The sequence below is a fragment of the Leucobacter sp. genome, from assembly GCF_053528595.1.
In genome coordinates this window covers 56,371-111,319 of record NZ_JAIVPF010000086.1, presented here as the reverse complement: position 1 = coordinate 111,319, position 54,949 = coordinate 56,371, and the positions used below count along the sequence as shown (strand labels likewise).

55 protein-coding genes (2 of these 55 running past the window's edge) are annotated in these 54,949 nt (G+C 72.4%); 29 read left to right on the top strand and 26 right to left on the bottom strand.

The features are described from left to right. The 3 genes from ACWKZU_RS17705 to ACWKZU_RS17695 all read right to left on the bottom strand — a co-directional run. A protein-coding gene (locus ACWKZU_RS17705) for a zinc-binding dehydrogenase (RefSeq protein WP_449283655.1) crosses the window boundary here: on the bottom strand, positions 1–370 show its start. It extends 722 nt beyond the left edge of the window; the window shows 370 of its 1,092 coding nt (coding positions 1–370); it begins with the start codon at positions 368–370; its stop codon lies off the left edge, out of view. Beyond that, positions 367–1,029, bottom strand: coding sequence for a TetR/AcrR family transcriptional regulator (locus tag ACWKZU_RS17700; RefSeq protein WP_449283654.1), 663 nt, complete (start codon positions 1,027–1,029; stop codon positions 367–369). Before ACWKZU_RS17700 ends, ACWKZU_RS17705 begins: the two co-directional genes overlap by 4 nt. A 182-nt stretch (positions 1,030–1,211) precedes the next feature. Next, a complete protein-coding gene (locus ACWKZU_RS17695) occupies positions 1,212–1,814 on the bottom strand; it encodes a class I SAM-dependent methyltransferase (RefSeq protein WP_449283653.1) in 603 nt (200 codons plus the stop codon). 157 nt (positions 1,815–1,971) lie between these two features. Here ACWKZU_RS17695 and ACWKZU_RS17690 point away from each other — a divergent pair, with 157 nt between their 5' ends. From ACWKZU_RS17690 to hflX, 4 genes are all read left to right on the top strand, one after another. Further along, entirely contained in the window at positions 1,972–2,946 is a 975-nt protein-coding gene (locus tag ACWKZU_RS17690) for an AAA family ATPase (RefSeq protein WP_449283652.1), read from the top strand. Continuing rightward, entirely contained in the window at positions 2,943–4,292 is a 1,350-nt protein-coding gene (locus ACWKZU_RS17685) for a DUF58 domain-containing protein (RefSeq protein ID WP_449283651.1), read from the top strand. The genes ACWKZU_RS17690 and ACWKZU_RS17685 overlap by 4 nt, the downstream gene beginning before the upstream one ends. After that, positions 4,285–6,855 (top strand): transglutaminase-like domain-containing protein, encoded by a 2,571-nt coding sequence (locus ACWKZU_RS17680; protein WP_449283650.1) that lies wholly within the window; start codon positions 4,285–4,287, stop codon positions 6,853–6,855. The genes ACWKZU_RS17685 and ACWKZU_RS17680 overlap by 8 nt, the downstream gene beginning before the upstream one ends. Positions 6,856–6,995: 140 nt before the next feature. Beyond that, entirely contained in the window at positions 6,996–8,636 is a 1,641-nt protein-coding gene (hflX, locus tag ACWKZU_RS17675) for a GTPase HflX (protein WP_449283649.1), read from the top strand. A gap of 209 nt (positions 8,637–8,845) precedes the next feature. Here hflX and ACWKZU_RS17670 read toward each other — a convergent pair whose 3' ends face one another. Further along, positions 8,846–10,249: an aspartate aminotransferase family protein gene (locus tag ACWKZU_RS17670; protein WP_449283648.1), complete on the bottom strand. Its 1,404-nt coding sequence runs from the start codon at positions 10,247–10,249 to the stop codon at positions 8,846–8,848. Between the two features lie 203 nt (positions 10,250–10,452). On the opposite strand from ACWKZU_RS17670, the gene ACWKZU_RS17665 reads away from it, so the two are divergent. The 4 genes from ACWKZU_RS17665 to ACWKZU_RS17650 all read left to right on the top strand — a co-directional run bounded on the left by ACWKZU_RS17665 (position 10,453) and on the right by ACWKZU_RS17650 (position 16,704). Next, positions 10,453–12,003, top strand: a complete 1,551-nt coding sequence (locus tag ACWKZU_RS17665; RefSeq protein ID WP_449283647.1) for an S-layer homology domain-containing protein — start codon at positions 10,453–10,455, stop codon at positions 12,001–12,003. A 152-nt stretch (positions 12,004–12,155) separates the two neighbouring features. Continuing rightward, the gene (metE, locus tag ACWKZU_RS17660; protein WP_449283646.1) at positions 12,156–14,507 is read left to right on the top strand and encodes a 5-methyltetrahydropteroyltriglutamate--homocysteine S-methyltransferase; all 2,352 of its coding nucleotides are present in this window, start codon (positions 12,156–12,158) and stop codon (positions 14,505–14,507) included. Beyond that, positions 14,504–15,802: a hypothetical protein gene (locus ACWKZU_RS17655; RefSeq protein WP_449283645.1), complete on the top strand. Its 1,299-nt coding sequence runs from the start codon at positions 14,504–14,506 to the stop codon at positions 15,800–15,802. The genes metE and ACWKZU_RS17655 overlap by 4 nt, the downstream gene beginning before the upstream one ends. Further along, entirely contained in the window at positions 15,799–16,704 is a 906-nt protein-coding gene (locus tag ACWKZU_RS17650) for a methylenetetrahydrofolate reductase (RefSeq protein WP_449283644.1), read from the top strand. Before ACWKZU_RS17655 ends, ACWKZU_RS17650 begins: the two co-directional genes overlap by 4 nt. Before the next feature lie 279 nt (positions 16,705–16,983). On the opposite strand, the gene lipA is transcribed toward ACWKZU_RS17650, so the two are convergent. The 3 genes from lipA to lexA all read right to left on the bottom strand — a co-directional run bounded on the left by lipA (position 16,984) and on the right by lexA (position 19,492). Continuing rightward, positions 16,984–18,003, bottom strand: a complete 1,020-nt coding sequence (gene lipA / locus ACWKZU_RS17645) for a lipoyl synthase (protein WP_449283643.1) — start codon at positions 18,001–18,003, stop codon at positions 16,984–16,986. Continuing rightward, positions 18,000–18,722: a lipoyl(octanoyl) transferase LipB gene (gene lipB, locus ACWKZU_RS17640; protein ID WP_449283642.1), complete on the bottom strand. Its 723-nt coding sequence runs from the start codon at positions 18,720–18,722 to the stop codon at positions 18,000–18,002. Before lipB ends, lipA begins: the two co-directional genes overlap by 4 nt. Before the next feature lie 104 nt (positions 18,723–18,826). Beyond that, on the bottom strand, positions 18,827–19,492 hold the full coding sequence (gene lexA / locus ACWKZU_RS17635) for a transcriptional repressor LexA (protein ID WP_449283641.1): 666 nt from the start codon (positions 19,490–19,492) through the stop codon (positions 18,827–18,829). Between the two features lie 253 nt (positions 19,493–19,745). On the opposite strand from lexA, the gene ACWKZU_RS17630 reads away from it, so the two are divergent. Further along, positions 19,746–20,171 carry a hypothetical protein gene (locus ACWKZU_RS17630; protein ID WP_449283640.1) on the top strand — a complete coding sequence of 142 codons (426 nt, stop codon included), beginning with the start codon at positions 19,746–19,748 and terminating at the stop codon, positions 20,169–20,171. On the opposite strand, the gene ACWKZU_RS17625 is transcribed toward ACWKZU_RS17630, so the two are convergent. Both ACWKZU_RS17625 and cmtR read right to left on the bottom strand, forming a co-directional pair. Continuing rightward, positions 20,123–22,186 (bottom strand): heavy metal translocating P-type ATPase, encoded by a 2,064-nt coding sequence (locus ACWKZU_RS17625; protein WP_449283639.1) that lies wholly within the window; start codon positions 22,184–22,186, stop codon positions 20,123–20,125. The two genes, ACWKZU_RS17630 and ACWKZU_RS17625, sit on opposite strands and share 49 nt — an antisense overlap. Further along, positions 22,150–22,518 (bottom strand): Cd(II)/Pb(II)-sensing metalloregulatory transcriptional regulator CmtR, encoded by a 369-nt coding sequence (cmtR, locus tag ACWKZU_RS17620; RefSeq protein WP_449283638.1) that lies wholly within the window; start codon positions 22,516–22,518, stop codon positions 22,150–22,152. The genes ACWKZU_RS17625 and cmtR overlap by 37 nt, the downstream gene beginning before the upstream one ends. Positions 22,519–22,601: 83 nt before the next feature. Here cmtR and ACWKZU_RS17615 point away from each other — a divergent pair, with 83 nt between their 5' ends. Beyond that, positions 22,602–23,045: a hypothetical protein gene (locus ACWKZU_RS17615; protein ID WP_449283637.1), complete on the top strand. Its 444-nt coding sequence runs from the start codon at positions 22,602–22,604 to the stop codon at positions 23,043–23,045. Positions 23,046–23,213: 168 nt separating this feature from the next. Then, positions 23,214–23,909, top strand: coding sequence for a DsbA family protein (locus ACWKZU_RS17610; RefSeq protein ID WP_449283636.1), 696 nt, complete (start codon positions 23,214–23,216; stop codon positions 23,907–23,909). A gap of 52 nt (positions 23,910–23,961) precedes the next feature. Here ACWKZU_RS17610 and ACWKZU_RS17605 read toward each other — a convergent pair whose 3' ends face one another. Beyond that, complete coding sequence (locus ACWKZU_RS17605) at positions 23,962–24,285, bottom strand: DUF7882 family protein (protein WP_449283635.1); 324 nt, start codon at positions 24,283–24,285, stop codon at positions 23,962–23,964. 227 nt (positions 24,286–24,512) lie between these two features. Here ACWKZU_RS17605 and ACWKZU_RS17600 point away from each other — a divergent pair, with 227 nt between their 5' ends. Both ACWKZU_RS17600 and ACWKZU_RS17595 read left to right on the top strand, forming a co-directional pair. Further along, positions 24,513–25,121: a flavodoxin family protein gene (locus ACWKZU_RS17600; RefSeq protein WP_449283634.1), complete on the top strand. Its 609-nt coding sequence runs from the start codon at positions 24,513–24,515 to the stop codon at positions 25,119–25,121. A 208-nt stretch (positions 25,122–25,329) separates the two neighbouring features. Further along, positions 25,330–25,473 carry a hypothetical protein gene (locus ACWKZU_RS17595; RefSeq protein WP_449283633.1) on the top strand — a complete coding sequence of 48 codons (144 nt, stop codon included), beginning with the start codon at positions 25,330–25,332 and terminating at the stop codon, positions 25,471–25,473. A gap of 46 nt (positions 25,474–25,519) precedes the next feature. Here the strand turns inward: ACWKZU_RS17595 and ACWKZU_RS17590 are convergent, their stop codons facing one another. Next, on the bottom strand, positions 25,520–26,164 hold the full coding sequence (locus tag ACWKZU_RS17590; protein WP_449283632.1) for a response regulator transcription factor: 645 nt from the start codon (positions 26,162–26,164) through the stop codon (positions 25,520–25,522). A 28-nt stretch (positions 26,165–26,192) separates the two neighbouring features. Here ACWKZU_RS17590 and ACWKZU_RS17585 point away from each other — a divergent pair, with 28 nt between their 5' ends. The 5 genes from ACWKZU_RS17585 (at position 26,193) to ACWKZU_RS17565 (ending at position 30,377) form a co-directional block, all read left to right on the top strand. Next, positions 26,193–27,272 carry a histidinol-phosphate transaminase gene (locus ACWKZU_RS17585; protein WP_449283631.1) on the top strand — a complete coding sequence of 360 codons (1,080 nt, stop codon included), beginning with the start codon at positions 26,193–26,195 and terminating at the stop codon, positions 27,270–27,272. Positions 27,273–27,318: 46 nt separating this feature from the next. Further along, positions 27,319–27,927 carry an imidazoleglycerol-phosphate dehydratase HisB gene (gene hisB / locus ACWKZU_RS17580; protein ID WP_449283630.1) on the top strand — a complete coding sequence of 203 codons (609 nt, stop codon included), beginning with the start codon at positions 27,319–27,321 and terminating at the stop codon, positions 27,925–27,927. Then, positions 27,924–28,655: an imidazole glycerol phosphate synthase subunit HisH gene (hisH, locus tag ACWKZU_RS17575; RefSeq protein WP_449283629.1), complete on the top strand. Its 732-nt coding sequence runs from the start codon at positions 27,924–27,926 to the stop codon at positions 28,653–28,655. The genes hisB and hisH overlap by 4 nt, the downstream gene beginning before the upstream one ends. An 82-nt stretch (positions 28,656–28,737) precedes the next feature. Further along, on the top strand, positions 28,738–29,484 hold the full coding sequence (gene priA / locus ACWKZU_RS17570) for a bifunctional 1-(5-phosphoribosyl)-5-((5-phosphoribosylamino)methylideneamino)imidazole-4-carboxamide isomerase/phosphoribosylanthranilate isomerase PriA (RefSeq protein WP_449283628.1): 747 nt from the start codon (positions 28,738–28,740) through the stop codon (positions 29,482–29,484). A 14-nt stretch (positions 29,485–29,498) separates the two neighbouring features. Next, positions 29,499–30,377 (top strand): SseB family protein, encoded by an 879-nt coding sequence (locus ACWKZU_RS17565; protein ID WP_449283627.1) that lies wholly within the window; start codon positions 29,499–29,501, stop codon positions 30,375–30,377. A gap of 63 nt (positions 30,378–30,440) precedes the next feature. Here ACWKZU_RS17565 and ACWKZU_RS17560 read toward each other — a convergent pair whose 3' ends face one another. Beyond that, positions 30,441–30,773, bottom strand: a complete 333-nt coding sequence (locus ACWKZU_RS17560) for a branched-chain amino acid transporter permease (RefSeq protein ID WP_449283626.1) — start codon at positions 30,771–30,773, stop codon at positions 30,441–30,443. Then, a complete protein-coding gene (locus tag ACWKZU_RS17555) occupies positions 30,766–31,560 on the bottom strand; it encodes an AzlC family ABC transporter permease (RefSeq protein WP_449283625.1) in 795 nt (264 codons plus the stop codon). Before ACWKZU_RS17555 ends, ACWKZU_RS17560 begins: the two co-directional genes overlap by 8 nt. A 104-nt stretch (positions 31,561–31,664) precedes the next feature. Between ACWKZU_RS17555 and ACWKZU_RS17550 the strand changes: the two genes are divergently transcribed. Continuing rightward, positions 31,665–32,720 carry an aldo/keto reductase gene (locus ACWKZU_RS17550; protein ID WP_449283624.1) on the top strand — a complete coding sequence of 352 codons (1,056 nt, stop codon included), beginning with the start codon at positions 31,665–31,667 and terminating at the stop codon, positions 32,718–32,720. Positions 32,721–32,973: 253 nt separating this feature from the next. On the opposite strand, the gene ACWKZU_RS17545 is transcribed toward ACWKZU_RS17550, so the two are convergent. Continuing rightward, a complete protein-coding gene (locus ACWKZU_RS17545; RefSeq protein WP_449283623.1) occupies positions 32,974–33,348 on the bottom strand; it encodes a DUF1844 domain-containing protein in 375 nt (124 codons plus the stop codon). Between the two features lie 231 nt (positions 33,349–33,579). Here ACWKZU_RS17545 and infC point away from each other — a divergent pair, with 231 nt between their 5' ends. The 4 genes from infC to ACWKZU_RS17525 all read left to right on the top strand — a co-directional run bounded on the left by infC (position 33,580) and on the right by ACWKZU_RS17525 (position 36,076). Beyond that, positions 33,580–34,191: a translation initiation factor IF-3 gene (infC, locus tag ACWKZU_RS17540; RefSeq protein ID WP_449283693.1), complete on the top strand. Its 612-nt coding sequence runs from the start codon at positions 33,580–33,582 to the stop codon at positions 34,189–34,191. Between the two features lie 78 nt (positions 34,192–34,269). Next, positions 34,270–34,464 (top strand): 50S ribosomal protein L35, encoded by a 195-nt coding sequence (gene rpmI, locus ACWKZU_RS17535; RefSeq protein ID WP_010156662.1) that lies wholly within the window; start codon positions 34,270–34,272, stop codon positions 34,462–34,464. A gap of 44 nt (positions 34,465–34,508) precedes the next feature. Beyond that, a complete protein-coding gene (gene rplT / locus ACWKZU_RS17530; protein WP_053383560.1) occupies positions 34,509–34,892 on the top strand; it encodes a 50S ribosomal protein L20 in 384 nt (127 codons plus the stop codon). 359 nt (positions 34,893–35,251) lie between these two features. After that, positions 35,252–36,076 (top strand): TrmH family RNA methyltransferase, encoded by an 825-nt coding sequence (locus tag ACWKZU_RS17525; RefSeq protein ID WP_449283622.1) that lies wholly within the window; start codon positions 35,252–35,254, stop codon positions 36,074–36,076. 227 nt (positions 36,077–36,303) lie between these two features. On the opposite strand, the gene ACWKZU_RS17520 is transcribed toward ACWKZU_RS17525, so the two are convergent. The 10 genes from ACWKZU_RS17520 to ACWKZU_RS17475 form a co-directional block, all read right to left on the bottom strand. Next, entirely contained in the window at positions 36,304–37,026 is a 723-nt protein-coding gene (locus ACWKZU_RS17520; RefSeq protein WP_449283621.1) for an ABC transporter ATP-binding protein, read from the bottom strand. Further along, entirely contained in the window at positions 37,023–37,946 is a 924-nt protein-coding gene (locus tag ACWKZU_RS17515; RefSeq protein ID WP_449283620.1) for an ABC transporter permease, read from the bottom strand. Before ACWKZU_RS17515 ends, ACWKZU_RS17520 begins: the two co-directional genes overlap by 4 nt. After that, positions 37,921–38,952, bottom strand: coding sequence for an NrtA/SsuA/CpmA family ABC transporter substrate-binding protein (locus ACWKZU_RS17510; protein ID WP_449283619.1), 1,032 nt, complete (start codon positions 38,950–38,952; stop codon positions 37,921–37,923). Before ACWKZU_RS17510 ends, ACWKZU_RS17515 begins: the two co-directional genes overlap by 26 nt. Before the next feature lie 17 nt (positions 38,953–38,969). After that, positions 38,970–39,881 carry an alpha/beta hydrolase gene (locus ACWKZU_RS17505; RefSeq protein WP_449283618.1) on the bottom strand — a complete coding sequence of 304 codons (912 nt, stop codon included), beginning with the start codon at positions 39,879–39,881 and terminating at the stop codon, positions 38,970–38,972. Then, positions 39,878–41,341: an NtaA/DmoA family FMN-dependent monooxygenase gene (locus ACWKZU_RS17500; protein ID WP_449283617.1), complete on the bottom strand. Its 1,464-nt coding sequence runs from the start codon at positions 41,339–41,341 to the stop codon at positions 39,878–39,880. The genes ACWKZU_RS17505 and ACWKZU_RS17500 overlap by 4 nt, the downstream gene beginning before the upstream one ends. Positions 41,342–41,371: 30 nt before the next feature. Then, a complete protein-coding gene (locus tag ACWKZU_RS17495; RefSeq protein ID WP_449283616.1) occupies positions 41,372–42,469 on the bottom strand; it encodes a PLP-dependent cysteine synthase family protein in 1,098 nt (365 codons plus the stop codon). A gap of 173 nt (positions 42,470–42,642) precedes the next feature. Beyond that, positions 42,643–43,929 carry a Dyp-type peroxidase gene (locus ACWKZU_RS17490; protein WP_449283615.1) on the bottom strand — a complete coding sequence of 429 codons (1,287 nt, stop codon included), beginning with the start codon at positions 43,927–43,929 and terminating at the stop codon, positions 42,643–42,645. After that, positions 43,916–44,542: a copper chaperone PCu(A)C gene (locus ACWKZU_RS17485; RefSeq protein WP_449283614.1), complete on the bottom strand. Its 627-nt coding sequence runs from the start codon at positions 44,540–44,542 to the stop codon at positions 43,916–43,918. Before ACWKZU_RS17485 ends, ACWKZU_RS17490 begins: the two co-directional genes overlap by 14 nt. Further along, positions 44,539–45,252: a copper resistance CopC family protein gene (locus ACWKZU_RS17480; RefSeq protein ID WP_449283613.1), complete on the bottom strand. Its 714-nt coding sequence runs from the start codon at positions 45,250–45,252 to the stop codon at positions 44,539–44,541. The genes ACWKZU_RS17485 and ACWKZU_RS17480 overlap by 4 nt, the downstream gene beginning before the upstream one ends. A 92-nt stretch (positions 45,253–45,344) precedes the next feature. Next, on the bottom strand, positions 45,345–45,968 hold the full coding sequence (locus tag ACWKZU_RS17475) for a hypothetical protein (RefSeq protein WP_449283612.1): 624 nt from the start codon (positions 45,966–45,968) through the stop codon (positions 45,345–45,347). A gap of 130 nt (positions 45,969–46,098) precedes the next feature. On the opposite strand from ACWKZU_RS17475, the gene ACWKZU_RS17470 reads away from it, so the two are divergent. The 4 genes from ACWKZU_RS17470 to pheT are packed head-to-tail and all read left to right on the top strand — an operon-like array spanning position 46,099 to position 52,434. Next, complete coding sequence (locus tag ACWKZU_RS17470) at positions 46,099–46,854, top strand: LamB/YcsF family protein (protein WP_449283611.1); 756 nt, start codon at positions 46,099–46,101, stop codon at positions 46,852–46,854. Beyond that, complete coding sequence (locus ACWKZU_RS17465; protein WP_449283610.1) at positions 46,855–48,732, top strand: 5-oxoprolinase subunit B/C family protein; 1,878 nt, start codon at positions 46,855–46,857, stop codon at positions 48,730–48,732. 34 nt (positions 48,733–48,766) lie between these two features. Then, complete coding sequence (gene pheS / locus ACWKZU_RS17460) at positions 48,767–49,816, top strand: phenylalanine--tRNA ligase subunit alpha (RefSeq protein WP_449283609.1); 1,050 nt, start codon at positions 48,767–48,769, stop codon at positions 49,814–49,816. Continuing rightward, positions 49,816–52,434 (top strand): phenylalanine--tRNA ligase subunit beta, encoded by a 2,619-nt coding sequence (gene pheT, locus ACWKZU_RS17455; protein ID WP_449283608.1) that lies wholly within the window; start codon positions 49,816–49,818, stop codon positions 52,432–52,434. The genes pheS and pheT overlap by 1 nt, the downstream gene beginning before the upstream one ends. 31 nt (positions 52,435–52,465) lie before the next feature. Here pheT and ACWKZU_RS17450 read toward each other — a convergent pair whose 3' ends face one another. Beyond that, entirely contained in the window at positions 52,466–53,326 is an 861-nt protein-coding gene (locus tag ACWKZU_RS17450) for a sulfurtransferase (protein ID WP_449283607.1), read from the bottom strand. A gap of 461 nt (positions 53,327–53,787) precedes the next feature. Between ACWKZU_RS17450 and ACWKZU_RS17445 the strand changes: the two genes are divergently transcribed. Together ACWKZU_RS17445 and ACWKZU_RS17440 are read left to right on the top strand one after the other, a co-directional pair. Beyond that, positions 53,788–54,198 (top strand): hypothetical protein, encoded by a 411-nt coding sequence (locus ACWKZU_RS17445; RefSeq protein ID WP_449283606.1) that lies wholly within the window; start codon positions 53,788–53,790, stop codon positions 54,196–54,198. Continuing rightward, positions 54,195–54,629 (top strand): VOC family protein, encoded by a 435-nt coding sequence (locus ACWKZU_RS17440; protein WP_449283605.1) that lies wholly within the window; start codon positions 54,195–54,197, stop codon positions 54,627–54,629. Before ACWKZU_RS17445 ends, ACWKZU_RS17440 begins: the two co-directional genes overlap by 4 nt. Before the next feature lie 6 nt (positions 54,630–54,635). Here the strand turns inward: ACWKZU_RS17440 and ACWKZU_RS17435 are convergent, their stop codons facing one another. Beyond that, positions 54,636–54,949 carry the 3' portion of a VOC family protein gene (locus tag ACWKZU_RS17435; RefSeq protein ID WP_449283604.1) on the bottom strand. The gene runs 124 nt beyond the window's last position, so 314 of the gene's 438 nt are visible here — the last part of the coding sequence; its start codon lies beyond the right edge, outside the window; it ends in the stop codon at positions 54,636–54,638.

Sequence of the window (54,949 nt, the reverse complement as noted above, 5' to 3'; positions counted from 1 at the left end):
CCCCGTTCTCGGAGATGCGGGGCGCCTCTCCGGGTGCCCGCAGAGTCGCGTCGGGGTGCAGGCAGATGGTGGTGCGGCCCGCGATGCAGTTCTTGCAGGTGCCGCAGTACTGCACCAGGCACCCGACGACGTGGTCGCCCACCGCGAACTGCGTCACCTCCGGCCCGATCTCCGCGACGACGCCCGCGACCTCGTGGCCGAGCACCATCGGGGCCGCGTAGCCGAGATCGTGATTGGCCGCGAGCTCGTCGGAGTGGCACAGGCCGGACGCCCGCACCTCGACCCGCACCTCGCGGCCCGTCGGTGCGGCGAGATCGACCTCCGCGATCTCGAAGCCCGAGCCGAGTTCCCTGACGATTGAAGCTTTCACCGATTCGTTCCTTTCTCCGGGGCCCGTCGCCCGCTGGCCGACGGGGGCTGTGCGCGCCCGCCGTCGTGCATCCACGGCGGCATGAGCGCGAAGAGGTGCTGCGCCAGCGTCTCCTCGTCGACCGAGGCCGTGCCGAGCAGCCACGCGGCGATGAGATTGGTGGCGGCACCCGCGATGTAGGCGGACGCGAGATCCGGTCGGATGCCCGGGGGCGGCGAGCAGAAGAGGTCGATGTGCCGACGGATCGCCCGCTCGAGCGCGGCCGCGGTGTCCTCGCCGATGCCGGTGGTGCCGGCGACCGAGAACGCGAGCCGGTACAGATCGCGATTGGCGGCGAAGTGGGCGACGAGGTCGCGCTGCGACTGCAGCATCGCGGCCCCGGGATCCGAGAGGAGATCCGCTTCGGCGGCCTGCGCGATCGCATCGAAGTGGAGCTGCTGCAGGCGGAGGGCGAAGTCGCCGAGATCCGCGAAGTGCACGTAGAACGCGGATCGGCTCACGCCGGCCTGCTGCACGAGCGAGCTCACCGAGATGGGCAGGCCCTGGAGGCCCATGCGCTCCGCGGCGGCGAAGAGGTCGTTCCGCACGCGCTCCGCCCGCGGATCGTTCGAGCGCTTCGCCCGCCTCCGGGCGTCCTCCTGCGGTGCCTGCTCGCCCATGGCCTCAGGCTAGCAGCTTTCGTGGACAGGTGTCTACGAAATCTGAGACGCGTCGATCCCACCCCCAGCCTCCCGATCTTCGCGCGTCAGTAGTTGCTATGAAACGGAGGTTTTGCTGACAACTACTGGCGCGCGAAGATGTCTTCCGGTGGGGGGAGAGAGAAAGAGAGAGGCGGGCGCCCTCAGCGCCGGGCGCGGATCACGTGGAAGCCCTTGTCCCGGGCCGCGCGATCCACCTCCAGCTCGGGGAACTCCGCGGCGATCCAGCGTTGCAGCGAGTCGGCCCCGAGGTGCTTCGCCACCACGAGACGCGCCGTGCCGCCGTCGGCGAGCCGGGGGAGCCACTGCCGCAGGATCCCGTGCAGCACGTCCTTGCCCACGCGGATCGGGGGGTTCGAGCGCATGTCGGTGAACCGCAGCTCCGCGGGCACGTCGTCCGGGCTCCCGACGCGCACATTCGCGAGGCCGAGACGCGCCGCGTTCGTGCGGGTGAGCTCCCGCGACCGCTCGTTGACGTCGATGGCCCACACCTCCCGCTCGGGCGCGCGCAGCGCGGCGTCCAGCGCGATCGGCCCCCACCCGCAGCCGATATCGAGGATCGGGCCCGAGCCCTCGCCCGTATCCTCGAGCGATCGCAGCAGCACCGCGGTGCCCCGGTCGAGGTGCTCGGGGCTGAAGACGCCGCCGGCGGTGAGGACGGTGCGGGGCGCCCCCGCGAGGCGCACCTCGATCTCCCGGGCCCGATACTCGCCCGCGGGCGTCTCTGAGAAGTAGTGCTGCGTCACCCCTCAAGTATTCCAGGCGCAGGGGTGCCCGCACGCCGATGGCCGCCGCCGCGCGGCCGCGCGGCGTGTTCTCGGCGGAGCGTGGGAGCATAGAGGGACAGACAGCGCCGACCGTCCCACGGCTCCGGCGCGGACGACAGGACTGATGGCGGGACCGATGACGCAGACGACGGCACAAGAGGCGGAGGCCGTCGCGGCGATCGCGCGCGGGATCGCCGACGAGGTCGGCAAGGCCGTGGTGGGCAAGGCCCTCGAGATCGACGCGGCGGTGGCCACCCTGCTCGCGGGCGGGCACCTGCTCATCGAGGACGTGCCGGGAGTGGGCAAGACCACTCTGGCTTCGGCACTCGCGCGCAGCTTCGGCGCGCATGCGGCGCGCATCCAGTTCACCTCCGACCTGCTGCCCACCGATGTCACCGGCGTGTCGGTCTTCGACCAGTCCACGAAGGAGTTCCGGTTCCACGACGGTCCGATCTTCGCCAACGTCGTCGTCGCCGACGAGGTCAACCGCTCCACGCCCAAGACCCAGTCGGCCCTGCTCGAGGCGATGGGCGAGGCGCGGGTGACGGTGGACGGCACCACCTATCCGCTGCCGAACCCGTTCATGGTGGTCGCCACGCAGAATCCGCAGGACATGGAGGGCACCTTCCCACTGCCCGAGGCGCAGCGGGACCGCTTCATGACGCGCATCTCCCTGGGCTATCCGTCACTGGAGGCGGAGGTCTCGCTGCTCGGCCCGCACCCGGCCGAGGGTGTGCTCGCCGAGGTCGACGCGGTCGTGCCGCTCGACCGGGTCGTCGCCGCGAGACGTGCGGTGTCCCGCGTGCACCTGGCGCCGGAGGTGGCGCGCTACCTGGTGACGATCGTGTCGGCCACGCGCGAGCATCCGGGGATCGCCCACGGGGCGAGCCCGCGGGCCTCGCTGCACCTGGCGCACATGGCCAGGGCGAGGGCGGCGATGTCGGGCCGCGCCTACGCCTCCCCGGACGACGTGGCGGCGATGGCCGGGATCGTGCTCTCGCATCGCATCGTCACGGGCGATCTGCACGCCTCCGCCGCCGACGCGCTCGCCACGGCCGCCGGGGTCGTTCGCGACGTGGTCGCCCGCACTCCGGTCCCCGGCTTGCCATGACCGGCCGGCCGCGGCAGCCGGGCGCGATCCGGCTGAGCCTCACCCGGCGCGGCCTGGCGCTGCTCGTGCTCGCGGCCGCCGTCTGCGCGCTCTGGGCCGCGGTGCGGCTGCGGGATCTGCTGGCCCTCGCGGCGCTCGTCGCGGCGGTGCTCGTGGTGGCTCTCGCCTGGCTGGTGCTCATCCGCATGCGCATGCGCGCTCGAGCCGAGGTCTCGAGCGACCTGCTCACCCCGGCCGTGGGCGACACGGTGACGACGACCGCCTCCGTGCGGCACGGCCTGCCCTTCTCGCAGAGCGCCGAACTGATGTGGGAGGGGCCGCACGGCGGCCGGATCCTGCCGCTCCTGCTGCCCCGTCTCGGGGAGGCGCGGCAGACCGCGGAGTGGTCGGCCGAGCGGCGCGGCCCGCTTCCGCTCGCGGCCTCGGCGCTCGTCGTCTCCGACCCCTGGGGGATCGCGAGGGTCAGGATCCCGCTCGGCGCGCGCACCGAGGTGCTCGTGCTGCCGACGCTGCTGCCGGCCGAGCACCTGCCGCCCGGGCTCGCGGGGCGGGCCGGCGCGCGCGGCGCGGCCTCGGGACCGGCCGCCGACTCCGCGTCGGGGAGCGGACGCGGTGGAGGCAGCGCCGAGGAGGCCGGGGGCGGGCTGCGGGAGTATCGTGCCGGGGACCCGCCGCGTCGCGTCCACTGGAAGCAGAGCGCCAGGCAGGATCGGCTGCTCGTCAACGTCCCGGAGCACGGCGCGGGGGAGCAGCTCGCGATAGCGCTGATGCTGGATCCCGGCGCGTATCGAGGGCCCGGCGCGGAGGCCGAGCACGCGGACTTCGAGCACGCGGTCTCGCTCGCTGCGACACTCGTGACGCTGCGCGCGGGACCCGGTGGCGCGCGCGGCGGAGACGGTCGTCGGGTCGCCGTGACGCTGTGCACAGTGAGGAGCGCGGGCGGCGCGCCGGTGATCGAGCGCTCGACCTCCTCCGTCGCGGATGCGCTCCGCGCCCTCGCGCGGGCGGAGCCTGCGAGCGATCCGGCCCGATCCGGCGACGGAGGGATCGGCTCACCCGCGTTCCGGCCCACTGCGATCGTCACCGGCGCGGTCACTCCCGCGGTCGCGGCGCTCGCCTCGCGCTCCTCGGCGGGGATCGTGGTCGCGGTCTCGGCGGGAGGCCGGGACCCGGGTCCCCGCACCGCACTTCCCCCGGGATGGGAGCTCGTGCGGGCCCGCCGGGCCGACGAGACGACCTCACGAGTCGTTCCGGCGGGGACGGCTCGGACCGCCTCGGCGACGAACGGGCCGACGGCGGCGACGGCGATGGCGGCGCCCCGGGGCCGAGGGACGCGCCATGGGTGACACCCGCGCCCCGAGAACGTGGCGGCCGCTCGTCGGGGCCGCGCTGCTGTGCGCGCTGTGGATCGTGGGCCTGATCGGACTGCGGGAGGTCTTCGTCGGCGGCGCCTGGACGTGGCGGGCGCTGGGCTCGATGGCCGCGGTGGTGCTCGTGGGCGGCGCGGTGCAGATCGTCCGGCCCGCTCTGAGGCTTCGGGCATGGGCGATCGGCGTCGTCGCGGGCGCCGGCCTGCTCGCCTGGTCGATGCTGCAGGACGGCCGATTGCGGGGGTGGTTCCGGGAGCCCCTGCGGCTCATCCAGGAGACGTGGCTCGCGGTGTCCGAGGGCGTTCCGCCGCTCGAACTGTCGGGGGCCCTGCTCGACGTCGTGCTGTCTGCGTGGTTCGCGGGGCTGGCCCTGTCCTCGCTGCTGCTCATCCGCTTCGGCCTCTACTTCGCATCCGGGATCATCCCGGCGGTGCTCCTGCTCGCGCCCGTGGCGGTGACCTCGCTGCGCGTCCCGGCGCCGCAGCTGCTGTGGACGGGTGCGCTGCTACTCCTGCTCCTGTGGACGGGTGCCCCGCCATCGGTCGGCCGTTGGCGGGGGATCGCGGCGACCGGCCTCGCGCTCGCGCTCGCCGCCGGGCTGGTCGCGGCCCTGCCCCCGGCCCCGGACCGGGTCTGGAACTCCGCCGCGGTCTCGGTCTCCCCGGTCTCGTCGGGCGTGCCGGACGTCACGATCGCGCTGGCACGGGATCTGCAGGAGCGCAGCGGCACGGTCGCGTTCGAGTACCGGGGGAGCACCGACAGCGATGGCTTCGGGAACAGCACGGCGCGATTCACGCTGGCCGTGCTCTCGGATTTCGACCAGGGGACCTGGCTGCCCGAGGACGCCTTCGACGCGAGCGGGGCGAACGTGGGGTCGGCACGAGCGGCCGCCTCCGAGGAGATGGGGACGTCCACCGGGCCGTTCGGGGCCGAGTCGTTCGTCTCCATCCGGGTCAAGGGGCTCCTCAGCTCGTGGCTGCCGATGCCGTCGCGGGCGGCGCGCGTCGAAGCCTCCGGCGGATCCTTCGATCCCTCGCAGTGGAGCTGGATCGCCGGTTCCGCGACGGCGCGCTCAGAGACGGCGCTGACGCGTCCGGGCGACGGATACCGCGTGTTCATCGAGAACCCGTTCGCGTTCGACGCCTCGGGGAACCCGGTCAGAAGCTCCGGCGCGGATGAGTTGACGGATCCCGATCGCTATCTCGCGCTGCCCGAGGGAATCCCCGACGCGATCACGGCAGCGGCGCGCGAGGCTACGGCGCCCTTGGATCCCGAGGGGACCGCCTCGTCCGAGCCGGGCGCGGGGCCGACCGCCTCCTACCTGTCCTCCCTCGACCCCGGTTCGCCCGCGACGTTCTCCCGGAGCGACGGTTCGGGCGGCGGGGTCGCCGGCACGGACGCGGGGTACATGATCGACGGTGAGGCCGTCGTGGTGTCCGGTCCGTCGCGGGAGGTCGACGCCGAGGCGAATCGGCGATTGATCGCCGCGAGCCTGCTCGAGGGATGGTTCCGCTCGGGGGAGTTCGTCTACGACGAGCGTGCGCCCTACGAGCCCGGCGCCGATCCCGAGGACCCCTACGCCATGATGGAGGCCTTCCTCGCCCAGCGGTCCGGCTACTGCGTGCACTTCGCCTCCACCTACGCGGCCATGGCCCGCTCGCTGGGGCTGCCGAGCCGGGTGGCGGTGGGGTACGTCTCCCGTCAGAGCGGAGCGGGATGGACGTCGGTGCGGGCGCGCGAGCTGCACGCCTGGCCCGAGATCCACGTGGAGGGGTTCGGGTGGGTCCCGTTCGAGCCGACACCGGGAGGCGCGGGATACCGTGCCGAGACCGGTCAGCCGGATCGCGGCGAGGCGGAGACGGGTGACGGGCCGTCGGCGCTCGTCGATCAGCCGGATCCGTCGACGCCGACCGAGGATGAGCCGGACGAGGCGGGGGAGCCCGAGGAGTCCGACGCCGGTGATGCCGCGACGGACGCACCGGACGGCGCCGCGAACGCGGCACCGCTCGCCCCGGGGATCGTGCTCGGGGCGGTCGGCCTGATCCTGATCCTGCTGTGCATCGCCCCGGGCGTGCGCCTGGCGCGGCGGATGCTCCGGAGGCGTCGCATCGGGCGCGGTGAGGCCCCCGCGGCGCAGGCCTGGGCCGAGCTCGTGGACACCGCGGTGGACCTGGGGGTCTACCTGCCCGATTCGGCCCCGGCACGGGCGCGCACGCCCGAGGCCGTCGTCGAGTACCTCTCCGCGCGCGGACTGCTGGGCGGTGCGGCCGAGGCCGCCGACCGGGCGGGCGGGGCGGGCGCGCGCGAGGATGCCGCCCACGGGGGCACCGGGCGCGGGGCGGCCGAGGAGAAGGCGGCGGGTGTGGCCCGCGCCGTCGTCGAGGAGCTCTACGCGGCGGCGCCGGAGGGCGCCCCCATGCGGGATCCCGAGCCGCTCATCGCCGCGCTGGAGCTCGTCACCGCCGCCCTGCGCTCCCGGACCGGGTGGCGCGCCCGACTGCGGGCGGCGCTGCTTCCGCGATCCGTGCTCGGGAGATGACCGCGCGGTCGGCACGGCCGGCGCAACGGTTCGCCCGCAGGGTCGCGCGGCCGGTCGTCTCCCCGGTCGCGCGGGAGGGGTCTGCGCCCACGGCGAACGGCCGACACGCCCGGCGCGGATCCGCGTACACTGGAGGCCAGATGACGAAACGCTTCACAGACGATTCAGCCCGCACGTTCGAAACCGACGAGCCGCGCGACGACGCGCTCGACTCGACCGAGCACCTGACGGGCGAAGGCACCGGTACGACCACTCCCCGGGCGAGCGACGACCCGCTCGATCGGGTGCTCTCCCGCGCCGCGAGATCGGGATCCGCCACGGTGATCCGGGATCGCGGAGCCGAGCTGCTCGGCCAGGGCGCCCAGGCGCTCGGCGACGAGGAGCACGATCAGCTCGCGGAGGACCTCGAGCTGATCCGCATGGAGCGCGAGGATCGCGCCTCGCTGAAGCGCGTCGCCGGGCTCTCCACCGAGCTCGAGGACGTCACCGAGGTCGAGTACCGGCAGCTGCGCCTCGAGAATGTCGTGCTCATCGGGGTCTACACCGGCTCCAACCGCAACAGCTCCGAGGACGCCGAGAACTCCCTGCGCGAGCTCGCCGCGCTCGCCGAGACGGCGGGCGCCCGCGTGCTCGACGGACTGCTGCAGCGCCGCGCCACTCCCGACCCGGCGACCTACCTCGGCAAGGGCAAGGCGCAGGAGCTGGCCGAGCTCGTGGCGGCCGTCGGCGCCGACACGGTGATCGCCGACACCGAGCTCGCCCCCTCGCAGCGCCGCGCGCTGGAGGACGTGGTGAAGGTCAAGGTGATCGACCGCACCGCGGTGATCCTCGACATCTTCAGCCAGCACGCGAAGAGCCGCGAGGGCAAGGCCCAGGTCGAGCTCGCGCAGCTCGAGTACCTGCTGCCCCGCCTGCGCGGCTGGGGCGAGTCGATGTCGCGCCAGGCGGGCGGCCAGGTGGGCTCCGCGGGAGCGGGCATGGGCTCGCGCGGTCCCGGTGAGACGAAGATGGAGCTGGACCGGCGCAAGATCCACACGCGCATGGCGAAGCTGCGCAAGCAGATCGCCGGCTTCGCGCCGGCACGCGATGCCAAGCGCGCCAACCGCAAGCGCGGCGAGGTGCCGTCGGTGGCGATCGCGGGCTACACGAACGCGGGCAAGTCGAGCCTGCTGAACCGCCTCACCGGCACGCAGGAGCTCGTGCAGAACCAGCTCTTCGCCACGCTCGACACCGCCGTGCGCCACGCGGAGACCGCCGACGGGCGCCGCTTCACCTACGCCGACACGGTCGGCTTCGTGCGCAATCTGCCGCACCAGCTGGTCGAGGCCTTCCGCTCCACCTTCGAAGAGGTGGGCGAGGCCGACGTGATCCTGCACGTGGTCGACGGATCCCACCCCGATCCCGAGGCGCAGCTGCGCACCGTGCGCGACGTGATCGCCGAGGTCGACGCGCAGGGCATCCCCGAGCTCGTGGCCTTCAACAAGGCCGACCTGCTCGACGAGTCGCAGCGCATGGTGCTGCACGGCCTGGCGCCGGACGCCGTGTTCGTCTCGGCCCGCACGGGTGAGGGGATCGAGGAGCTGCGGCGCCGGATCGACGCAGCGCTGCCGGTTCCGGATCGAGAGGTCACCGTCGTGGTCCCCTACGACCGCGGCGAACTCGTGGCCGAGATGCACGAGCGCAACCGCGTGCTGTCGACCGAGTACGTCGAGGAGGGCACGCGCGTGCGCGCCTACGTCACCGCGGAGATGCTGGCGAAGCTCGAGCCCTACGTGGAGTAGGGGCGTCGTGTGGGGGATCGGCCGCCCCCTTCGACAGGCTCAGGGGGCGGCCGCGCCGACCCGCTGACCGAGTGAGCGAAGCGGGACGAGGGGCACGGCACAGTCCATTTCCGTCATCCTGCGCGAGGAACGAGTCGCAGGATCCACAGTGCTCAGGCTCTGGATCCCGCGACTCGCAAGCTCGCGCAGGATGACGGGAGGCTCACGGACTACGCGCGCAGCTCCTGGGCGAGGGAGCGGAAGTCCTCGATGAGGATCCCCATGTCGTCCTCGGTGTGCGCGAGCGAGACGAGCCACTGCTCATCGAGGCCGGGAGGCGTCAGCACGCCGCGGTTCACACCCCACAGCCAGGAGAGCTCGGCCACGCCGAAGTCGGTGGCCTTGTAGTCGCGGTAGTTGCGCACGGGCGTCGTGGACCAGGTGACGCAGCCCTTCGCACCGAGACCCACGGTGTGCGCGGGCAGCTCGTACTCGCCGATGATCGAGTCGATGGTGTCGAGGGTGCGGTTGTTCAGGTCCTCGAGCCCCTGGCTCGCCTCGGGGGTGATGAGCTGGTCGACGGCGCGCGCGGCCGCCATCACGAGCGCGTTGCCGTTGTAGGTGCCGAAGTGGTCCATGCGGCCGTCCACGACGACCTGCATGATCTCCTGCTTGCCGCCGAACGCGGCGAGCGGCAGGCCGCCGCCGATGGACTTCGCGAGGGTGATGAGATCGGGCTTGACGCCCAGGCGCTGCGCGGCGCCGCCGTGGCCGGCGGTGAGGCCGGTCTTGACCTCGTCGAAGATGAGCACGACGCCGTACTGGTCGCAGAGGGCGCGCACGCCCTCCAGGTAGCCCTCGTCGGGCAGCACGATGGCGAGGTTCTCGATCACCGGCTCCACGACGAACGCGGCGATCTCGTCGCCGTGCTCGCGGAAGGCGCGCTCGAGCTGGCCGAGATCGTTGTAGGCCACCACGTAGACGTCGCCGGTGATGGCGTCGAAGGGGGCGTCGGGGATCGGGTTATCGGCCGGGCCGATGTCCTCCAGGGCCGGCTTCACCGACACCTGCAGCGCGTCGTAACCGCCGTGGTAGCCGCCCTCGATCTTCGCGATCGCGCGGCGCCGGGTGTAGGCGCGGGCCGTGCGGATCGCGTACATCAGGGATTCGGTGCCCGAGTTGGTGAAGCGGAGCATGTCGAGATCGAAGCGCTGCTTGAACCGCTCCGCCATCTCGGTGGCCTGCGGCGAGGGGGTCACGAAGAGCGTGCCGATGTTGTCGAGCGTCTCCGTGACGGCCTCCACCACCAGCGGGTTCAGATGTCCGACGAGTCCGGCGCCGAAGCCCATCGAGAGATCGAGGAGCCGGTTGCCGCCGACATCCGTCAGCCAGGCGCCGCGCGCCTTCTCGATCGTGATGGGATAGGGCTCCCAGTACTGGAACGAACTGGTCACGCCGAGCGGAAGCGTCTCGGCGGCGCGCGTGTTGTGCTCGCCCGAGGCCTGCGACCAGGACGTGAAGCGCTCCCACTCCGACGCGAGCAGCCGCTGCACGCGATCAGGATCGACCGGCTTCGAATCCGCGGGGAGTACGCGCCGGGTTCCCGGCGCGTTGGGTGGGGTGCTGTCGGCCATGGATTCCTCCTTCTTCGCGGCGGCGGACGCCGTGCGGCGCCGCCTCGCTCAAGGTACCCCGCAGGACCGTACGCGGACAAGTGCGCCGCGCGCGATCACGCGGTCGTCCGGGCTTGGGCCCGGCGGATCCGTCGGGTAGCGTGCTATCGGACCGTCTTCCGCGAACGACGCGGGCGGTCGACGAGGCACCGAGGGGGAAACGCATGAGCGTCATGCTGAAGACCGACCTGTTCTCGCGCGGACGCGCCCTGGCGATGGGGGTGGTCGCCGCGCTGGCGTTCACGGCGATCGCCGTGCTCCCCGCGGGCGCGGCCTGGGCCGATGAGGATCGGGATCCGGACGCCGCGACGGTCGAGGAGACGGTCGAGCAGGGGACCGCGGCCGAGGATCCCGCCGCCGGGGCGGCGGAGGGCGCGGATCTCGAGGATCCCGCCGACGCGGCGGTCGTCGACGAGGGGCTGAGCGCTCGTGCTCCCGGCGCGGCGGCCTCGGACGGAGGCCTGCAGGCGAACGCGCCGGTGCCGACCGCGGAGGCGGCTGCGACCCGCCAGATCAGCGGGAAGGTGGTCTTCGCCGCGGGAACTACCCTGGCGCAGAAGCGCGCATTCGCGATCTACGTCAACGAACCCGGCAAGCAGGGGAAGCGGTACCAGGCGGGCGTCTCGGGGTTCAGCTACAACCCGACCGCCGCGGGTGCGGGCACCCAGAACTGGACCATCTCCGGTCTCAAGGCCGCCAAGTACTACATCTGGGTCGACATCAACGATGCCGACGGGTACTACAGCGCACCGCTCGCGCTCGGACTGAACGGCGGGAACGCGCCCATCGATCTCGCGAGCGGCAACGCGACCGGCATCGACATCGACGCCAACATCGGCAGCGTCTCCGTCGGCATGGTCTCGCCCTACACGGCCGCGGGCACCTACAAGCTCATGCTCGTCGACGCGTCGGGCAACACGAAGAACGTCACGAACTCCGTGTTCTCGGGGGACAGCAGCGCCTCGTACCCGCTGCGCAACCACGACTTCAACGCGAAGCCCGGCACCTACACGCTGCGCGCCGACCTGCCCAACGGCCTCAAGATCTACTACGACGGCACCCCCTTCGGCACCGAGAAGGCCTCCGGGGCGAAGCGCATCAAGATCGAGCTGATGAAGCGGGTGAAGCTCGGCAACTTCGACCTGCGCGACTTCACGGACGTGCCGAAGGGCTACAAGTTCTACACCGACATCAACTGGCTGGCTCAGAACGGCGTCACGACCGGCGTGAACCAGCCGAACGGCACGCTGAAGTTCGTGCCGAAGGGCGACGTGTCGCGCGAGGCGATGGCCGCCTTCCTGTACCGCCTGTCGGGGGAGACCTACCGCGCCCCCGCGAAGAGCCCCTTCACCGATGTCAAGCCCGGCCACAAGTTCTACACGCAGATCATGTGGGCGTACGAGAACGGGGTGACGACCGGCATCAAGCAGCCCCGGGGCAAGCTGAAGTTCGCACCCGGCGACCGCATCACGCGCGAGGCGATGGCCGCCTTCATGTACCGGCAGTACCGGACGGAGCTGCCGAGCACCGGAGGGTCGCGCACCTTCACCGATGTGCCGAAGAACCACAAATTCGCGCGGGAGATCACCTGGATGGCTGCGAACGGCATCACGACCGGGGTGAAGCAGCCGGGCGGCAAGGCGGCGTTCCAGCCCAAGGCCACGACCACGCGGGAGGCGACCGCCGCGTTCCTGCACCGGGCGGAGACGAAGTAGGGAGCGCTGCGCGGATCGCCGCGTTGCGGGCGTAATACTTCGTCATTCATACGGCGCAACATGCGGGACGGACGTCCGGGGCCCGGGATACCGTGAGGGTGTCCCGAGGCTCCTCGGGCGTCCGCAACCCGCTCACGAGTCGAAGGACCCGCATGCCCGCAACGACGACCCTGCCCAACGCCACGATCCTCGGTTACCCGCGTCTCGGCCGCCGCCGCGAGCTCAAGCGCGCCGTCGAGTCCTTCTGGAAGGGCACCACGAGCGAGGCCGAACTGGTCGAGACCGCCCGCGAGCTGCGGGCGGCGACCCGCGCCCGCCTCGTCGAGCTCGGCCTGCCGGCGTCTGGAGGCGCCGTGCCCGAGAGCTTCAGCTTCTACGACCAGGTGCTCGATGCGACGCTGGCGCTGGGCGCGATCCCGCATCGCTTCGCCGACGTGGCGGCCGGCGCCGCGAGCGATCTGACGACCTACTTCGCGCTGGCGCGCGGCGACGAGGACCACCAGCCGCTCGAGATGACCAAGTGGTTCGACACGAACTACCACTACAGCGTGCCCGAGATCGACGAGCGCACGCCGCTCGCGGCGAACCCCGCGGACCTCGTCGCGCAGCTCGTCGAGGCGGGAGAGCAGGGCATCGAGTCCCGCCCGGTGCTCGTCGGCCCCGTCACCTTCCTGCTGCTGGCGAAGGCCTCCGACGAGGCGGGCGAGGGCTTCCGGCCGATCGACCGTCTCGACGAGGTGGTGGCGGTCTACGCGCAGCTGCTCGCGGCGCTCGCCGCGGCCGGCGCGACGTGGGTGCAGCTCGACGAGCCCGCGCTCGTCTCCGACTCCCTGTCCGTGCCGCGGGAGCAGGCGCTCGCGCTGGTCGAGCGCGCCTACGCGGCGCTCGGCGCCTCGGAGCAGCGTCCGCGGATCCTGCTCACCGCCCCCTACGGCGACTCGTCCCGTGCGCTCGTGCGCCTCGGCGCGCTGCCGGTGGAGGCCGTGCAGGCCGACCTGGTGCGCGGCTCGCTGCCGCAGGACGCGCTCGCGTCCGGCGAGCTGGCGCGGGCCTTCGCCGGCACGCAGCTCGTGGCGGGCGTCGTCGACGGCCGCAACATCTGGCGCACCGATCTGCGTGCCGCCTTCGGGCTCGCAGCGCAGCTGCAGCAGGCCGGCATCGACACCGTGATCGGCACCTCGAACAACCTGCAGCACGTGCCGCACGACGTGAGGGACGAGTCGAAGCTCGACGAGCGGCTGGCCTCGTGGCTCGCCTTCGCCGACCAGAAGGTCGAGCAGGCGGCGATCCTCGCCCGCGGTCTCGCCGACGGCGCGGCCGCGATCGAAGCCGAGCTGGCCGAGGTCGACCGGGTGCTCGCGGATCGCGCTGCCGCCCCCGGCGTGCGCGTCGACGGCATCCGGTCCCGCGTCGCCGCCGTGACCGAGGCCGACCGGCGTCGCGCGCCCGAGCAGGAGCGCCGCGACGCGCAGGCCGCGCTCGGCATCCCGCAGCTCGCCACCACCACCATCGGCTCGTTCCCGCAGACCGGCGAGATCCGCAAGGCCCGTGCCGCGTTCACGAGGGGCGAGATCGACCAGCAGTCCTACGACGGCTTCCTGCGCGAGGAGATCGAGCGCGTCATCCGGCTGCAGGAGGAGATCGGGCTCGACGTGCTCGTGCACGGCGAGGCCGAGCGCAACGACATGGTGCAGTACTTCGCCGAGCACCTCGACGGCTTCGCGGTCACCGAGCACGGCTGGGTGCAGTCCTACGGCACGCGTGCGACCCGGCCGTCGATCCTGTGGGGCGACGTCTCGCGTCCCGCACCCATCACCGTCGCCTGGTCGTCCTACGCGCAGTCGCTCACCGATCACCTCGTGAAGGGCATGCTGACGGGGCCCGTCACGATCCTCGCCTGGTCGTTCGTGCGCGACGACCAGCCGCTCGGGGACACCGCGTCGCAGGTGGCGCTCGCACTGCGCGACGAGATCGACGACCTCGTCGCGGCGGGCATCAAGGTCGTGCAGGTCGACGAGCCGGCGCTGCGCGAGCTGCTGCCGCTCGACGCCGAGCGCCAGGCGCCCTACCTCGACTGGTCGGTCGGCGCCTTCCGCCTCGCGACGAGCGGCGCGGCCCCCGAGGTGCAGATCCACACGCACCTCTGCTACTCGGAGTTCGGCGAGATCATCGACGCGGTCGACGGGCTCGACGCCGATGTCACGAGCATCGAGGCCGCCCGCAGCCGGATGGACGTCGTGGAGCCGCTCGGCGAGCACGGCTACTCGCGCGGGATCGGCCCGGGCGTGTACGACATCCACTCGCCGCGCGTGCCGAGCGTCGAGGAGCAGACCGAGCTCATCAGGATTGCCGCGGCTCGCATCCCGGGGAAGCAGCTGTGGGTCAACCCCGACTGCGGACTGAAGACCCGCGGCTACGAGGAGACCGTGGCGAGCCTCACCAACCTCGTGCTGGCGGCGCAGGCCGTTCGCGCGGCCGAGCTGAGCGGCGCGGGGGTGGCGTGACACCCCCGAATCCGGGCGAGGAGCCGGCCGCGGCCCCGGGAGCGATCCCCGGGGCCGCGGTCGGGCCCTGGCCGGCCGGCGAGCTCCCCACCGAGCCCGTCGGCTCGCTGCCCCGTCCGGCCCGGCTGCAGCGGGCGGTGCTCGACGCCGAGACCGGGCTCACGTCCCAGGCCGAGCTGCGCGAGGAGCAGGACCGCGCGGTGCGCGACACGCTCGAGCGGCTGACCGCCACCGGCTCGCCGATCATCAGCGACGGCGAGCAGCGGCGGCAGAGCTTCGCGAGCTATCCGCTGGGCAGCGACTCCGCCGACGTCGAGGAGGGGCCGGTGTTCGCGGTCTTCGCCGACGGCCACCACCGGGTGATCCCGAGCCTCGCGCGAGCCCCGTTCCGCTTCCGCGCCTGGGCCGCCGACGACGTCGCCGCGGCCCGCGCGCTCACCGCGCTGCCGTTGAAGCAGGCCGTGATCTCGCCCTCGATGCTCTCGCTCATGGTACCCGCGGAGGGTCTCGGCGCGTACACGCGCGCGGTGTTCCTCGACGACGTGGTGTCCGGCTGCGCCGAGGACATCAGGCGCTGCTTCGCCGCGGGAGCCTCCCGCGTCACGATCGACTTCACCGAGGGGAGGCTGGCGCTGCGCCGCGACGTGCGGGCCCCCTGGGCGGGTCCGGAGGCGCTCGGGGGATTCATCGAGCTCATCAACCGGGTGCTCGAACGGCTCGCTCCCGAGGAGCGCGCCGCGGTCGGCGTGCACACCTGTCCCGGCAACGACAACGACTCCGCGCACAGCGCCGACATCGACTATGCGGAGCTGATTCCCGAGCTCTTCCAGATCGAGGCGGGCTACTTCCTCGTGCAGGCGGCGAGCGAGAAGGATCCGGATCGCGTGGCCCGGCTGATCGGCCGTCAGCTGCGGCAGCGCTCGCGAGCGGAGACCGCGGCCCCCCGCGTGCTGCTCGGCGTCACGAAGCCCACGAGCCCGAAGCTCGAGACCGCCGAGCAGATCCGGGACCAGCTCGTGCGCGCGGCCCGGTTCATCCCGGCGGAGCTGCTCGGCTCCACCGACGACTGCGGTTTCTCGCCCTACCTCATCGACGAGAAGCCGCGTCACGGCTCTCCGGACTTCGCGCGCGACGTCGCCTTCGCCAAGATCGCCGCGCGCGTGCGCGGCACCGCGCTGGCGAGCGAGGAGCTGGGCGGAGGCGCACCCGCGGAGCCGCTCTCCTACGCCGGCTACGGGGTCACCGGACAGCCCGCGCCGCGGGAATCCGTCGTCCAGAACGGCGTGCCCTCGTGAACGCGGTGCTCCTCACCGGAAGCGCTCCGACGCGGGCGCGGTTCTCCTTCGAGGTGTTCCCCGCGCGCAGCGGTGCCGCCGCGCTCGCGCTCGGGCATGCGGTGCAGCACCTCTCGGCGGCCGATCCCGACTTCGTCTCGGTCACCTACGGCGCCAACGGATCGAACCGCGACGCGTCGCTCGACCTGCTGAAGTACCTGCGCGACCACACCGATGCACTGCCGCTGGCGCACCTCACCACCGTGGGCGAGAGCCGCGAGGCGCTGCGGGAGACGATCCACGGCATCATGGACGCGGGCGTGCACGACTTCCTCGCGCTGCGCGGCGACCCGCCCCGGGGCCTGGGAGAGGAGGACCCGAGCGTGGCGGGCTCCCTCAGCTCGCTCGAGCTCGTGGAGCTCATCACCGAGGCGCGCGCCGAGCGTCCGCCGCTCACGAGCGTGGGGCGAACGGCGGTCGCGGCGTACCCGAACGGGCATCCGCTGTCCCGCTCCCGCTCCGAGGACATCGAGTGGCTCATCGCGAAGCAGGAGGCCGGGGCGCAGTTCGCGATCACGCAGCTCTTCTTCCGGGCCGAGGAGTACCTGTCGTTCGTGGACGACGCGCAGGCGGCGGGGCTGCGGATCCCGATCCTGCCCGGCCTCATGCCGGTGTCGACGAGCGCGCAGCTGCGCAAGGTGGCGTCGCTCGCGGGCCGGCCTGCGCCCGCGGGCCTCGAGCGCGAGATCGAGGAGCTCGGCGGGTACGCGCCCGAGCTCGGCGTCGAGCACACGGTCGAGCTGGCGCGCGAACTGCTGGCCGGCGGCGCGCCGTCGATCCACCTCTACACCTTCAACCGGCACGAGCAGGTGCTCGCCGTGCTGCGCGAGCTGCACCTGCTCACGCCCGATCCGGTGCGGTGACGGGCGCAGCTCGCCTGTTCCGGTGCTCGCCCGGCCCGCCGGCCTCGTCTCACCGACCCGTCGGCCTCGTCCCGATCCGCGCCGGCCCGCTCACCCGCCTCGTCCTCCCCGCTCACCCGCCGCCCGAACCCGCCTCTGTCTTCGCGCGTCAGTAGGTGTCGCTACCGCGGCAGTTTGGTGACATCTACTGGCGCGCGAAGAGAGGGAGTGGCACGGGTACAGGTGAGGGCGCGGGTGGGAGCCGGATGCAGGTGGATGGGAACGCGGGGCGGCTCGGGGTCACACCGCCTGGGGGAACGACTCGGCTGCCCGATCGGCGAGGTGCTGCAGCGCCTCGGGGACGGGGCGGCCCTTGCGCGCCATCGTCTGGGCCCAGAGCCGGCCGGCGCGGTAGGAGGAGCGCACGAGCGGGCCGGCCAGCACGCCCGCGAACCCCATCGCGTCGGCCTCGGCCTTCAGCTCGACGAACTCCTCGGGGCGCACCCAGCGATCGATGGGGTGATGGAGCTTCGAGGGGCGCAGATACTGCGTGAGGGTGAGGATGTCGCATCCGGCGTCGCGCAGCTCTCGCATGGTGCTCGTGATCTCCTCGCGGGTCTCGCCCATGCCGAGGATCAGGTTCGACTTGGTGATCATGCCGGCCGCCCGGGCCTGCGTGAGCACGCCGAGCGAGCGCTCGTAGCGGAACCCCGGCCGGATCCGCTTGAAGATGCGTGGAACGGTCTCGAGGTTGTGGGCGAAGACCTCGGGCGCCGCTTCGAAGACCTGCGCGAGGTCCTCGGGACGGCCGCCGAGATCATCGGCGAGCACCTCGACGCCCGATCCCGGGTTGAGCTCATGGATCTGCCGGATGGTCTCGGCGTAGAGCCACGCGCCGGTGTCGGGGAGGTCGTCGCGGGTGACGCCGGTGATGGTGGCGTAGCGCAGCCCCATCGTGCGCACCGACTCGGCCACGCGGCGCGGCTCGTCCGTGTCGAGGGGCAGCGGCTTGCCCGAGGTGATCATGCAGAAGTCGCAGCGCCTCGTGCAGATCGAGCCGCCGATGAGGAAGGTGGCCTCGCGATCCTCCCAGCACTCGAAGATGTTGGGGCAGCCGGCCTCCTGGCAGACGGTGTGCAGGCCCTCCTTCTGCACCAGCGCGTGCACGTCTTGATACTCGGGCCCGAGCCGGGCGCGGGTCTTGATCCACTCGGGCTTCTTCTCGATGGGCGTCTCGGCGTTGCGGGCCTCGATGCGCAGCAGCTTGCGGCCCTCGGGCTCGGGGCGTGCGCCGGTCGACGGCAGGATCCGCGCGCTCACTCGGCCGCCTCCTCGAGGGCGGCCGCCAGCCGGGCCTCGAGCACGGGGGCGATGTCCGCCGGTGAGACGGTGCAGCCGGCGAGCCCGGAGAGGGTGGCCACTCCGGCGTCGGTGATGCCGCAGGGCACGAAGTTCGCGAAGGGGGAGAGATCGTTGCTGCAGTTGACGGCGAGGCCGTGCGTGACGATGCCGCCGCTCGTGTGGATGCCGATCTGCGCGAACTTGGAGGGGGCCGGCGCTCCCGTCTCGGCCCAGACGCCCGCGCGGCCCGGGATGCGGAAGCCCGCGATGCCGAACTCCGCCGCGGTCTCGATGACGACCCGCTCGAGCAGTCGCACGAAGTCGACGACCCGGAGGCGCTCGCGCAGGCGGATCACGGGGTAGACGACGAGCTGACCCGGGCCGTGCCAGGTGACCTTGCCGCCGCGATCGACCGGGACGACGGGAGTGCCGTCCTGCGGGTACTCCTCGGGGAGCGCGCGCCTGCCCGCGGTGTATACCGGAGTGTGCTCGAGCAGCAGCACGGTGCCGCGATCGGCGCCGTCGCGGATGCGCTGCGCGGCCGCGTGCTGCAGCTCCAGTCCCCTGGGATAGGGGACGAGATCGGGGGCCAGCCCGGCGGTGATGAAGGGCACGGCGCGGGATCGGGTCCGAGCGGGAGCGGTTTCGGCGACCGGTGCGGTGTGGGTCGTCGGGGAATCGGTGAGCGTGAGCGACATGCTCTCAAGATTATTTATACTCGGTTTAACAAATCAAGTCGGGGACGCGAAAGGGCCGCGGATCCACTCGGATCCGCGGCCCTGGGGATGGCCCGGGTGCCGGCTCAGACGGAGCGGAACACCGCCACTACGCGGCCCAGCACCTCGGCGTGATCGCCGAGGATCGGCTCGAAGGCGCTGTTGCGGGGGAGCAGCCAGGTGTGCCCATCGCGGCGGCGGAACACCTTGACGGTGGCCTCGCCGTCGAGCATCGCCGCGACGATGTCGCCGTTCTCGGCCTCGCGCTGCTGGCGCACCACGACGAAGTCGCCGTCGCAGATCGCCGCGTCGATCATCGAATCGCCGACCACGCGCAGCATGAAGAGCTGCCCGTCGCCGACCAGCTGGCGGGGGAGCGGCACGATCTCCTCGACCTGCTGCTCGGCGGTGATGGGCACACCCGCGGCGATCTGGCCGACGAGGGGCACGTACGCGGCTTCCTCGGGCTGCTGCGTCGGGGCGTCGGCGATGGCGCTGCTCGTCTCCGCGAGCTCGACGAGGATCTCGAGCGCGCGCGGCCGGTTCGGGTCGCGGCGGATGTAGCCGCCGAGCTCCAGGCGGCTGAGCTGGTGGGTGACGCTCGAGAGCGAGGAGAGGCCGACGGCGTCGCCGATCTCGCGCATGCTCGGGGGGTATCCGCGGCTCTCGACGGAGCGCGCGATGTACTCCAGGATCGCCTGCTGCTTCTCGCTCAGGGGCTTCGCGGAATGGGGCGCGGCAGCGTTGCTCATCGCTGTCCTTTCTCGGCCGGGCGGTGCTCGGGTGACGCGATCCGTGAATGTCAGTGGTTGCTGGTTCAGTGATCCCGTTGCTCGAAACCCTAGCCGTTGACTTCGAACACGGGCAAACATGTGTTCGAGTGTCGCGGAAAAGATCGAAACATGTGTTCGATGAATCGCTTGCGGTTTCGGAAACTCGAAGATATATTCGAAACAGATGTTCGCCCGGCGCAGCCGGCGAAGGTCGAGCAGAAAGGACACCACGATGAATGCGCAGACGATTCCGGCCCAGGGCGCGCTCGAGATCGCGTCGGTCGCGGGTTCCGCCGCCGACGGCGGCGCGGTCAAGCTGCGGCTCACCCGTCGGGGGCGCGTGGTGTTCGGAGGCCTTGCCACGGTGCTCGTGGCGGGTCTGCTGGCCTTCGTCGCCGCTCTCGGCGCGCCGCAGGCCGTCGCGTCCGACGCCGAGGGCGGTCAGCAGTTCCACTACGCGGTCGTGCAGCCGGGATCCTCGCTGTGGTCGCTGGCCATCGAGCTCGATCCGTCGGCCGACCCGCGCGACCTGGTGGCCGAGATCGTGCAGCTCAACCAGCTCGAGGGCTCCGGGGTCGAGGCGGGGCAGCCGATCGCGGTGCCGCTGCGCTACTCCGAGAGCCCGGCGGTCGTGTCCGCCGATGAGCTGGGGATCTGAGGTTCTCGCGACCCCTGCGGAGCGAGCGCGCGTCGAGGCCACCTGGCGACTCCCACCGGGTCCTTCGGGCGGCTGGCGGCTCGGATCCCGTTGAGAATCACGACGACCTCGGCCAACTCGTGCACGAGCACCACGCCGGCCAGCCCGAGTACTCCGAAGAGCGCGAGGGGGAATAGTGCGACGATGATCGCCAGGGCGAGCACGATGTTCGCGGTCATGATGCGACGGCCCCTGCGGGCGTGCGCGATCGCGGCGGGGATGAGCCTCAGGTCGTGCCCTGTGAACGCGATGTCGGCGGATTCGACTGCTGCAGCCGAACCCTGCGCTCCCATCGCGATCCCGACCGTGGCGGTTGCGAGAGCCGGTGCATCGTTGATGCCGTCGCCGACCATCGCAGTCGGCCGCTCCGCCGCGAGCGCCTCTATCGCCTCGGCCTTGTCTGCGGGAAGCATCTCCGCACGCACATCGAGGATCCCGGCCCGCGCCGCGAGAGCGCGCGCGGTGAGCGCGTTGTCCCCGGTCAGCATGGCGGTCGCGATTCCCTGACCGCCGAGCAGACGCACGGTCTCGGCGGCCTCGGGACGGAGTTCGTCGCGCACGCCGATGAGGCCCACGGTCTCCTCTTCCTCCGCGACGGCGACCACGGTCATGCCCTGCTCGGCCATCCTCTCCGCGTCGCGGCGCAGTGCTCCTGCTCCGAGCCTGCGCACGCTGCCGACCCGCACCCGCCGGCCGTCCACGCGGCCCTCGACGCCGTGACCGGCTTCCTCGGTGAGGTCCTGCGCCCGCAAGCCGGGCCTCGGCGCGGCCGCGATGATCGCCGTGGCGAGCGGGTGCGCGCTGCTCGCCTCGAGCGCGGCGGCGAGGGCGAGCACCCTCTGCCGGTCGATGGTCCCGGCGGTCCGAACGTCGACGACGACGGGCTCGTTGCGGGTGAGGGTTCCGGTCTTGTCGAATGCGACGCGGCGGATCGTGCCGAAGCGCTCGAACGCCTCGCCGGAGGTGATGATCACGCCGAGCTTCGACGCCGAGCCGATGGCGCTGATCACCGTGACGGGAACCGCGATCGCCAGGGCGCACGGCGAGGCCGCCACCAGCACCACGAGGGCGCGCTCGATCCACAGCCGGGGGTCCCCGGTCGCGATGCCGAACAGCGCGACGAGCGCGGCCGCCGCCAGGACGAGCGGCACGAGCGGCCGGGCGATGCGGTCGGCCAGTCTTGCCCGCGCTCCTTTTCGGGCGTGAGCCTGTGCAACCAGCGCCACGATCCGCGTCAGCGAGTTGTCCGTTCCATCGGCGACCGCCTCGACGCACAGTGTCGCGGAGCCGTTCACCGTTCCCGCCGCCACCGGGTCGCCCGGCCCGGCGAGCACGGGAATGGATTCGCCCGTGACGGCCGACGCGTCCACGCTCGACCGTCCCTCGACGATCACGCCGTCGGTGGCGATGCGCTCACCGGCGCCGATGACGAGCACTTCGCCCCGGCGCACGTCGGCGCCCGCGATCGTGATGTCGCCCTCGGGGCGCCGCACGCGCGCGGTGTGCGGGATGAGTTCGAGCAGCGCGCGAAGGCCCGCTTTCGCCCGGCTCATCGCACGATCCTCGAGTGCTTCTGCCAGGGAGAACAGGAACGCCAGTGCGGCGGCCTCGCCGATGTGCCCGAGCAGCACGGCACCGATCGCGGCGATGGTCATCAGCAGGCCGACGCCCGGTTCGCCGTGACGGAGCCGCCGGATCGCGCCCGGGACGAAGGTCGAGGCTCCGGCGATCAGCGCCGTGAACTGCAGCGCCAGCGCCGGGACGCCCGCTCCCGCCCACTCGCAGGCGTATCCCGCGAGCAGCAGCAGTCCTGCGAGAGCGGAGGGCAGGAGGGCCGGATCGCGCCACCATGCGGGCACTCCCGCCTCGGAGTCGCGCTCGGCGGGCATCGCGGCCGGAGCGGCGGGTTCGGGGGTGGCGGGGCCGCAGCACTCCTCGCTCACATCGTCTCCCGCGCCGGGCCGTCCGAGCAGCATCCCGGCACGGTGCACGCCGGATCTACGCAGGGGGCGTCCTCGTCGACCGCGAGCGTGGCATCCACGAGCGCGGTGAGCGCCGCCGTGAGGTGCGGGTCGGCGATCTCGTAGCGGGTCCGCCGGCCTTCGGGCTCGGCCACCACGATGCCGCAGCCGCGCAGGCACGCGAGATGGTTCGACACGTTCGTGCGCGTCAGCTCGAGATCCCGCGCCAGTTGCGCGGGATAGCCCGGAGTCGACAGCAGGGACAGCAGGATGCGCGAGCGCGTCGGGTCGGCCAGGGCGCGGCCGAGACGATTCATGACGTCGAGGCGAGAACCTATGGTCAGCATGTGATGACTATACAGTACATACTGACCTATTCGAGCGTTGCGAGCACGGCGACGGCAGTGCCACTGACCCTAGAATGACACCCATGTCCACGGATTCGCAGCAGCGTCGCGCGAACCGGGGAATCCGCTTCTTCCGCGGCGTCGCGATCGCGTGCGCGGTGCTCATGGTCGCCGTCGGTCTCTGGGCGAGCGCGCACCACGAGACCTCTCGGACGGCCTCGGAATCGTCGACGCTCTCGGACATCGCATCGCTCACGGATGTCGCTCCGTTCGCCGTTGGTGCCGATATCGAGTACGCCGGGACCGATGCCGGGCACGCCGGGGATCCCGGCGGAGACCCGCTGATGGAACTCTGCGCGCTCGGCGTCCTCTGCGGGCTCGCGATCTGCGCGGTCCGAGCGGTGCGACGGGGGCCCGGGAGCGCGTCGCGTCGCGGCCCGCGCACTGCGGGCCGGGCGCTCCCGCAGCTGCGTTCCCGCGAGACTGCCGGCCCTCGCCTCCACGTGCTCGGAGTGCTCCGGATCTGATCGGCGCCGCGCCGTATCGTCACGCCGTATCGTCCGCTCCGTGTCGCCGCTCGCGATCCGCGATCGGGGCAGCGGTGCGTCGCCCGTACCGGCGGCGCGCCCCTCGAGCGTGCGCGAGACGGCGGACCCGACTCGTCCAGACAGACTCTCATCCGCACAGGAGGCATCATGCCCGACCCAGCACCGACCCGACCCGCATCCCGACTCACCACCTCGATGAGAGCGATGCTCATCACCGTTCCCGCATTGATCCTCATCACCGGGATCCTCGTCATCGTCGCCCTTCTCGATCGTCCCTCCGAAGAGGAGACGGCCGCCACTCGGGCGTCGACGCCGGTGATCGAGGCGGATTCTCACGTGCTCGACGCCGCGGGCGAGCACGCTCCGACGCTCGTGGAGTTCCTCGATTTCGAGTGCGAGGTGTGCGGAATGGTGTACCCCGCCGTCGAGGAGCTGCGGGAGGAGTACGCCGGAGAGATCAACTATGCGGTCAGGTACTTTCCGCTGCCCGGCCACCACAACTCGATGAACGCTGCGCTGGCCGTCGAGGCCGCGGCGCAGCAGGGCGACTTCGAGGGCATGTACCGGATGATGTTCGAGACCCAGGGGGAGTGGGGCGAGCAGCAGGCCGGCGAGGCGCCGCGATTCCGCGGTTACGCCGAGACCCTCGGCCTCGACCTCGACGCCTATGACGCCGCGATCGCGGATCCCGCGACCCGGGCCCGCGTGGAGCGCGACTTCGCCGCGGGGGAGGCGCTCGGCGTCACCGGCACGCCGACGTTCTTCCTCGACGGCGAGATGCTCGAGATCGCCTACACCTCCGAACTCGCCGAGGCGATCGAGGCGGCGCTCGCCGAACGATAGGCGCTCGCCGGCCCTTCGTGGCGATCATCGGGCGGCCGAAGGCCCGTCGGGGCTAGCCCGACGGGCGACGGCGTCCGTGCACCGCCCGCTCGGGCACGACCACGAGACCGCGGTCGCCGTAGGACAGCCGCGTGAGAGCGGCGATCCACTCGCGCGACAGCGGGCCCTGGACGGTGCCCGAGAACTGGAAGGCGATGGGCATCTCCGGCGAGATCCAGAGCGAGATCGTTCCGCTGCGCCCGGTGTCGTGAGGCGCCCAGGTGAGGAAGAACGACTCCTTCCTGCGCAGCTTCGCCGCGATCACGAATCGCACGTGCTCGAGGGTCCGGTCCTCGAACTCGTAGCGCAGCGACTTTCCGTAGATGAGAGTTCCCAAGACGAGCCTTCGTGATTGTTCCCGATCGCCGGCCCCCGGGGCCGAGGGCGAACAGGGACGACCCTGCGGGAACCGACGGTATCAACGAGACCTACCACCCGGAGGGGTGTACTTTTCGGTCGCGTGCTCCTCTAAGATCGCCTCGCTTCGGCGCCGGACCGTAGCGCTGAGCGCTCTACGGCGAAACCCCCTGCCCGATCGTTCTCGAGCGTTCTAGCGTGGTCGGCATGGACGCATCGCTGAAGGCCCTCATGATCAACTGCACGCTCAAGGTCGCGCCGGAGCCGTCGAGCGGGGACGTGCTCGGCGGACAGGTGCTCGACGCTCTCGCGCAGCACGGCGTCGCGGCCGAAAGGCTGCGAGCCGTCGACCACCGCATCCTCCCGGGAGTGGAGGCCGACATGGGGCAGGACGACGCGTGGCCGGAGATCAGGCGCGCCGTGCTCGACGCGGACATCCTCGTGCTCGTCACCCCGACCTGGCTGGGACAACACTCGAGCGTGGCGCAGCGGGTGCTCGAACGGCTCGACGCGGAACTGGGGGCGACGGATGACGCCGGCCGGCCGACCCTGTTCGACAAGGTCGCGATCCCGGTCGTCGTCGGCAACGAGGACGGCGCGCACCACATCTCCGCCGTGCTCGGCCAGGCGCTCGGGGACGTCGGCTTCACGATTCCCGCACAGGCCGCGGTGTACTGGAACGGGGAGGCGATGCAGAAGACGGATTACCGGGAGCTCGACTCGGTACCGGATCCCGTCGCGGCCGCCACGGCGACGGCGGCCGCCAATGCCGCGCACCTCGCCCGCCTCCTGCGCGCGGAGCCCTACCCGGTCTAGCAGCCGCCGCGAACGGGCCGCCGGGCGGAGGCCTCCCGGGAGGCGCGAGGGGATCGCTAGCGGGAGATTCGCGAGGAAGATCGGCCGGCATCGCGCGATGAGACTTCGAGAATGACCCCCGTTCGGGTACTAGAGGTGACGGTCGGGGCCGACCTAGGGTGAACCCTGGAAACCGTTCACCCGAGAGAAACGTCCGAGGTCGAGCCGCATGATTACCGGAGTCGCCGTTCTTCCGATGCTCGTGCTGCTGGCCGCCGTAGGCGCCCTCGTGGCCGGCATCGTCTTCATGGTGAGGAGATCCCGCAAACGCCGCGAGTCGGCGAAGCCGGGGGCTCCCGATCACCAGTCGTGATATCGCTCCCGCGGTGCCGCAGCGCAACGGCTGATGCAGACGCGTCCTAGGCACCCTCGTCGGGCAGCATGCCGTGCTCGATGCCCCAGCGCACGGCCTGCGAGCGGCGCTCGACGCCCATCTTGCGGTAGGCCGAGCGGATGTAGGACTTGAGCGAGTTGAGCGTGATGTAGCTCAGCTGGGCGATCTCGGGATTGGTGAGCCCCTGCGTGATCAACGCGATCACCTCCGCCTCGCGAGCGCTGAGCCCCTCCCGCTGTCCCGGCCAGGCGCCGGCGGAGACGGCGGTCTCCTCGGCGGGGTGCTCCCGCGCCGGCGAGGTCACGATCTCCCCGGCGTGGATCCGCTCGAGGGCGCCCACGAGCTCCGCGGCGCTCGAGGACTTGTCGATGTACCCCCGGCAGCCGTGGTCGAGCGCCCGCGCGATGAGATCCTCGTGCGTGTTCCAGGTGTAGACGACGACGGCGCCCGATCGCGGGTCGGCGACGACCTCGTCGACCGCGTCGCCCGCCGCCCGGGGCCGCCCGAAGGTGTCGTAGAGCGTGAGGTCGACCTCGCGGTCTGCCGTGTCCCGCACGTCGACCTCGACCACCTGCACGCGCGAGGCGAACGGCTCGAGGATCGTTCGCAGCCCCATGACCACCAGCTCGTAGTCGTTGAGCAGGCGGACGCGCAGGGGGCGAGGGATCATGCGCCCAGTATCCCAATAGACTGTCCTGGTGACCAGCCTGAGCGATCTGCCCCTCCGCGCCAACCTCGTGGGCAAGCAGCCCTACGGCGCTCCCCAGGACCCGGTGCCGGTGAGCCTCAACGTCAACGAGAACACGCACCCGATCCCGGAGGACGTCGTCGCCGACATCGTCGAATCGCTCGCCCGGGCGGTGCGCGGTGTCAACCGGTATCCCGACCGTGAGTTCACCGAGCTGCGCGAGTCGCTGGCCGGCTACCTCGGTCACGGTCTCACCGCGGAGCAGCTGTGGGCCGCGAACGGGTCGAACGAGGTGCTGCAGCAGATCCTGCAGGCCTTCGGAGGGCCGGGCCGTTCGCTGCTGAGCTTCACCCCGACCTACTCCATGTACCCGCTCCTGGCGTCGGGCACCGACACCGACTGGATCGCCGTCCCCCGTCCCGACGACTACGCGCTCACGCCCGAGATCGTCGTCGCGGCGCTGCGGGAGCACCGGCCCGACATCGCGATCCTGTGCGGCCCCAACAATCCCACGGGCACACCGCTCGATCGCGACGTGATCCTCGCCGCCTACGACGCCTTCGACGGCATCCTCATCGTCGACGAGGCCTACCAGGAGTTCGACGCCGAGCGCGAGAGCGCCGTCGCGCTGCTGCCCGGCCGCCACCGGTTGCTGGTCTCGCGCACCATGAGCAAGGCCTTCGCGTTCGCCGGGGTGCGCCTCGGCTACCTCGCGGCGGATCCCGCAGTCATCGACGCGCTGCGCCTCGTGCGGCTGCCCTACCACCTGTCGGCGCTTACCCAGGCGGCGGCGACCGCCGCGATCCGGCACGCCCCCGAGATGCTGGCCACCGTCGCCGACATCCGCGCCCAGCGCGACCGTCTGGCCGCGGCGCTCGCGGGCCTCGGCTACGACGTGCACCCTTCCGGAGCCAACTTCCTGCTGGTCGGGGGCTTCGCCGATCCCGACGCCGTCTTCGAGACGCTGCGCGCGCGGGGGATCCTCATCCGCAACCTGGGGATCCCGGGGCACCTGCGCATCACCGCGGGCACTGCGGAGGAGACCGGCGCGGTCATCGACGCGATCGCGGCGCTCACACCGCCGCGCTGAGCCGGCCTGCCCGGGGTGACCGCCGAAGCCCGATAGAATCGAGCATATGACCGCTCTCCCACGCACCGCCTCGCTCGAACGATCCACGAGCGAGTCGCAGATCAGCCTGAGCCTCGACCTCGACGGCACGGGCGAGTCCGACATCGACACCGGGGTGCCGTTCTTCGACCACATGCTCACGGCGCTGGCGCGGCACTCGCTCACCGACCTCACGGTGCGCGCGAGGGGCGACGTGCACATCGATGTGCACCACACCGTCGAGGACACCGGGATCCTGCTCGGGCAGGCGATTCTCGAGGCGCTCGGCGACAAGAGCGGCATCTCCCGCTACGGCGACGCACTCGTGCCGCTCGACGAGGCGCTCGCGCAGGCCGTCGTCGACATCTCGGGCCGACCCTACCTGGTGCACTCGGGCGAGCCCGCGGGCTTCGAGTTCCACCTCATCGGCGGGCACTTCACCGGCTCGATGGTGCGGCACTTCTTCGAGGCGCTCGTGCTCAACGCGCGTCTCACCGTGCACCTCAGGCTGATCGAGGGGCGGGATCCGCACCACATCGCCGAGGCCGAGTTCAAGGCGTTCGCGCGCGCTCTCCGCCAGGCCAAGGCGAAGGATCCGCTCGTCGCCGGCATCCCGTCCACGAAGGGCGCTCTGTGACCGTGAAGCGGGTCGTGGGCGGTTCTGCTGATACGTCTCCGCGCAAGCGCGTCGCCGTACTGGACTACGGATCGGGCAACGTGCACTCGGCGGTGAAGGCGCTCGCGCGGGCCGGCGCCGAGGTCGAGCTGACGCGGGATGCGCGGGCCGTCGCCGAGGCCGACGGGCTGCTCGTGCCCGGCGTGGGTGCCTTCGACGCCGTCATGCAGCAGCTGCGCGCGGTGCGCGGTGACGAGCTGATCGACCGGCGGCTGGCGGGCGGGCGCCCTGTGCTGGGCATCTGCGTGGGCGAGCAGGTGATGTTCGAGCGCGGTGTCGAGCGCGGCGTCGAGACCGAGGGGCTCGGCCAGTGGCCCGGGACCGTGCGCGAGCTGCGCGCCCCCGTGCTGCCGCACATGGGCTGGAACACGGTCGACGCACCCGACGACTCCGTGCTCTTCCGGGGCATCTCCGACGAGCGCTTCTACTTCGTGCACAGCTACGCGGCGACCGACTGGACGCTCGAGGGCAGGATCGGATCGGGCGGAAACGCGGAGCGTCTCCGCCCGGATCCTGCTGGCGCCACAGCGCCGGTCGGGGCGACCAGGCCGCTCGTCACCTGGGCCGAGCACGGCGAGCGATTCGTCGCCGCCGTCGAGAACGGCCCGCTCAGCGCCACCCAGTTCCACCCCGAGAAGTCCGGCGACGCCGGCATCCAGCTGCTGCGCAACTGGATCTCCACCCTCTAGAGCGCGTCGCCCGAGCGACGATCCCGAACGGGCAGACGCGCTTCCGCACTCTCGAAACCCCACACCGAAGGAGACCGTACACATGAGCGAGCTCGCGCACGGCCCCAAGCTGCAGCTGCTGCCCGCCATCGACATGGTGGACGGCAAGGCCGTCCGCCTCACCCAGGGCGAGGCCGGCACCGAGACCAACTACGGCAGCCCGGTCGACGCCGCGCTCGACTGGATCGATCAGGGGGCCGAGTGGATCCACCTGGTCGACCTCGACGCCGCGTTCGGCCGGGGCAGCAACGTCGCCGTGGCGCGCAAGATCATCAAGCGCGCCGGCGATGTGAACATCGAGTTCTCGGGAGGCATCCGCGATGACGCCAGCCTCGAGGCGGCGCTCGAGATGGGCGCGCGCCGGGTCAACCTCGGCACGGCCGCGCTCGAGAACCCCGAGTGGACCCGCGCGGTGATCGCGCGCTACGGCGAGCAGATCGCGGTCGGGCTCGACGTGCGCGGCGAGACCCTCGCCGCCCGCGGCTGGACCGAGGAGGGCGGCAACATCTGGGAGGTGCTCGAGCGCCTCGAGGATGCGAACTGCCCCCGCTACGTGGTGACCGACGTCACGAAGGACGGCACGCTGCGCGGCCCCAACATCGAGCTGCTCAAGGGCGTCTGCGCGCGCACCGAGCGGCCGGTGATCGCCTCGGGCGGGGTGTCGAGCCTCGACGACCTGGCCGCGCTGCGCGAGATCGTGCCGCTGGGCGTCGAGGGTGCGATCGTGGGCAAGGCGCTCTACGACGGCGCCTTCACGCTGCCCGCCGCCCTCGACGTCGCCGGCAGGTAGGCCCCGAGCCCTTCATGGCCATCAAACGTCTCCCCTCCACCGGCGACGCCCCGCGATCCACGGGGGTGCCCGAGAGCCTGGTCCCGGGCGGTGCGGCCGACTCCGCGGGGTTCCCGTGGGCCGGCCGCAGCTTCGACCACCACGGAACCGCGTTCGCCGATGACGACGGCGCGACGCCCCGCGCGTTCGCCGCGGCCGTGGCGGCGGTGCGCGAGGCGGCCCTGCAGGCGGATCGGGAGGACGCCGAGCGGCTGCGGCGCCTCGCCGACGCTCACGCCGAGGCGATCCGCGCGCTCTCCGGCTGCCGCGTGCTGATCCCCCTGCTCGCCGAGGCGGGCGACACGGGGATCACCCCCGAGGGGCGTGCGGTCGAGAAGTCGCAGGAGCTCTCGATCGTGACGGTGGCGGGTCCCGACGGGCGCCGTGTGATGCCGGTGTTCAGCTCGGTCGAGACCATGCGGTCCTGGAATCCCGAGGCGCGCCCCATCCCCGTGCCCGGCCCGCAGGCCGCCCTTGCGGCCGCGCAGGAGCAGACGGACCTCATCATCGTCGATCCGGGCACTCCCGAGCGCGAGTTCGGGGTGCGCCGCACCCAGCTCGAGGCGATGGCGCTGGGTGCGCGGGTGCTGCCGGCCTGGGCCGATCCCGCGGTGATCGCCGCGTTCGACGCGTCGGTCGCGGAGGATCACCGGGTCGCCCGGATCGCGCTCGCGCCGGGGGATCCCGAGGCGCGCCTGCTCGCACCCGAGACCGAGGTGATCCTGCGGCTCGTGCCGGGCCTCGGCCGGGAGGGCTTGCAGGAGCTGGTGGCCGCGGCGCAGCAGCGCTGGGCGGCCGACGCGATCATCGCCGCGCGCGTCGACTCGCTGCGGCTGCGTCCCGTCGCCGCCTGAGCGCCGCGCGCTCCCCGCGGGCGGAGCACGCCGCCGCCGCACCCGCGGCGCCGGGCGCGCACCTCAGACGAGGTTGAGCAGGATCACGTAGCAGGCCGTGCCGGCGGCGATGCTGAGCAGCGCGCGCCGCTTGCAGGTGAGATGCACCACGACGGTGACGGCGGAGGCCGCCGCGATGGCCCACAGCTCTCCGGGGCGCGCGATGATCTCGTCGCGCAGCACCGCGATGACGAGGATCAGCAGCAGCCCCGCCGGCATCCAGATCCCGAGCTTCTGCACCAGCTTCGATCTGCGCAGCGGCTTGAGGATCGCGAAGGGGAGCGCGCGCAGGCCGAGTGTGATCAGCCCGCTGATCGCGATCGCGGCGATCAGATACCAGAGCGCGGGATCAGGCATCGCTCTCCTCCCCGGGTGCGCCGGGCCGCGCGGCATCATCCGCCGCTCCGCCCCGCTGCGCGCCGTCTCGGTCGCGGCGCCGCCCGAGCAGATACCGCAGCACGAGCAGCGCGGTGAAGAGGGCGAGCCCGGCGAGCAGCGCCGAGTCCGGAGCGATGAGGATCGCGACGGTCATCGCCAGGCCCGCGAGCAGGATCGACGGGATCTCCCTCCTGCTCCGGGCGGCGTCCAGGGTCATGACGATGAAGAGCGCGTAGAGCGCGAACTCGAAGCCCTCGATGGGCTCGGGCAGGGCTGCGGCGATCGCGACGCCCAGGAGCCCGCCGCCGACCCAGTAGGCCTGCATGGCGAGCTGGCCGGTCACGATCCTCGCCGAGCTCAGCTTCTCGGCGGGCAGGAGCGCGTAGGTGGCGTAGGCCTCGTCGATGAGCGCGTACACGGAGTAGGCGCGGGGGAGCCCCCTCCGCACCCGCGTCAGCGGAAAGGAGAACGCGTAGAAGACGTGCCGGAAGTTGAGCGCGAACACCGTCGCCGCGATCGTGACCAGCGGGGCCGCCGACGCGAGCATGCTCACGAGGAGGAGCTCGACCGAGCCCGCGAAGACGCCGATCGAGAGAGCGGGGGCGAGCCACCACGGGAGGCCCGCCTGCATCACGAGCATGCCCAGAGCCACGCCGAGCGGGAAGATCCCGATCCCGACTCCGAGCGAGTCGGCGAGCCCGGCCCGCACCTGCGCGCTCCGAGGGGCCCCTGCGGCGTCTGCCGGAGGGGAGGCGGAAGCGTGCATGCCCCTATCCTGCCGCATCGCGGGACGGCTTGCGGACCGGGCTGAGGCCGATCCGCGCGCCGACCCGCGCGCCGGTTCCGCGGGAAGGGCTACCATCGGGGGTCATGAGCTTCGATTCCGAGACGTCCCGCTACGACCGCACCGCCGTGCGCCGCGTCGGGAGGAGCGGCCTGCACCTGCCCCTCCTCTCGCTCGGACTGTGGCAGAACTTCGGCGATGACCGCCCGCACGACACTCAGCGCGAGCTGGTGCTGGGTGCCTTCGAGCGCGGCATCTTCCACTTCGACCTCGCCAACAACTACGGCCCGCCGCCCGGTTCGGCCGAGCGCAACTTCGGGCGGATCCTGCAGCGCGATCTCGCGGCCCACCGCGACGAGCTGATCATCTCGACGAAGGCCGGCTGGGACATGTGGCCCGGACCGCACGGCGCCGGAGCCGGCCGCAAGCACCTGGTCGCGAGCCTCGATCGCTCCTTGGAGCGGCTCGGCGTCGATCGCGTCGACGTGTTCTACACGCACCGGCCCGATCCCCGCACGCCGCTCGAGGAGACCGCGACCGCGCTCGACCACATCGTGCGCTCCGGCCGCGCCGACTACGTCGGCATGTCGTCATACTCGGCCGCGGCGAGCCGCGAGCTCGCGGGGCTGCTGCGGCAGCTCGGCACACCGATCGCGATCCACCAGCCCTCCTACAGCATGCTGAACCGGTGGATCGAGCAGGACGGTTTGCTCGATGCCGCCTCGGAGGAGGGCTTCGGGGTGATCGGCTTCACCGCCCTCGCCCAGGGCATGCTCACCGACAAGTATCTCGACGGGGTGCCCGAGGGATCGCGCGCGGCGAGTCCCGGCAGCTTCTCCACCGGTGCGCTCACCGATGAGCTGCGCGAGTGCCTGCGCGGGCTCGCGGCGATCGCGGCCGATCGCGGGCAGAGCCTCGCACAGCTGGCGCTCGCGTGGGCGCTGCGGGATCCCCGGGTGACGAGCCTCGTGATCGGCGCGAGCCGCCTCTCGCAGCTCGACGAGAACTGGCGGGCGCTGGAGCGGCTCGATCTCGAGGCCGGCGAGCTCGCGGCGATCGACGAACTGCTGGAGCGCGTGGACGCCGACGTGGACCTGTGGCGCGACGCGCGTCTGGGCGGGCCGGTGCCGCTGCTCGGGTGAGCGGTTGAACCGAGGAGCCGCCGAGCCGCCGAGCCTCTGGGCGGCAGACCGAGGGCGCTAGCCCCGTCTACGCGCGTCAGTAGTTGTCACCAAACCGGCCGTTTGGCGACAACTACTGACGCGCGCAGTGATGTAGTCATCCGTCGATCGAGCGCGCTTCGGCTCGCTCAGCCTGCTCGGCTGTCTCGGCAGCCGCGGGGTGATGCCGAGATCCTGCTCAGTGCACCCGTGCGAGTCTCTCGGGCGCCGGTTGTCAGATCACCGATCCGGTGTACTTCTCGCCGGGGCCCTTGCCCGGCTCGTCGGGGATGGCCGAGGCCTCGCGGAACGCCAGCTGCACGGAGCGCAGGCCGTCGCGCAGGGGGCGCGCGTGCGAGTCGCTGATCTCGGGGGCGCCGGCGGTGATGAGACCGGCGAGCGCGTTGATGAGCTTGCGCGCCTCGTCGAGATCGGTCTCGTTCTCGGGATCCTCGGAGAGCCCGCACTTGATCGCCGCCGCGCTGAGCAGGTTCACCGCGGCAGCGGTGATGATCTCGACCGCGGGGACCTCGGCGATGTCGCGCGCCGCCTGAGCGGCGACGTCGGCCTCGGCCTCGGGGATCGCGTCCTGCTGCGGGTTCTCGCTCATGGTGTCCTGACTGTCGGGATCGTGCGTGTGCTATGATTATCTGTGGTTCTCGGCGTCTTGCCGAGATGCGGAAGAGGAGATACTCCCACCCGGCACCGCCTTCTAGGTTACCGGGTAGTTGGCGCCCCGTCGTTCACGCGACAGCTGAAGGGTGCGGGTGGCGCGTGCGCGGCCCTGATCTCCGTCCGTCGCTCGACGAGCGACCATCACACGAGATCAGAGGAGCCTGCGATCAGCGATCCCCGTACGAATGACAGAATCCGCGTCCCCGAGGTGCGACTGGTAGGACCCAGTGGCGAGCAGGTCGGTGTCGTGCCGATCGAGACTGCGCTTCGCCTGGCGGCAGACGCCGATCTCGATCTCGTCGAGGTTGCCCCGAACTCGAAGCCGCCCGTGGCCAAGATCATGGACTTCGGCAAGTACAAGTACGAGGCCGCCCAGAAGCAGAAGGAAGCCCGCCGCAACCAGGCGAACACGGTCCTCAAGGAGGTCCGCTTCCGCCTGAAGATCGACAAGCACGACTACGAGACGAAGACGAAGCGAGCCGTCGGCTTCCTCTCGCAGGGCGACAAGGTCAAGGCCATGATCCTGTTCCGCGGTCGCGAGCAGTCGCGTCCCGAGATGGGCGTGCGCCTGCTGCAGCAGTTCGCGGAGGACATCGCCGAGTTCGGCACCGTCGAGTCGTCTCCTCGGATCGACGGCCGCAACATGGTGATGGTCATCGCACCGCTCAAGAACAAGTCCGAGGCGAAGGCCGAGCAGAACGCTCGTCGCGCAGAGGAGAAGGCCACCCGCAGGGCGGACAAGGCGGCCGGCACCGCCTCCGCTCCCGCCGGCGAATAATCTGCGGCGGGCTGCTCAGCGCAGCCGCAGCCGTGCACCACGCAGCCGTTCAGGCGCGCACACAACAAGGAGAAATCGATGCCCAAGCAGAAGACCCACTCCGGGGCCAAGAAGCGCTTCAAGCTCACCGGCTCCGGCAAGCTGATGAAGCAGCAGGCCGGCATGCGTCACAACCTCGAGGTCAAGGCCTCGAAGCGCAAGCGCCGCCTGAACGCCGAGCAGGTGCTCGCCAAGGGCGACGCCAAGCAGGCCATGAAGCTCCTCGGCCACTGATCACGGCCCTCAACACCCAAGACTTTTCGTAAGGAAGAACTGAAATGGCAAGAGTCAAGCGGGCCGTCAACGCCCACAAGAAGCGTCGCGTCATCCTCGAGCGCGCCGAGGGCTACCGCGGGCAGCGTTCGCGTCTGTACCGCAAGGCCAAAGAGCAGGTCATCCACTCGCTCGTCTACTCGTACAACGACCGCCGCAAGAAGAAGGGCGACTTCCGTCGTCTGTGGATCCAGCGGATCAACGCCGGCGCCCGTGCGAACGGCCTCACCTACAACCGCTTCATCCAGGGCCTCGGCCTCGCGGGTGTCGAGGTCGACCGTCGTATGCTCGCCGAGCTCGCGGTGAACGACCAGGCCGCCTTCGCCACCCTCGTCGAGGTCGCGAAGAACGCACTGCCCGAGGACACCTCGGCTCCGAAGGCCGCGTAAGCAGCCCTCTCGCTCCGAAGAGCCCCGTCACCGATCGGCGACGGGGCTCTTCCGCGTGCACGGGCGCTTCTGCGCAACGCGGGAGTCTCGTTCGGCCGCTTCACCCGCATGGATGCAGCGTCTCGCGACTTCCACTTGCGGGAAGAGGGAGCGGGCGGCGAGTGGCGGTGCCCCGCGAGCCCCGTCCCGGGTTCCGTCCCGCCCCGTCCCGGGCCCCGCCCCGCCCCGCTCTGCCGAGACCGACTCGCTTGTTCGAGCACGAGTGCTTCCGCACTGATAACTTCTGCGGTTTCGGAGAACGTGCTCGGTTTCGGCGAGCGGGGGCGGCCCCGGCCATCTGCCGCGGGTAGTGTGGACGGGTGAACGATGCGATCCTGAGCAACCCCAAGTCGGCCCGTGTGCGGCGTGCGGCGGCGCTCGCCCGCAAGAAGGAACGCCTGGCGCAGGGGCGCTTCCTGGTCGAGGGGCCGCAGGCGGTGCGCGAGCTGCTCGCGCACCGGCCGGAGCTGGCCGAGACCGTCTACGCCACGATGGGCAACGAGCCCTGGCAGTTCGAGGTGGATCGCCTCGCCTCGGAGTCGGGGGTGCGCCTGGAGCGGGTCACCGACGACGTGCTCGCGGCGATGAGCGAGACCGTCAACCCGCAGGGCGTCGTGGCTGTGGCGTGTACCTGGCGGACCCCGGTCGCCGAGGCGGTAGGCGGCGCCCGGCTCGTCGTGGTGCTGCACGAGGTGCGGGATCCCGGCAATGCCGGTGCGGTGCTGCGCGTCGCCGACGCGGCGGGCGCCGACGCGGTGATCTTCGCGGGGGAGAGCATCGACCCCTTCCACCCGAAGGTGGTGCGCTCGACGACCGGGTCGCTGTTCCACCTGCCGGTCGCGGTCGCGGCGTCGCTGGGCGAGGCGACCGGGGCGGCCCGGGACGCGGGTCTCGCGGTGCTCGCGGCCGACGTGCGCGGCACCGATCTGCTCGAGGCCCGCGCTGAAGGCGTGCTCGCGGAGCCGGTCGCCTGGATCTTCGGCAACGAGGCGCGAGGTCTGAGCGACGGCGAGCGCGCCCTCGCCGACCGCTCGCTGAAACTCCCCGTCTACGGCGCCGCGGAGTCACTCAACCTCGCCACTGCAGCGAGCGTGCTGATCTACGAGACGGCGTTTGCGCAGCGCGCTGAGAGCAGAACGCGCTAGCGTTCTGCCGCGCGCTGCGGTGACGCCACCGCGTCAGGCGTGCTGAGAGACGGCGATCCGATCGGCCGGCTACCCCGTCATCCCGCGCGAGCTCGACGAGTCGCAGGATCCACCACGCCTATGGATTCTGCGACTCGCGAGCTCGCGCAGCATGACGGGGAGAAGACGAGCTCGCGCAGAGCGACGGGGCAGCGGTGCTTCGGCGATCGGCGACCGCAAGCCCGGCGTCACCGGATGTGCAGCTCCTCGAGGAGCCGCTGCCGCAGCGGCGCGAGCTCCGGAAGCCCGGTGTCGCGCGGATGCGGCGTCTCCACGACGTGCTCGTAGGCGAAGCCGCCCGCGTTCAGCACGAGGATCCGGTCGGCGAGACGGATCGCCTCGTCGATGTCGTGGGTGACGAGCACCACGGCCGGGCCGTGCCGGGCGACGAGCTCGCCCACGAGCGTCTGCATCTCGATGCGCTTCAGCGCGTCGAGGGCGGCGAACGGCTCGTCGAGCAGGAGCAGCTGGGGGCGGCGCACGAGTGCTCGAGCGAGCGCCACGCGCTGCGCCTCTCCCCCCGACAGGGTCGCGGGCCAGCTGCGCTCGCGCCCGGCGAGACCGACCTCCTCCAGGGCGCTCTCGACGGCGGCGCGGGTCTCGGGGGATCGCGGCAGGCCGATCGCCACGTTGGCGTAGACGCGCTTCGAGGGGATCAGGCGCGGCTCCTGGTACACGAAGGTGCTGCGCTCGGGCACGAGCACTTCGCCGGAGTCCGGGCGCTGCAGGCCCGCCAGCACGCGCAGCAGCGAGGTCTTGCCGGTGCCGCTCGGGCCGAGCAGCACGACGAACTCGCCGCTGGCCACCTCGAGGTCGAGGCCGTCGAGCACCTGCCTGCCCTCGAAGGCGAGCCGCACGCCGTGGGCGCGCACGCGCAGCACTGTGGGGTCGACGGTGGAGACGGCGGTCATCGCAGCGACACCCCCTGGCGCCAGGGGAGGAGCGTGTGCTCGAGCAGTCGCACGAGCGCGTCGAAGAGCAGGCCCAGCACGGCGTAGATGACGACGCACAGGAACAGGTAGTCGACCCGGTTGTACTGCTGGGCGAGCGAGACGAGGTAGCCCAGCCCCACGCGGGTGCCGACGTTCTCGGCCGCGATCAGCGCGCCGATGCTGATGCTGAGGCTGATCCGGAGCGCCATGAGGATGCCGGGGAGCGAGAGCGGCAGGATGACCTCGCGGATCAGCTGGGCGCCCGCGAGCCCGTAGCCGCGCGCCGCCTCGACGAGCTTGCGGTCGATGCCGCGGACCGCGAGGTAGACGTAGGCGTACATCGGGGCGATGGTCGCGAACGCGATCACGAGCACCTTGAAGGTCTCGTCGATCCCGAACCAGGCGATGAACAGCGGGACGACGGCGAGGAAGGGGATCGCGCGGATGATCTGGAGCGAGCCGTCGACCAGATCCTCGCCGGCCTTGGACAGTCCTGAGAGGAGCCCGAGCAGCAGCCCGAGGCCCGCCCCGAGCAGCACACCCACGAGCACCCGCAGCAGCGAGGCGCCGAGGGAGGTGACGAGCTGGCCGCTGGTGACGAGATCCCAGCCCGCGAGCAGCACGTCGGGGATCGTCGGCAGCACGGCCGTAGGCACGAGGCCGAGGCCCGAGACGAGCCACCAGCCCAGCAGGATCGCGGCGGGGATCGCGGCGCGGCGCAGCGCCACCACGCCGCGCCGCGTGACGCGGCGACGGGGATAGGCGGGCTCCCGCAGCGCGGTCGTCGCCGCCGTCGCCGCGACGCCTTCGGGAGCGCCCGGCGGGGCCGTGGCGCCGGCGGAGGAGCGAGCCCCCGCCGGCGCCCGGCCGACCTCAGCCGAGATCTGCGATGAGGTCATCGGCCTTCACTCCCTCGGGGATCACGCCGTTCGTCGCGAACACGTCGATGATCGACTGCAACCGCTCGCGGTCCTGGTCGGTGGGGAGGCGCAGCGTCGCCGGCTTCGCGCCGTTGACCTCGATCTGCCAGGCGAGGGCGTCTCCCTCGAGCGCGCGCGGGCCGCTCGACTCGAAGACGTTGACGTAGTCCTCGGGATTCTCCGAGCGATCGGCGATGAGCGGGCCCGCGGCCTCCACGACGGCCTTCGCGATGTCGGGGCGCTCTTCGAGGAGGTCCGTGGTGAACAGGATGATCTCCCGATCCTGCGAGTCGAGATCCTTCTCGGTGGCCACGATGGTGCCGGTCTCCTTCGCCTGGCGGAAGAAGTCGCCGAAGGTGGCGATGGCGTCGACCTTGCCGGAGGCGAACGCCGACAGCGCTTCCGCCGGCTGCAGGTACTGCAGCTCGACGTCGTCCTTGGTGAGGCCCTCCTGCTCGAGTGCGTAGAGCACGAGGTACTCTCCCTTGCCCGCGGGGTTGACCGCGATCGACTTGCCGGCGAGGTCGGAGACCTCGGTCGCACCGCTGGCCGTGGTCGCGATGATGCCGGAGTCGTCGCCGGCGGTGTCGGAGTCGAGCACGGCTCCCACGCGGATCGGCGCGTCCTGCGAGGCCGCGCCGACGACCGGGGTGAACGCGCCCTCGCTGACCTGGATCTCACCGGTGCTGAAGAGCGGCAGATTCGCCGAGACCGCGCCCTTGGCGGGCACCCAGTCGACGGTGGCGTCGAGCGGCGCGAGGGCCTCCTCGAGCACGCCGTCGCGCTTCGCGACCGCGAGCCAGCCGTTGTTGACGGGGTCGGTGACCTTCAGGGTGTAGGTGCCCTCGGCGGACTGGCTCTCCTCCGCGGGTGCGCTCTGCTCGAGGGCCGAGCTGCTGGAGGTGCAGGCGGTGAGCAGCGCGGGAACGGCGAGCAGCAGGGCGAGTGCGCCGAGGCGGCGGGGGTTCTTCGACTTCGTGTGCATGGGTGTGGGGGGTCCTTTCAAGCGGTGCGGGGTTGGAGGCGCGCAGCGGCGACCCGGCCGCGCGCGGAGGGCGCGGCCGATTCGACGTGGCCGATGACGGCGCCGATGAGGGGGTGGGATGAGAAGAGCGGATCGGCGTGGTCGGCGTCCTCGAGCTCGAGCAGCGTCGAATCGGCGCCGATCGACCGCAGGGCGCCGTGCCAGGTGCGCTGCGAGTAGCGGATCTCCGCGGAGTCGCGCGATCCGACGAGCAGGAGGAACGGCGGGAGGTCCGCGGGGGAGAGCTCCGCGAGGTGCAGCCGGGGGTCGCCGTCGAGCGCGTCGCGCAGTGTGACGGTATCGAACTCGGGGGTGCCGATGAACTGCACGAACGGGTCGCGGGGCACCGGCGGCGCGGCATCCCCGCGATCCCAGAAGCCTCCCGGGTACGGGGCGTCCGGATACCGGTGCTTCAGGTAGCGCGACGCGGGGTCGAGGGGCGCGTACCACGACACGACGGCCGCGGGAACGGAGGCGAGGCGATCCTCGGCGATGCCCTTCGTGACCGCGAGCGAGGCGAGATGCCCGCCGGCCGAGGATCCGCCGATCGCGGCCACGGGAGGGCCGTCGGCTCCGAGGCCGAGCTCCTGCGCGTGCTCGCCGGTGTACTCGATCAGTGCGAAGACGTCGTCCAGGTTGCGGGGGTACGGATGATCCGAGGTGAGGGTGTAGTTCGCGTTGATGGTCGTGATGCCCGCGCTCGCGAGCGCGGCGGGGATGCGCTCGCTCGTCGACTTGTCGCCGTAGCGCCAGCCACCGCCGTGGAGGTAGATGAACGCGCCGGGCAGCCGGGGCGTCTCCGGCCGGAAGAGGTCGAAGCGCTGGGCCGAGTGGGCGCCGTCGGCCGCGCGGTACTCGATGTCGCGGGTCACCTCGAACGCGCCGCTCATGCGTTCACCCCCTGCAGCTCGGGCGCCTCGGCGCGCGTCTCGTCGACCGAGGCCTCGGATGCGCCGGGCGCGTCCAACGACCCGGGGCCGGCGGCCGCCTCGGGCCGGCGGCGCAGCACGGCGGGCCGGGACAGGCCGAGGTGGCCGCGGAGGGTGTCGCTCGTGTACGAGGTGCGCGCGATCCCGCGCCGCTGCAGCTCGGGTACGACGAAGTCGACGAAGTCGCCGAATGCCGAGCGCATGAACGGCGGGAACACCTTGACGCCGTCGAAGGCGCGGGAGACGTAGCCCTCCTCGATCCAGTCGGCGACGTCGCGGGGATCGCCCACCACGACGGGGAAGTTCTTCTTGTTGGCGGCGAAGCGGAAGAGCTCGTCGAAGGTGAAGTCGTAGTCGCCGGTGATGCGCGCGAAGTCGTCGAGGAGCGCGCGGGCGGTGCCGTCGGCCGGCAGCGCGTCGACGTCGATCTCCGCACTGACGCGCACCTGCGGGCGCACGCGCTCCGCGTCGATCCCGAGCTGGCGCGATACGAGCCCGGGGGCGAAGCGCTCGACGAGGTTGTCCTGCACCTCGTTGAAGAGCTCGCGGGCCCGCGCGCGGGTGTCGGCGACGTAGATGTTCGCGCCCACGACGAAGGCGTAGTCCTCGGGATCGCGGCCGTGCTGCGCGGCGAGATCGCGGTGGGTCTGCGCGTAGCGCCGGTTCCACGGCACCGAGGCGTAGGGGCTGAAGCGCACGTCGGCGTAGCGGGCGCCGAGCTCGAACGACTCGGGGGAGGTGCCCGCGTGCAGGATCGGCACGCGGCCCTGCGGCGAGCGGGGCGCGTTGAGCGGGCCGGCGACGCGGAAGTGCTCGCCCGCGAAGTCGATCGGCTCCGCGGCCTCGGGCGCGAAGAGCCGCCCCCGCTCCTTGTCGCCGACGAACCAGTCGTCGGACCAGGAGTCCTGCAGGCGCGTGAAGATCTCGAGGTACTCGTTCGCCCGTACGTAGGCGTCGTCGTGGTCGGGCCGCTGGGTGTAGCTGAAGTTGCGGTACGCCGCGCCGCCCGGGGCGCCGGCCACGAAATTGATGCCGAACCTGCCGCGCGACAGGTGGTCGACGTTGCTGGCGAGCTGGGCGGTGAGGTAGGGATCGCTGTAGGTCGTGTTGACGCTGGCGACGAGGCCGATCCGCGACGTGACGGCCGCGAGGTGGGCTGCGGCGGTGAAGCCGTTCAGCTGGAAGGCGTTGCGGACGACTCCGCCGGGGTTGGCGTTCGAGCTGTCCTCCGTGTTGCCCCAGAAGAAGTAGTCGAAGACGCCGCGCTCGGCCGTGCGGGCGGTCTCGGCGAGGAGGGCCGGGTCGAAGATGCCTCCGAGGTAGGAGGATCCCGAGCGCCAGCCGCTGTTGGTGGCGCCCGTGGGCCAGTAGCTGAGGGCGAGGATCAGGTGATCGCGATCGGGTCGCGGGGAGCGGGGCATGGTGGTCTCCTGGGACGGTGCGGTGCGGGACTACGCGGGGATGCGGGACAGGGGGCGATCCGCGGGCTCAGGGGCGCCCGCGGGTGCGGCGCTCGCCACCTCTCCCCGGGCGATGCGGTCGGCGAGCCGCTCGTAGCCGTTCTCCCGGAGCCAGTCGAGGTGGTACTCGCGCGACACGTAGTCGCGCGCGCTGTCGGCCGAGAAGACGACGAACACGTCGTCCTCATCCGCCTCGGCGGCGAGGTCGAGGGCCACCTTCAGCGAAAGGGCCGAGGAGACGCCGATGAGCAGACCCTCCTCGCGCGCCGCGCGCCAGCCGAGCTCGATCGCCTCCTCCCGCTCCCGCTGCTCGAAGCGGTCGATGACGTCGAGGTCGATGTTCGCGGGCCAGTCGTGCTCGAGCTGCTCGTAGCCGGGCTCGCGGGAGGCCACCCGGTAGAGGTTCGACTGCGAGTGCATCGAACCGTGGAAGTCGGTGGCGATCACGGCGATGTCGGGGTTCTGGCCGTGCAGGTAGGCGCCGGTGCCGCTGACGGTGCCGCCGGTGGCGATCTGGGCGAAGAAGTGTGTGACGCGGCCGGCCGTCTGGTGCCAGATCTCCGGGCCGGTGGAGGCGATGTGCGAGGCGGGGTTGTCGTGGTTGGACTCCTGGTGCGACCACCAGCCGTGCTCCTCCGACGCGGCACGGGCCTCGGCGACGTTGGCCCAGTACTCGGGGTCGTCGCGCGGCACGTCGGGCCGGCCGGGCAGCAGCTCGACGCCGAGGAAGGCGAGCAGCTTGGCCTTCTCGGGTGAGAGCGTGGGCAGCGGCACGGAGCTCGAGGGGTGGCCCGTGGCGTTGCCCGCGAGCGCGATGCCGATTGCGGTGTTGCCCGCGCCGGTGTCCGTGATGCGGCCGCCGGGCTGCAGATCGCCGCTGCTGATCGCCTCGCGCACGATGTTGAGCCCGATGCGATCCTTCGAGGAGCCGCCCGGGTTGAATCCGTCGAGCTTGACGTAGACGGTGGCGGGCAGACCCTCGGTGAGGCGGTTGAGCCTGACGAGCGGCGTGTTGCCGATCAGTTCGAGCACGCTGTCGTAGGTCTGGCTGCGCGTGGGATCGGGGAAGGCGGGCGGCAGGACTGGCATGTGATTCCTAGCGGTGGCGAGTGGGCACGGGTGTGTGTTCACTCGCCAAAGCTACCGATGAATCAAAACATGCAGTGATGCGTGAAGTAATGTGACGTTATGTGTGCTTCGGCGCCGAGTTTCGACCCCGATCCCGGCGGCGGCTCCGAACCGCCGGGACCGGTGCGTCGAGCTCAGGTGAAGAGCGTCGCGCCGAGCGTCTCCCCGGCTCCGAACCCGGGCAGGATCGCGAACACCGCCGAACCGGTGTGCGCGACCCACTCGTTGAGCAGGTCGAGCTCGTCGAGCCGGCGCTGAATCGGGACGAACTGCCGCAGCGGATCGCGCTGGTAGCAGGCGAAGAGCAGGCCGGATTCGCCGTCCTCGTCGTAGTTCGCGCTGCGGCGGAAGATGCGCTCCGACGGGTCCTCCGAGTGGGCGCGCCGGATGTGCGCGAAGCTCGGGATCACGGGGAGCCCGCTCGGATTCACGGCGTCGAAATCGGCCGGCGTATGCTCGTCCGCGTCCGCCGGCGCCGAGAGCGGCGATCCGTTCGCGAGCCGGCGGCCGATGGTCTGCTCACGGCCGGGCCGATCCACCTGATCCCAGGTGTCGAGTTCCATGCGGATGCGCCGCAGCACGAGGGCCGTGCCCCCGGCGAGCCAACCGCCGTCTCCGCCGTCGCCGATCCACACGAGCCCGTCGAACTCCTCCTCCTCCGGCGCGGGGTTCACCGTGCCGTCGACCTGGCCCATCAGGTTGCGCATCGTCGTGCCGGCCGGTTCCGAGCCGCGCGCACTGCGGAATCCCTGCTGCGTCCACAGCGGCTCGACGAAACTGCGCAGATCCCGGTCGATCATGCGCGCCGCGTGGGCCACGGGCAGCGGATCGTCGGCCTGCAGCAGGATCAGCAGGTCGCCGCCGTCGTGGCGCCCGTCGAAGCGGTCGCGCTCGAAGGACGGCAGTGCGGCGAGCCACTCCGGGCGCAGCGCCGGATCCACGCGGTCGACGAACCCGGGGCCGACGCCCACCGTGACGGTGAGCGCGGAGGGCCGTGCTGCGAGCTCCGGCTCGGAATCGGCGAGCGGCGCCGCACCCGAGGTGAGCCCCTCGACGTCTCCGGTGAGGATGCGGAGCATGCGCTCCAGCGCGGCGCGGTCGGTCTCCGGCCGCAGCGCGTAGGCGACGAAGCGCACGTGCGCGGCGGCAGGGGTGACGATCCCGGCCTGGTGCTCGCCGTGGCAGGCGAGCGCGTCGCCGCCGAAGGGCTGCGGGTCGGCGGGCGCTCCGCTCGCCCCGTCGGTCTCGCGGATGGCGCCGAACCCGCCCAGAGCCCCCAGCCCGAGAGCGGCGCCGAGACCGGCGCCGGCCGCGCCGCTCGCGAGCAGGGCCCGCCGGCCGAAGCGCCGCGGCCCGGAGGCCGCGGTCGCTTCGGCGACGGGGGAGTTCGTGCGATCCGGGTCCGGGTCAGTGCTCCGCATGATCGGCGTCGTGCGCGTGCGCGTCGTGATCCGAGTCGCCGTCGTGCGCCTCCGAACCCTCGTAGTTCTCCTGAGCGCCGGAGAAGTCCTTCACGAGCACCTCGACCTCGACCTCCGAGCCGTCGTCGAAGCGCAGCGTGAGGGGCACCTCGTCGCCCGCCAGCAGCGGCTCGGCCAGGTCCATGAACATGATGTGGTTCCCGCCGGGCTCCAGCACGAACGAGCCGCCCGCGGGGATCGTGAAGCCGCCCTCGACCTCGCGCATGGTGGCCGCGGCCCCCGACGTGACGGTCTCGTGCAGCTCGACCGTGGCGGCCGCGGGGCTGTCGACGCCCGTGAGCGTGATGTCGCCGTCGCCGTGGTTCTCGACGGTGCCGAACACACCCGTCATGCCCTCGCCGGCCTTGGCCCAGCCGCCGGTCAGCGAGATCGGCTCGGCGTGCGCCGAATCGCTCGCGTGCGCGGAGGCCGCGTCCGGTGCCGCGGGCTCGGCGGCGCCGCAGCCCGCGAGCAGCAGCGTCGCCGCGAATGCCGCGGCGACGGGGGCGCTCCTGCGCGCGACCGTCGTGCGCGAGGCCGCAGAGCCGTCCCGGGCGGTGAGGCGGGGGCTCATGCCCGGTCCTCGCGATCCTCGTCGGCGGCCGCGCGCTGCCGCTCGGCGTCGGCGGCCATGCCCCGCGCACGCCGGCGGTTGCCCGCGGTGGCGGCGGCGATGCCGCCGGCGATGACGGCCGCGCCGCCCACCACGACGGCGATGACGGCGCCCACCGGCGCACCGGCCTCCTGGGAACCGGCGTCCTCGGTCTCGGCGTGCTCCTGGTCCGAGTGCTCGTGATCCTCGCCGGCCTCCGCGCCCTCCTCCGCGAGGTCGTGATCGTCCTCGGCGGCCGCCTCGTCGCTGATCGTCGGTGCGCCGCCCTCCGGCACGGTCAGCGTGAACATCCCCTCGATGGGGTGGCCGTCGCTCGACACGACGCGCCACGCGCCGCTGTAGTCGCCGGGTGCGAGATCCGTCTGGAGCGGCTGGGTGACGTCCGGTCCGTCGATCACGGGGTCGCCGTCGGTGGCGTCGGCGCCGTCGGGCGCGGTGATCACGATCTCGGTGCCCACCTCGATGATGCTGTTGCTGAAGACGAGGTGCACGGCATGCGCCCCGCCGTCGGCGGGATCGGTCTCGACCGCGCTGCTGATGAGCTGATCGTGGGCGAGCGCGGGGGTCGCGATGCCGAGCACGGGGACGGCCGCGAGCGCGGCGGCGCCGGCGAGCAGCGTCGCCGCGGCCGCGCGCGAGAAGAGGGGACGGGTGGTGTGTGTGCGAGACATGGGGTCTCCGAGTTTCTCCGGGGTTGCCCGGGCAGGCGCGCAGCGGCGACCGCTGCGCGCGGATGATGTGGGGAAACGTGTGGGGTGCCGATTCAGGCGACGGCCGCGGGCGGGCCGCGATGGGTGATCACCGCCGACAGCAGGCGGCTGCGCGCGGAGACGACGGGGGCCCAGGAGGTGAGCCGCGGCGTGCGGGTCTGCAGGGGAGCGGCCGATGCTCTGCGCAGCGGCAGCGCCCGGCGCACGAGTCGCACGAGCGCCAGGAAGGCGCGTTCGCCGCGGTGCAGCAGTGCGATGGTGAGCAGTGCCGCGATGGCGTGACCCGCCCACATCGCGGCGTCTGCCGAGGCGGCCTGTCCGAGACCGGCGAGCTCCGCGGAGGGGAGCTGTGCGCCGAGGTGGGCGGCGTGCGGGGAGACCGCTTCGGCTCCGGCCGTGCCGGAGCCGCCGGCGCCGATCCAGGAGAAGAGCCAGTGGTACAGGAACTGCGACGCCGAGACCGCGAGGGCGAGGCGCCAGAGCGAGCCGATCCGGCCCGCCAGCGCCGTGCAGACGGGCAGGGCGAGGATCGCGGTGGCCGCGATCGCGAGCCAGGAGATCTCCCCGCCGGCGAGGCCGTGCGACGCGGCGGCGAGCAGCGTCGCCGCGAGTGCCCCACCGGCCCCGCGCCAGGCGCGGGCTGCGCGGCTGAGGCGCGCGGTGTCGATGGTGGTCACGCCTCCAGTGTACGAGGTCGGAGCGGCGGGCCCGGACGGGCCCGGACCGCCGATCCCCAGCCCGATGCTCCACAATGGGATCAGAGACGTGCGGGGCCGCGACGAGACGGCCCGGCGACGGAGGAGGGACATGTCGGCGATCGACCTGAACAGCGACCTCGGCGAGTCGTTCGGGGGCTACCGCCTCGGCGACGACGCGGCCGTGCTCGCCTCGGTGTCGAGTGCGAACGTGGCCTGCGGCTTCCACGGCGGCGACCCCCTGGGAATCCGCGCGACCTGCCGGGCGGCGGTGGCCGCCGGCGTCACCATCGGCGCCCATCCGGGCTACCGCGACCTGGCGGGCTTCGGGCGGCGCTTCATCGACGTCGAGCCGCACGAGCTCACGGACGAGGTGATCTATCAGATCGGAGCGCTCCAGGCCCTCGCCCGCAGCGTGGGCGGCGAGGTGCGCTACGTCAAGCCGCACGGCGGGCTCTACAACGCGATCGCGGTGCACGAGGGCCAGGCGCTCGCGGTCGTGCGCGCCGTTCTGGAGGTGGACGACCGGCTGCCGCTCATGGTCCTGCCCGGCTCGGTCGCCGAGCGGGTGGCCCGCGACGCCGGCCTGCGCACGGTGGCCGAGGCCTTCGCCGATCGCGGGTACCTCCCCGACGGCACGCTCGTGAAGCGCGGCACGCCCGGCGCCCTGTTGGCGGGGGACGCCGCGATCGCGCAGGCGCTGCGCTTCGCGCGGGGCGAAGCCATGACCGCGGTCGACGGCAGCCTGCTGCGCCTCGAGACCGAGAGCATCTGCCTGCACGGCGACAATCCCGAGGCGGTGCTGCTCGCGCGCCGCATCCGCAGCGAGCTCGAGCACGAGGGCGTCGAGATCCGGAGCTTCGCCTAGATGGTGCGCGGCGGATCGGACGCGCGGCCCGCCGCGGGGCGACCCGCCGCGCCGAGGATCCTGCCGGTCGGCGACCTCGCGATCCTCGTGGAGCCGGCGGATCTCGACGCCGTGCTCGCGACCGCCGCGGCGCTGCGGCGGCTCCGGCTCCCGGGCGTCGTCGACATCGTCCCCGCAGCGCGCACCGTGCTGGTGCGCTGCGCGGAGCGCGCCGCCGTGCGGCGGGTCGCCGCGGCAGTGGCGGGCGCCGACCCCGCGGACGACCCGAGCGCGGGCACGGAGCGCGAGGTGGTGATCGACGTCGTCTACGACGGCGCCGATCTCGCCGCCGTGGGCGAGCTCACGGGGCTCGGGGCCGGCGGCGTCGTGGCAGCCCACAGCGGCACCGCGTGGCGGGCGGCCTTCGGGGGATTCGCTCCCGGCTTCGTGTATCTCGCCGGCGGCGACGGGCGACTCGAGGTGCCGCGGCTCGACTCGCCGCGCACGGCCGTCCCCGCGGGCTCGGTCGCGATCGCCGGCGGCTTCTCGGCGGTCTACCCCGGCGAGTCGCCGGGTGGCTGGCGGCTGCTGGGGCGCACCGGGCAGCGCATGTGGGACGAGACGCGGGATCCGCCCGCGCTCGTCGCGCCGGGCGACACGGTGCGGTTCCGTGCGGTGCGCGAGTCGCTGGAGGTGCGACGGGCGGCTCCGGGCGACGCGGAGGCGGCGGGCGAGAGGCGCGCGACGGAGGACGCCGCAGCGACTGCCGAGCCCGAGGGGCCGCCCCGGTGGGCCGGACCGTCCGAGCCCGTGCTGACCGTCGTCGACCCCGGGATGCTCACGCTCGTGCAGGACGCCGGACGGCCGGGCCGAGCGGCCGTGGGCGTGGCCGAATCCGGCGCGCTGGATCGCGCGGCCCTGCGACGGGCCAACCGCGCCGTCGGCAACCGCCCCGGGGCGGCTGCGCTCGAGAACCTGAACGGCGGCCTCGCCCTGCGGACCCGGCGACCGCTCCTCGTCGCGGTCACCGGCACCGACGCCGAGGTGCGGGTCGAGGAGTTCCGCAGCTCCACGATCCACTCGATGCCGGTCGGGAACCCCTTCGAGCTGCTGCCCGGCGAGACCCTGCGGCTCGGTGCCCCGTCGAGCGGGTTGCGCTGCTACGTGGCCGTGCGGGGCGGGGTCGCTGGGCGCGCGGTGCTCGGCAGCCTCTCCCACGACAGCCTGTCCGGGCTGGGGCCCGCACCGCTGCGGGCGGGCGACCGGCTGCCGGTCGGTCCGGAGCCCGACGGCGGCGCGCGGCAGGTGCCCGAGCCCCGGCGGCACGGGGGAGCCGTCGTGCTGCGCTTCGTGCCCGGCCCGAGGGACGACTGGTTCACGGCGGAGTCGACGGCGTCGTTCGTCTCACGGGCGTGGCGCGTGACGCCCCGGTCGAATCGCGTGGGCCTGCGGCTCGACGGCGCACCGCTGGAGCGGGAGCTCCCGGGCGAGCTCCCGACCGAGGGCATGGTGCGCGGTTCGGTGCAGGTGCCGCCGGACGGCCTGCCCGTGCTCTTCCTCGCGGACCACCCGGTCACGGGGGGCTATCCGGTGATCGGCACCGTCATCGACGCGGACCTCGACCGCGCCGCCCAGCTGCGGCCCGGGGCCGAGGTCCGGTTCGCCCAGGTGGCACCCGACGATCCGGGCCCGGATCGCGGTGCCGCGGTCACCGCGCCCGAGCGGGTCTCCTTCTCGCTCGAGGTCGACGGCCGCCGCTACGGCGTGACCGTGCCCGGGCCCCTCGCCGCGGCCCTCGAGGAGCGGCTCTCCGACCCGGACGACACCCGTCTCGCCGCTGCGCTCGCGCCGATCGTCGCCGCGTGCGAGGCGCGCGGGCCGGATGCTCCGGAGCGGTGAGGCCGCCCGCTCGATCCCGGTAGGATAGAGCCTTGTGTCAGAGACCACCAGCAGCAATCCGATCACCCGGGAAGCCGCCGACGCGGCTGTCGACGCGGCGCTCGCCGCCTTCGCCGCCGCCGGCTCCGTCGCAGGCCTGAAGGCCGCCCGCACCGAGCACGCCGGCGACGCCTCGGCCATCGCCAGGCTCAACGCGCTCATGCGCGAGGTGCCGAAGGACGAGAAGGCCGCCACCGGCAAGCTCATGGGCCAGGCCCGCGGGCGCATCGAGGGCGCCTACAAGGGGCGCGAGGCCGAGCTGGTCGAGCAGGAGGCCGCGGAGCGCCTCGTCGCCGAGACCGTGGACGTCACTGCGGCGCCCGTGCGGCGCCGGGCGGGCACCCGCCATCCCCTCGCGCAGTTGCAGGAGGAGGCCGCCGACATCTTCATCGGCATGGGTTGGGAGATCGCGGAGGGACCCGAGATCGAGCACGAGTGGTTCAACTTCGACGCCCTCGGCTTCGATCCCGACCATCCCGCCCGCGCGATGCAGGACACCTTCTTCGTGGAGCCCGCCGATCGGCACCTGCTGCTGCGCACGCACACCTCGCCGGTGCAGGTCCGCGCCCTGCTGAACCGCGAGCTGCCGGTCTACGTCGTCGCCCCCGGCCGCGTCTACCGCACGGATGAGCTCGACGCCACGCACACCCCCGTGTTCCAGCAGATCGAGGGCCTCGCGATCGATCGCGGTCTGACCATGGCGCACCTGCGCGGCACGCTCGAGCACTTCGCCCGGCAGATGTTCGGCGAGGAGGCGAAGATCCGCCTGCGCCCCAACTTCTTCCCCTTCACCGAGCCCTCCGCCGAGATGGACGTGTGGCAGCCGCACGCCAAGGGCGGGGCGCGCTGGGTCGAGTGGGGCGGCTGCGGCATGGTCGACCCGAGGGTGCTGCTCGCCGCGGGCATCGATCCCGAGCAGTACCAGGGCTTCGCCTTCGGCATGGGCATCGAGCGCACGCTGCAGTTCCGTCACGAGCTCAACGACATGCGCGACATGGTCGAGGGCGATGTGAGATTCAACCGTCAGTTCGGAGGACTGGTCTAATGCGCGTTCCACTCAGCTGGCTCGGCGAGTACGTCTCGCTGCCCGAGAGCGTCACCCCGGAACAGGCGCACGCCGATCTCGTGCGCGTGGGCTTCGAGGAGGAGTCGATCCGACGTTTCGACGTGACCGGCCCCGTCGTCGTGGGCGAGGTGCTGTCGCGCGAGCCCGAGGAGCACTCCAACGGCAAGACCGTGAACTGGTGCCGGGTGCGGGTCGCGGCTCCCGGCGAGCGCGCGGCCGACGGCGGTGAGGACGTGCGCGGGATCGTCTGCGGCGCCCACAACTTCGACGCCGGCGACAAGGTCGTGGTGTGCCTCCCCGGTGCGGTGCTGCCCGGGGACTTCCGCATCGCAGCCCGCAAGACCTACGGTCACGTCTCCGACGGCATGATCGCCTCGGCGCGTGAGCTCTCGCTCGGCGAGGACCACGACGGCATCATCGTGCTCTCGCGCCTGGGCCTCGATCCGGGCGTCGGCGAGGACGCGAAGGCGCTCCTGGGCCTCGACGACACGGCCGTCGAGATCAACGTGACCCCGGACCGCGGCTACGCCTTCTCGATCCGCGGCGTGGCCCGCGAATACGCCCACTCGACCGGGACGGAGTTCCGCGATCCCGCGCTCGCGGTGTCGCCGGCCTCCGCCTCGGGCTTCCCGGTGGCCATCGACGACGAGGCGCCCATCCGCGGCCGCGTCGGTGCGACGGGCTTCGTGGCCCGCGTGGTCCGAGGCATCGATCAGTCGCGCCCGACGCCGCCGTGGATGGCCGCGCGCCTGCAGCTCGCGGGCATCCGCTCGCTCTCGCTCGAGGTCGACATCTCGAACTACGTGATGCTCGAGCTGGGGCAGCCGCTGCACGCCTACGACCTGGCCAAGCTGCAGGGCGGGATCACCGTGCGGCGCGCCCGTGCGGGGGAGGCCCTCGTGACGCTCGACGGCCAGGAGCGCGCTCTGCACCCCGAGGATCTGCTCATCACCGACGAGTCCGGGCCGATCGGACTCGCCGGTGTGATGGGCGGCGAGTCGACCAAGGCGGACGAGTCGACGGTGGACGTGCTCGTGGAGGCCGCGACCTTCGACCCGGTGTCGGTGGCCCGCACCGCCCGCCGGCACAAGCTGCCCAGCGAGGCCTCGAGGCGCTTCGAGCGCGGCGTCGATCCGCTCGTCGCCCGCGCCGCGGCGCAGCGCATGGTCGACCTGCTGGTCGGGCTCGCCGGCGGCACCGCCGACGAGCTCGGCGCCGAGATCGTGCCCGAGTGGGAGCCGGCCGTCGTGCGACTGCGCGCCTCCAGCGTCAACGGGCTGCTCGGAACCGACTACAGCGACGAGGAGATTCGCGGCGCGATCGAGATGATCGGCTGCACGATCTCGCTCGGAACGGCCGGCGATCCGGATCTGCTCCTCGTGACCCCGCCCAGCTGGCGCTCCGACCTCACCCGGGCCGCAGACCTGATCGAGGAGGTCGCCCGCATCGTCGGCTACGACCGCATCCCCTCCGAACTGCCCGTCGCGCCTCCCGGCCGCGGCCTCACCCGCGATCAGCGCCTGCGCCGCCGCGCGGCGAACGTCGCGGCTGCCGCCGGTTTCGACGAGGTGCAGAGCTACCCCTTCGCATCCCGCGCGCAGCTCGACGCCTTCGGCGCGTCGCTCTCCGAGCCGATCGAGGAGACGAACCCCTCGACGGGCTCGGGGTCCGTCGGCGCCATCGCGCTCGCCAACCCGCTCGACGGCGAGGCGCCGTTCCTGCGCCGCTCGCTGCTGCCCGGTCTCGTGACCGCGGCTCAGCGCAACGTCTCCCGAGGCCTCACCGACCTCGCCCTCGTCGAGTTCGGCGCGGTGTTCGAGCCCGGTGCCGAGGGGGCCGCCCTCGGCACCGACTCCGTTCCACCGCTCGCCGAGCGGCCGGACGACGAGGTGCTCGCACGCCTCGACGCCTCGATCCCGCGCCAGCCGCACCGCGCGGCGGGCCTGCTGCTCGGCGACGCCGTGGTCAAGCAGCCGGGCGAGGCGGAACGCGTCTACGACTGGGCCGACGCGCTCGACGCCGCTCACACGATCGCGGGCGCCGTGTCGGCCGAGCTGGTCGTCTCGCAGGGCTCGCACCGGGCGTTCCACCCCGGCCGCACCGCCGAGCTCGCGATCCGGGTGGGCGCCGATGGCGAGCCGAGCGATGCCGACGGCGACGAGGGCGGCCTCGAGATCGTCGGCGTTGCGGGCGAGCTGCTGCCCGAGCTCGTGGCCGGTCACCATCTTCCCGGCCGCGTCGCGGCGTTCGAGCTCGACCTCGAGCGCATCATCGAGCTGGCGCCGCGCGAGCCCGAGACCTTCCCGCTCTCCGGATATCCGGCGGCGACGCAGGACCTCACGCTCGTGGTGGCGGACGACGTGCCGGCCGGGGACGTGCTCGCCGTGGTCGAGGCGGGTGCCGGCGAGCTCCTCGAGCACGCACGCGTCGTCGACGACTACCGCGGTCCCGGCATCGAGGACGGGCAGAAGGCGCTCACGTTCGCGCTGCGCTTCCGCGCGGGCGACCGCACCCTGAAGGCCGAGGAGGCCAGCGAGGCGAAGCTCGCGGGGGTCGCCGCGGCCGAGCTCGCCTTCGGCGCCAGGCTGCGCGAGTAGCCGCGGAGCGGCCCCGGTCCGCTCGTGCCCGCTACCCGCGGGCCACGGGCAGGCCGTGGTTCGACCACTGCGACCAGGAGCCGGGGAACAGAGCGCCGGGGAAGCCCGCGAGGGCGAGCGCGACCAGGTTGTGCGCGGCCGTCACCCCCGAGCCGCAGTAGCTCGCCACCGGCGAGCCCTCGCCCACCCCGGCGTCGAGGAAACGCCGGCGCAGCTCGGTGCCGAGCAGGAACCGCCCGTCGGCGTCGAGGTTCTCGCCGGTGGGCGTGCTGAGCGCGCCCGGGATGTGGCCGGCGCGGGGATCGACGGGCTCCTCCTCGCCGCGGTACCGCTCCGGGGCGCGAGCATCGAGGAGCGCTCCGCCGCCCTCCACGAACGGTGCGACTTCGGCGAGCTCGAGCACCGGCATCCCTCCGGGCTCGAGCACCGCGTCCCCCGGCTCGGGGCGCACGTCGCCGGTCTCGAGCGGGTAGCCGGCCGCCTGCCACGCGGGCAGCGCCCCGTCGAGCAGGCGGACATCGGCGAAGCCGTGATAGCGGAGCAGCCACCACGCGCGGGCCGAGGCCAGGTTGCCCCAGCCGTCGTAGACGACGACCGAGTCCTGCCGTCGCACGCCCCAGCGGCGCGCGGCCTCCTGCAGCTGCTGCGGGTCCGGCAGCGGATGCCGGCCGTGCTGCGGACCCCGGTGCCGCGACAGCTCGGTGTCGAGGTCCACGTAGACGGCGCCCGGCAGGTGGCCGGCCGCGTGATCGACTCGCCCGTCGGGCTGGGCGAGCGTCCAGCGCACGTCGAGCAGCCGGACGCGGGGCGCCTCGGCGGGGAGCCGGGGCTCGCGCTCCAGCCGTTCGGCGAGCTCCTGGGCGGTGATGAGGATCTGCGCGCGTGTCGTCATGGACAAGGACTCTACTGCCCCTCCGCGCGCGACAGGAGATGCCCCGCACCCCGGGTTCTCGAGCATCGGCCGTCTGGCGCGGGGTGGGGTCCGCCGCGCGCCGGAGCGTAAGGTGGGGCTATGAGGATCGCGATCGCCGGGGGAACCGGAACCGTCGGGGCGCACGCCGTGCGTTTGGCCGAGGAGGCGGGGCACGAGGCGATCGTGCTCTCCCGGGGGAGCGGAATGGACCTGGTGTCGGGCCGGGGGCTCGATCTCACCGGTGTCGACGCCGTGATCGACGCATCGGGGCCTCGACCACCTCCGCGTCGAAGGCCATCGACTTCTTCGAGGCGGTCACCGCGACGCTGCACCGGGCCGAGCGCGAGGCCGGGATCGGGCACCACGTCGCGCTGTCGATCGTCGGCGCCGCAGCGGCCCCGCACGGGTACTACGCGGGCAAGGCGGCGCAGGAGCGGGCGGTGGCGGCGGGCCCGGTTCCCTGGACCATTCTGCGCGCCACCCAGTTCTTCGAGTTCGCGGAGCAGGTGGCGGTGCCCCTCGCCGCCTGGCGCATCGTGCCCGCCATGCGCTCCCAGCCCGTCGCCGCGGCCTCGGTCGCCGCGCGGCTCGTGCGATTGGCCGAGCAGGGGCCGGCCGGGGACGCGCCGGATCTGGCGGGGCCCCGCGAGATGCGCATCGCCGAGCTGCTGCGAGCGGTCTCCGCGGCGCGGGGGCGCCCGACCCGCGTCGTCGAACTGCCGCTTCCCGGCGGCTTCGGGCGCGCGCTGCGCGACGGCGCGGCGCTGCCGGGGCCCGATGCGCAGCTCGATGCCGTGACGGTCGAGGAGTGGCTGGGGGAGTCCGTTCGCGGCGAGGAGGGCGACCGGTGAGCGGGATCACGCCCTATCTGCTGTTCCCCGGGAGCGCGGAGGATGCGCTGACCTTCTACCGCTCGGTGTTCGGCGGTGATCTGCGCCTCAACACCTTCCGCGAGTTCGGGCGCGCCGATGGCCCGGCGGACGCCATCGCCCACGGCGTGCTCAGCGGGCCCGTGGCGCTCTACGGCGCCGACGCCGGGGCCGACGAGGACGCGCTGCACCCGACCGGCATGCTCCTCGCCCTCCTGGGGGCGGCCGAGCCCGCCGCCCTGCACGCCTGGTTCGATGCGCTCGGCGAGGGAGGGCGGGTGCTCGAACCCCTCGAGCCGCGGGCCTGGGGCGCCGCCGACGGCCAGGTGGTCGACCGCTACGGGGTCCGGTGGCTCGTCGGATACGAGTGCGCGCCCGCCGCCGTCGCGGCCGACGCGCGCCCGGAGAGGTGAGCGGACTCAGGGCTTCTGCAGCGCCTGCGCGAGCATCACGATGATGCCGCTCGGGCCGCGGAGGTAGCTCAGCTTGTAGACGTCTCCGTAGGTCGCCACCCCGCGAAGCGGATGGCAGCCGTGCCGCGCGGCGATCGCGACGGCCTCGTCGATGTCGTCGACGGAGAACGCGACGCGGTGCATGCCGATCTCGTTCGGCCGGGTGGGCTCCGTCTCGATCGCCTCCGGGTGGATGTATTCGAAGAGTTCCAGGCGGCCGTGCCCGTCGGGCGTCTGGAGCATCGCGATCCTCGCGCGGTTGCCGTCGAGGCCGACGGCCG

Bases quoted from the DNA above. Each gene is read 5' to 3' on its own strand.
- ACWKZU_RS17590 (WP_449283632.1), bottom strand. From the start codon at position 26,164: ATGATCCCTCGCCCCCTGCGCGTCCGCCTGCTCAACGACTACGAGCTG.
- ACWKZU_RS17515 (WP_449283620.1), bottom strand. From the start codon at position 37,946: ATGACCTCATCGCAGATCTCGGCTGAGGTCGGCCGGGCGCCGGCGGGG.
- ACWKZU_RS17665 (WP_449283647.1), top strand. From the start codon at position 10,453: ATGAGCGTCATGCTGAAGACCGACCTGTTCTCGCGCGGACGCGCCCTG.
- rpmI (WP_010156662.1), top strand. From the start codon at position 34,270: ATGCCCAAGCAGAAGACCCACTCCGGGGCCAAGAAGCGCTTCAAGCTC.
- ACWKZU_RS17595 (WP_449283633.1), top strand. From the start codon at position 25,330: ATGATTACCGGAGTCGCCGTTCTTCCGATGCTCGTGCTGCTGGCCGCC.
- metE (WP_449283646.1), top strand. From the start codon at position 12,156: ATGCCCGCAACGACGACCCTGCCCAACGCCACGATCCTCGGTTACCCG.
- ACWKZU_RS17700 (WP_449283654.1), bottom strand. From the start codon at position 1,029: ATGGGCGAGCAGGCACCGCAGGAGGACGCCCGGAGGCGGGCGAAGCGC.
- lipB (WP_449283642.1), bottom strand. From the start codon at position 18,722: ATGTCGCTCACGCTCACCGATTCCCCGACGACCCACACCGCACCGGTC.
- ACWKZU_RS17560 (WP_449283626.1), bottom strand. From the start codon at position 30,773: ATGCCTGATCCCGCGCTCTGGTATCTGATCGCCGCGATCGCGATCAGC.
- ACWKZU_RS17625 (WP_449283639.1), bottom strand. From the start codon at position 22,186: ATGCTGCTCGGACGGCCCGGCGCGGGAGACGATGTGAGCGAGGAGTGC.
- ACWKZU_RS17600 (WP_449283634.1), top strand. From the start codon at position 24,513: ATGGACGCATCGCTGAAGGCCCTCATGATCAACTGCACGCTCAAGGTC.
- ACWKZU_RS17555 (WP_449283625.1), bottom strand. From the start codon at position 31,560: ATGCACGCTTCCGCCTCCCCTCCGGCAGACGCCGCAGGGGCCCCTCGG.
- ACWKZU_RS17670 (WP_449283648.1), bottom strand. From the start codon at position 10,249: ATGGCCGACAGCACCCCACCCAACGCGCCGGGAACCCGGCGCGTACTC.
- ACWKZU_RS17520 (WP_449283621.1), bottom strand. From the start codon at position 37,026: ATGACCGCCGTCTCCACCGTCGACCCCACAGTGCTGCGCGTGCGCGCC.
- ACWKZU_RS17480 (WP_449283613.1), bottom strand. From the start codon at position 45,252: ATGTCTCGCACACACACCACCCGTCCCCTCTTCTCGCGCGCGGCCGCG.
- priA (WP_449283628.1), top strand. From the start codon at position 28,738: ATGAGCGAGCTCGCGCACGGCCCCAAGCTGCAGCTGCTGCCCGCCATC.
- cmtR (WP_449283638.1), bottom strand. From the start codon at position 22,518: ATGCTGACCATAGGTTCTCGCCTCGACGTCATGAATCGTCTCGGCCGC.
- ACWKZU_RS17505 (WP_449283618.1), bottom strand. From the start codon at position 39,881: ATGAGCGGCGCGTTCGAGGTGACCCGCGACATCGAGTACCGCGCGGCC.
- ACWKZU_RS17690 (WP_449283652.1), top strand. From the start codon at position 1,972: ATGACGCAGACGACGGCACAAGAGGCGGAGGCCGTCGCGGCGATCGCG.
- ACWKZU_RS17630 (WP_449283640.1), top strand. From the start codon at position 19,746: ATGAATGCGCAGACGATTCCGGCCCAGGGCGCGCTCGAGATCGCGTCG.
- pheT (WP_449283608.1), top strand. From the start codon at position 49,816: ATGCGCGTTCCACTCAGCTGGCTCGGCGAGTACGTCTCGCTGCCCGAG.
- ACWKZU_RS17510 (WP_449283619.1), bottom strand. From the start codon at position 38,952: ATGCACACGAAGTCGAAGAACCCCCGCCGCCTCGGCGCACTCGCCCTG.
- ACWKZU_RS17685 (WP_449283651.1), top strand. From the start codon at position 2,943: ATGACCGGCCGGCCGCGGCAGCCGGGCGCGATCCGGCTGAGCCTCACC.
- ACWKZU_RS17680 (WP_449283650.1), top strand. From the start codon at position 4,285: ATGGGTGACACCCGCGCCCCGAGAACGTGGCGGCCGCTCGTCGGGGCC.
- lexA (WP_449283641.1), bottom strand. From the start codon at position 19,492: ATGAGCAACGCTGCCGCGCCCCATTCCGCGAAGCCCCTGAGCGAGAAG.
- ACWKZU_RS17500 (WP_449283617.1), bottom strand. From the start codon at position 41,341: ATGCCCCGCTCCCCGCGACCCGATCGCGATCACCTGATCCTCGCCCTC.
- ACWKZU_RS17465 (WP_449283610.1), top strand. From the start codon at position 46,855: ATGGTGCGCGGCGGATCGGACGCGCGGCCCGCCGCGGGGCGACCCGCC.
- ACWKZU_RS17450 (WP_449283607.1), bottom strand. From the start codon at position 53,326: ATGACGACACGCGCGCAGATCCTCATCACCGCCCAGGAGCTCGCCGAA.
- hisB (WP_449283630.1), top strand. From the start codon at position 27,319: ATGACCGCTCTCCCACGCACCGCCTCGCTCGAACGATCCACGAGCGAG.
- ACWKZU_RS17615 (WP_449283637.1), top strand. From the start codon at position 22,602: ATGTCCACGGATTCGCAGCAGCGTCGCGCGAACCGGGGAATCCGCTTC.
- ACWKZU_RS17490 (WP_449283615.1), bottom strand. From the start codon at position 43,929: ATGCGGAGCACTGACCCGGACCCGGATCGCACGAACTCCCCCGTCGCC.
- ACWKZU_RS17550 (WP_449283624.1), top strand. From the start codon at position 31,665: ATGAGCTTCGATTCCGAGACGTCCCGCTACGACCGCACCGCCGTGCGC.
- ACWKZU_RS17495 (WP_449283616.1), bottom strand. From the start codon at position 42,469: ATGCCAGTCCTGCCGCCCGCCTTCCCCGATCCCACGCGCAGCCAGACC.
- hflX (WP_449283649.1), top strand. From the start codon at position 6,996: ATGACGAAACGCTTCACAGACGATTCAGCCCGCACGTTCGAAACCGAC.
- ACWKZU_RS17545 (WP_449283623.1), bottom strand. From the start codon at position 33,348: ATGAGCGAGAACCCGCAGCAGGACGCGATCCCCGAGGCCGAGGCCGAC.
- ACWKZU_RS17610 (WP_449283636.1), top strand. From the start codon at position 23,214: ATGCCCGACCCAGCACCGACCCGACCCGCATCCCGACTCACCACCTCG.
- ACWKZU_RS17565 (WP_449283627.1), top strand. From the start codon at position 29,499: ATGGCCATCAAACGTCTCCCCTCCACCGGCGACGCCCCGCGATCCACG.
- ACWKZU_RS17485 (WP_449283614.1), bottom strand. From the start codon at position 44,542: ATGAGCCCCCGCCTCACCGCCCGGGACGGCTCTGCGGCCTCGCGCACG.
- ACWKZU_RS17470 (WP_449283611.1), top strand. From the start codon at position 46,099: ATGTCGGCGATCGACCTGAACAGCGACCTCGGCGAGTCGTTCGGGGGC.
- rplT (WP_053383560.1), top strand. From the start codon at position 34,509: ATGGCAAGAGTCAAGCGGGCCGTCAACGCCCACAAGAAGCGTCGCGTC.